The following is a 51,155-nucleotide window of genomic DNA, read 5'->3' as shown; positions in this document are numbered from 1 at the left end:
GCTCCGGCTGGTCCGGTTGGACCGATATCTCCTGTGGCTCCGGTCACTCCAGTGACTCCCGTCGCTCCAGTTACCCCGGTCGCTCCTGTGGCTCCCGCCGCTCCAGTTACCCCGGTCGCTCCTGTGACTCCCGCCGCTCCAGTTACCCCGGTTGCTCCTGTGGCTCCGGCTGGACCGATAGCTCCTGTGGCCCCGGTCGCTCCGGCTGGTCCGGCTGGTCCGGCTGGTCCGGCTGGTCCTGTAACCCCTGGAATCCCTCGCAACCCTCGTAATCCTCGTTGTCCTACAACAACTTTTGTATAACAGATGGGACAGCAGTTACAGCAGTTTGGTTTCGGTAGTTTTTGTTTACATTTAGGGCATCTTCTATGCTGATCATAACCCATCAACTGCTCATCTCCCTTAATGATTAATATATCATTATAATATGTTTAATTTATAAATAAGTGAGCACTAGTTTGATCCTCATTAAGTTTGTCAGCTGATCTTATATTATTTATCAATTTCTGTTTATAAATAACTCTTCACATTATTGTAATCCCTATTTGAATCGATGGGGACGCAGAAATATTTTGCCTTCCAGTCTACACTGCTGATTTTATCTGTTTCAACAATAAAAATTACATATTTGGCAAAAAATCTTCTCTTTGATGCGTCTGACCGTTTCGCGGGAAACGCCAGAATGCAGAGCGATTTCACGATATTTCACCCCGTCTACTACAAAGACAGTCCTGTGTTTCTCGTCAACTATTTCTTCATTAGCTCAATCAAGAAAATCAACAATAGATTCACATTTCCAGAGCCATTTTTCTCGGCGGTCCACTTGGCGTAATTCTGCCTGACGTTCGCCCTCTGATCCCCTCGGCATCCCCGCTTCATCTCAAATCGATTCTCAGATAAAAGAGCATCCCCAAACCTTTTGTTTAATATCAGTAAGCATAGATACAACCCCTCCCTGTACCGATTCCTCAAAAAAGTTACTCACTCTATTATTCCCCTCCCTATACTGCTATCACAAAACCCGAATATATAAATCCCATTGTATCCTGAAACTTTCATTTCTATCAGTTGTTATTTTTAATTTTAAAATACCGATTCCTCTTTTTGCTTTTGCCGCTCGTACACTAGCAAATAAGCGTTCATCCTGTCTTTAAACTTCTTTTACAAGTAAAAGGTCGGCGTCTCTTCCGGATTATGCAGCCGTACCGTTTTTTTCTCACACACCAAAAATCCGAGCAGCAGGATAAGTGAGCAATAAACTCGCGGGCCATGTGTTTTTAACATGCGGCACTTATTTCATTCGATAATTAAGCGAGTTGAGACAAAAAGTGGTTTTCCTCTACAGAGTGATTCCTCAGCAACCCTTCCTTGCAAGAGAATAAAAAAAGCACCCAATCCGGGTGCTTCATACATTAAAATCATCGTCCTTCCTTCTTCAATCACACCATACTCAGCTGCGGTTCAAATAATTCATAGTGAATGGATTCCGGCGGTGTATTGAATTCAGAAATCAGCTTTTTCATTTCTTTAATGAACGACGGTGACCCGCACAGGTAAAAATCAGCATCTTTATCTGTCATCACTTCTTCTAACAGCTGTTTGTCAATCCGGCCTTCCCGAAAACGAATGTTTTCTGAACGGTCTTGTTCGGACGGCTCACTGTAAATAAAGAGGGTGTCAACGGATGAGTGTTCCGCGGCTTCTTCAGCTTCATGCCGCAACGCATGATACTCTCCGCTCCTTGCCGCATGGATAAAGAGAACGTTTCGCTGCGGCTGGGTTTCGGCAACCGTCTTTAACATGCTGATCATCGGGGTAATTCCGACACCGGCACTGATGAGAACCAGATTCTTTTTGGAATCAGGGTCTAATACGAAATCGCCGGCCGGAGCGCTGATCTCAATTGAATCCTTTTCGTGTAATTGGTCATGCAGATATGAAGAAACAATTCCGTCTTTTTTCACGGAAATCCTGTAATAATCCTTACCGGATACATCCGACAAACTGTACTGGCGGATATGCGTATAACCCGTGTCCGGAATGTATACTTTTACACTGATATACTGTCCCGCTTTGAACTCGGGGAGAACTTGTCCGTCTTCCGGTTTTAAATAAAACGACGTTATCTCCTTGCTTTCTTTTACCTTTTTATCAATTTTAAACGCCTTATAGTCTTTCCAGCCGCCTTTTTGCGTTTCCGCTTGTTCATACATGTCCTTCTCAATTCCGATAAAAGCGTCTGCAATGACGCCGTATGCTTTTTCCCATGCCTGAATGACCTCAGGAGCAGCCCCGTCTTTTAGCACATCCTTTATCGCGATTAACAAGTACTTTCCAACGATTGGGTAATGCTCGGGTTTAACACCGATACTCCGGTGTTTATGGCTGATTTGTTTGACGACGGGAACGATGTTTTCCAGCCGGTCAATATTGGCTGCGGCTGCAATCACAGCATTCGACAAGGCCGTACGCTGTGTTTTTTTCTTTTGATTCGTCTGATTAAAGATATTCAGCAGCTCAGGGTGATGCTGAAACAGCAGGTCATAAAATCGGCCTGTGATTTCTTCACCATGCTCTTCTAAGACCGGCACTGTGCTTTTAATGATTTCAATCGTTTTTTCATCGAGCATTCTGAAATCCCCCTAAAGATGTATGCATCTCGATTGACCTGAGAAAAGAATCGTTTTTGAATTCTTTTTTATAGATTTCCCCGCTCAAAAAGGGTTAGCCGTTCCAATTTGAGGCGGATTCAGGAAAAATCAGAAAAACGAAATTGCAGCTGAAAAATTGTGGACTTGCCATGGTGTACTTGTCCGATGCAAAATCCTCCTTGTCAGCATTTAATAAAGTACGGGAGGTGAGATGAATGGGTAAAAAATCGAAAGTGTATTACTGTGACCCTAAGTATATTGTGACTGACAAGTATACTGACAAAGAAGTGGTTTACGTCCATCCCATCAAACACATTAACAGAGAGCATATCCGTTATGTTCCCCGCCACGTTTATAAGGAAGAAACAATTCACGAAGTCATTGATCCGGGCGATCCGGGGAAATGCGGGTGTAAAAAGCAGAAAAAAAGACGCAAAAAGTAATTGGTTCGATTTCTTGCCTTATCTCAGGTTAAACACGTAAGTTTAAGCAGACCTCCGTACCTTTTGGCTCCTCTTTTTCAGAGGGGTCTTTTTTCATAAGCAAATACGTTGTGAGGCGGGAATCTGCCTGATATTCTTGTCATATACAAATTCACAGGAGGCATGATGTATGAGCAAAAAAATCGCAGTTCTGATGACAGATCAATTTGAGGATATTGAATATACAAGCCCGGCGGAAGCATTTAAAAAAGCGGGCCACAGTGTGGTGACAATAGATTTGGAAGCTGGGAAAGAAGTGACGGGCAAGCACGGTGAGAAAGTAAAGATCGATCAAGCGATCTCAGACGCAGACGCCAAGGAATTCGATGCGTTATTGATTCCCGGAGGCTTTTCACCGGATCTTCTGCGCGGAGATGACCGCCCGGGTGAATTCACTAAAGCATTCGTGGAAAATCAGAAACCCGTTTTCGCGATCTGCCACGGCCCGCAGCTGCTGATTGATACCGACCTTCTTAAAGGAAAAGATATCACGGGATTCCGCAGCATCCGCAAAGACTTAATCAATGCCGGCGCACATTATAAAGATGAAGAAGTCGTCGTGAGCCATAACATCGTAACAAGCAGAACACCTGACGATTTGGAAGCCTTTAATCGCGAATCATTGAACCTGCTGAAATAAGCGAATAAAAATGAACAGACCCGTTCAGTCTGTTCATTTTTTTATGGATTTATAAAGAAATCCCAATAGTTAGACCTATTCTCTCCCCATCCATAATAAGTAAAATAAAGAGTGGGTTTTTCAACACTCGACGGGAGGTTCGCTATGTGGATGATCATTTTGCTGCTTATCATTTTAATCGGTTTTACCGGTAATATCGTCTCGCTTTTGAGAGCGCAAAAACACGCATCTCAAAGAATAATTGAGCTTTTAGAAAAGCAAAGCCGAAAATAATCTGTTAGCGCTGTGTTACCCATAATAGTAATAATAATTCCGGCAGATTTCCTGAAATATGATTTGATGCCCTTTCTCGTTCGGATGAAGACCTTCTGACATGCACATGCTGCGGAAAGCGGGATTATACGGGTCGATGAGATCAGTATCAAACAGATCGGCATACGGTACAGAGAGGAGTGTGCAGGCTTCTTTTTGGGCTTTCACATAGTCAGCCAGCTTCAGGCCCAGTTTATTTTTATCAGTATCACGGCGGACGATTTTTCCTTTTGACATTTTTGCTTGTCTCGTTGGGGTCACCACAATGATGCTCGCGCCTTTATTTCCGCTCCGCAGCTGCTGGATCACTTGGCAGAAGCCTCCGTAAAATGTGGTGATATCCTTTTCATCTGTGCCGATGGGAATGTGGTTGCACCAATCATCATCTGTTCCCTGGACAATGATGACATCATGTCCCTTTGTTTTAAGCGCTTGCTGATAAATGTTATCGCTTCCGTTGTTGCTCATATTAACGCCGCTGACAGACAGATTGGTTATTTCAGCGTTTGTCCGGTCTTTCAGAATGTCACCAAAGCCGTATTCCGCACGCAGCCCCCGGGCGACGCTGTCACCTAAGATCGCGATTTTCGAAGCCTTCCGCAGCCTGCTTATGCTGATAAAGTCAACGCTGATATGCCCGCTGTCCGTGATATGCAAAAGCTTGCTGCTGATGTTTGGCAAAGAGACTGTCTTTCCTTCAGAGTTATAAAAATCCTCATTCAGCTTCATTCGGCGTCATCCCTTCCTTTTTACCCTCCGGCATCTTTTTTGACATAAAAAACGGACACGAACAAACAGCGCCATGTTGTCAGTTCAGTGTCCGCAGATGATGATACTGGATCTTTTATGCAGTTCTCTTGCCATTATAGCAGATCCCCGTTACTTGTAATAGAGTCTGCAGTCAGCATTTAAAACAGCGTTTGCGGCTACGTTTTTGATGAGACCGTCTGCTGCGGGAACGGTGTGTCCGGTGATGCGTCCGTCTTCTGCTGCGGGAACGGTGTGTCCGGTGATGCGTCCGTCTTCTGCTGCGAGAACGGTGTGTCCGTTTTCTGCTGCGGGAACGGCGCGAACATTTTTTAGAAACCGGTTCTTGGTATAAATACTCCCCTAAACCTTCTCTTTCCGCAACGGCAACTCCATGTTCAATTTCTTTAACAGAAATAGCGTTCAATTCTGTTCACCTCCCTTTTTCTTTACAACATAACGTATGAAATGAACCCCTCACGTGTATAAGCTTATCTCTCATATGAGCGAGAAATAGTCATTTATACAACAAAAAGACCCGTGGGAACGGGCCTTTTGCAGGCATTTTGCCGGGAACAAACGCAAACTTAAGATCGATTTATTTCTTCCTCTCGCTCTCCGGCTCGGGGTGAATCATTACCTGTGCTTGTTTGAATTCATTCGTAATATCTCTTTCAATGCGGTCACACAGGTCATGCACGTCTTTAATCGTCACGTGAGAGGCTACGACCAGGTGAAAATCAATATACTCCTGCGGGCCGGAGCGTCTTGTACGAAAATCGTGAATTTCAATAAATTCCTGTTGAAATGTTTCGATAATCTTTAAAATTGTTTTTTCTTCCTCTTCCGACAAACGGGTATCAATCAGCGGCGGGAATGCTTCTTTCATTAACTTAAACGCTTCATATATGATATACACCGCCAGCACCATACCTATAATGGGATCAAGTATGTACCACTCCGTTAAGGTAACGACCAAAAGGCTTGCCGCTACGCCTAATGATGTGTACACGTCAGTCAGTAAATGCAGGGCATTTGATTTCATTGCCACGGAATTAACCTTTTCGGCTTCTCTTTTTACGAACTTCGAAACGATCAAATTAATGAGAGCCCCCGCAAGCATCACAACAATTCCCAATACAGGCAGATGAACCGGCGCCGGGTTCACCAGTTTTTGAACGCATTCATATATCATCCAAATCCCTGCCGCAAAAATCAGAATCGTCTCGATAGTCCCCGACAGATTCTCGACTTTTCCATGACCGTACGGATGCCCTGTATCAGCCGGCTTTTTTGAAATCCTGACGGAGATAAAGGCAATGAAGGCGGCGATCAAATCTAAAAAAGAATGAATGGCTTCAGAAAGTATCGCGACAGATCCAGTTATGATCCCCACCACTATTTTGAGCATGACGACCAGGGAATTGCTTATAACCGATAAAAAAGCGATTTTAGAGGTGTTTTCCACCGTGATCCTCCTCTTTTTAACTTCTTGAATTTATCGTATCAAACGGCATTCGTGTGGGTCTACGGCAACGTTTTTCACAAAAGCCATACATGTAACTCACCATAAACTAAGTTGGAAAGCGACAAAACAGGCGCACCTTTCTTTCAGCACTCAAGTCCCATTGACAAGATATAACCGCTTACATTATAGTAGTTTCATGAATAACCACTACGGAGGATGTTTATGGAGGATGTTCTGAAAGAATTACAGAAGTTTGGATTTTCTCAATATGAATGTAAAGCATATATCGGCTTGTTGAAACACTCGCCTGTTACCGGATATGAAATCAGCAAAAGGTCAGGCGTCCCCCGCTCAATGATCTATGAAGTATTGGGGAAATTAGTTGATAAAGGCGCTGTCCATATTGTGCCGTCTGATCCGGTTACATATGCTCCGCTTGCCGGAAAGGAATTAATCGACCGGCTCCGGCACGATTTCGAGAGCTCATTCGGCTACCTTGAGGAAAAGTTATTGGCACTGGAAAGCGAGCAGGAGATGAATGTCATCCGCCGCATCAGCACGAATGATCATGTCATCAATGAGATGAAGGATATGATTGAAAAAGCCGAGGAAGAGTTGTGGCTGTCTGTCTGGGAACAGCAGATTCCCTTTATTCAAGAAGCTGCTAACAAACGCGCCGCCGAACAATTGCCCGTCTTTTCGATTGTGTTCGGCCCTCCGGAAGTGAAGCTCGGAAATACGACAAATCATAATATGTCTCCTGAAGTGGCGGAGAAACGGATGGGCGGAAGATTAACGATAGCTGCCCGCGATAATAAAGAAGTCTTAATCGCCAATTTTTCTCCGCAGACGAATGCCTGGGCCATTAAATCAGAAGATCCCGCTCTCGTTCTCGTGGCCATGGAATATATGAGGCACGATCTGATGTTCGCGGAGCTTGTGAAAGAAGTCGGGGCTGAGAAAGTTGAAGGCCTGATGAAACAAAACCATTCGTTATTTCATGTCGTCACCGGAAATCGGTTCATATAAATGTGAACCGTATTTTCTTTGATTTTTTCATTAGTCGTTATCATTATAATCTCTATGAAAGGAGTATAAAAAATGATTAACACAGAAGTGCAAAAAACCGCCGTTTCCCGGGAAATGAACGATACGTTTTTACAGGGGGTGCGGGATTGTGTGCCTACGCTGCTGGGCTATATGAGCATCGGTTTTGCTTTCGGCATCGTTGGCGTTGCCTCTCATCTAAGCATTCTTGAAATTTGTTTGTTATCTTTGTGTGTCTATGCCGGCGCCGCCCAATTTATTATTTGCTCGCTCCTTGTTTCCGGGAGTCCGATTTCCGCCATTATTTTAACGACGTTTATCGTCAATCTGCGGCACCTTCTGCTGAGCCTGACCATCGCGCCGTATTTCACGAAATACTCTTTGGCGAAAAATATCGGCTTCGGGGCTTTGCTTACTGACGAATCTTTCGGAGTAGCGGTGAACAAAGCGGCTCAGAACGGCAGGTTATACGATAAGTGGATGAACGGCCTCAATATAACCGCTCACATGTGCTGGGTTATTTCCTGCGTGATGGGCGGGCTTCTCGGACAATGGATATCTGATCCTTACGCGCTCGGCCTGGACTTTGCTTTGCCCGCTATGTTTGCGGCGCTGCTTGTGCTGCAATTGCAATCGTCCGCTTCGGAAAAGCTGAAGCACAGCCTCTCCTTAATTCTCTATATGATCATTTTTATGGTCTTGTTATCGTATTTCGTCCCGTCACACATCGCGGTCATCGTCTCAACCGTGATTGTGGCAACGATCGGGGTGGTGACGGACAAATGAGCATCAGCACACAAATGATCTGGATTATACTCGGCTGCATGATTGTTACACTTGTGCCGCGCATTGTTCCGTTTATATTTGTCCGGAACATTCAGATGCCTGAGTTGGCTTTAAAATGGCTCTCCTTTATTCCGCTTTGCATTTTGACGGCTCTGGTAACGGAAAGCATGATTGTGAAAACAAACAGCGCTTTGACCTTTGATTGGAAAGCAATGATCGTTCTCATCCCGACATTGCTTTGTGCGATGCGGACAAAAAGCTTATCCATCACGGTCATCACAGGAGTCGTGCTGATGGCCGCCGTCAGGCTGATATGGTGACAATCAAAAGCCTCCATTCCGCAGAATGGAGGCTTTCCCTTTATGATGTCGGATTTTCTTCTTCCGTCTCTGATTCCTCGGCTTTGGCTTCGGCGTTTATGCTTTGCTGCTGTTCCCAATGATCCCGCTGCAATCTTTCTTTTGCGATGGTAAACATGAAATTCACGGCGCAGCACCCCTTCCCTGTTTTGCTTATACTATGTACTGTACTCATTTCCCCGTGCAGTATTCACAAAACATAAAAAAGCAGCCTGCCGCATTGAGCGGCCGGACTGCTTTTTATTTTCAGTACGTGATCAGGAAGTATTTTTTCTTTCCGCGGCGCAGTACGGTAAATTGATCTTCAATGCGGTCTTCCGCAGTCAGAAGATGCCCGATGTCCGTCTGGCGCTCGCCGTTAATGTAAACAGCTCCGTTTTGAATGTCTTCGCGGGCCTGCCGTTTTGAAGGCGACAATTTAGATTCCACAAGCACGTCTACTAAAGACAGTTCTTCAGAGCGGTCTTTTTCAAACGAAGGTACATCTTTAAATCCTACCTTGACGTCTTGAGCGGAAAGCTCTTTAATATTGCCGCTGAACAGCGCCTGGGAGATATGAACGGCCTGCTCAAGCGCTTCGCGGCCGTGTACAAGAACAGTCACCTCTTCAGCGAGACGTTTCTGCGCTTCTCTTTTCTCAGGAGCCGTCTCCGTTTTTTCAGCATAACCTTCAATTTCCTCTTTTGATAAGAAAGTAAAGTATTTTAAGTATTTGACGACGTCGCGGTCATCTGTATTGATCCAGAACTGGTAGAATTCGTACGGCGATGTTTTTTCTTTATCAAGCCAAATGGCGCCGCCTTCCGTTTTGCCGAATTTCGTGCCGTCAGCTTTTGTGACGAGCGGAATGGTAAGACCGAAAGCTTTCGCCCCTTCTTCTTCTGATTTTCTGATCAGTTCAAGACCGGCCGTGATGTTGCCCCACTGGTCACTGCCTCCGATTTGGAGTTTGCAGTTCTTTTCTCTGTACAGATTCAGAAAATCGTAGGATTGCAGGATCATGTAGCTGAATTCCGTGTAAGAAATTCCGGTTTCAATTCTTGAGCTTACAGTATCTTTCGCAAGCATGTAGTTAATTCCGAAGTTCTTTCCCACGTCACGGAGAAATTCAATAATGCTCAGCTTTCCGATCCAGTCAAAGTTGTTCGCTATGACAGCAGGGTTTTCTCCGGCCTCGAAATCTAAAAATCGGGAAAGCTGATTTTTAATTTTTTGCGACCATTCGACAACGATATCCTGAGTATTTAACGTACGCTCCGCTTTTTTGCCGCTCGGATCGCCGATCAGTCCCGTCGCGCCGCCTACAAGCGCAATCGGATGGTGGCCTGCAAGCTGGAAACGGCGCAGTGTCAATATCGGCAGAAGGTGTCCGATGTGCAGGCTGTCAGCCGTCGGGTCAAACCCTGAGTATAAACGGATTTTTTCTTCGTTCAGCTGTTTATTTAATCCTTCTTCATCCGTCATTTGCTGGATTAAGCCGCGGAATGATAAATCCTCTAATAAGTTAGTCATTTTGTCTGCTCCTTTGTTTATGAAAATAAAAAACGCCCCTTCGTTTAAAACGAAGGGACGATATAATCGCGGTACCACCCTACTAATAAAAGCATAAAAAAGCTTTTATCACTCTTTTTGATAACGGACCGTGTCCGTTCTTTCACTACTGAAAGCCTTGGAATGGCTTTGTTCGCAAAAGCGGTTCATGAGTGTATTCGGCATATCTTATGTGCTGATTTTCACCGGCCATCAGCTCTCTTGAACAATCAGATACCCTACTTGTCTCAATCAAAACCTTTTCGTATGAAGCTTACTCATTTTTAACATAAATAAGATACGATGTCAACGCCGTCTTTAATCTTCCATTGTGGACAGGTCGCCTGCCGGCAGATTCAGCTCCCACGCCTTCAGCACACGTCTCATGATTTTTCCGCTCCGTGTTTTCGGAAGTTTATCTTTGAATTCAATTTCCCGCGGTGCGGCATGCGCGGCAAGCCCCTGTTTTACAAAGAGGCGAATGTCCTCCTTCAGCTGATCGGATGGCTCATGCCCTTCTCTGAGCGCGATAAACGCTTTAATAATTTCTCCCCGGACAGGGTCCGGCTTTCCGATGACGCCGGCTTCGGCAATCGCCGGATGTTCAACAAGTTTGCTTTCGACTTCAAACGGGCCGACGCGCTCGCCGGATGTCATGATGACATCATCGACTCTGCCTTGGAACCAGAAATAACCATCTTCATCCATATAAGCAGAATCTCCGGAAACATACCAGCCGCCCGGCATGAAATAAGAATCATATTTCTCTTTGTTGTTCCAAATGGAATCCATCATCGACGGCCAGCCCTTTTTAATGGCGAGATTCCCCATTCGGTACGGCGGAAGCTCATTTCCCTGATTGTCAACGATCGCCGCTTCCACTCCCGGAATCGGTTTCCCCATTGAACCCGGCTTGATCTCCATGCAAGGATAATTGCAGATGAGCTGTCCGCCCGTTTCTGTCATCCACCACGTGTCGTGGATGCGCTTGCCGAATACTTTATGTCCCCACTTGATGACCTCGGGGTTCAAAGGTTCTCCGACACTCAGGACGTGACGAAGTGAAGTAAGGTCAAATTTGGATGCCATTTCATCTCCGGCGCCCATAAGCATTCTGAAAGCCGTCGGAGCGCTGTACCAGACGCTGACACCGAGCTTCTCGATCGTGCCGTACCAGTTTTCCGGACTGAATCTGCCGCCGACGATTACATTCGCCGCTCCGTTCAGCCACGGCGCAAATATCCCGTACACCGTCCCGGTCACCCAGCCCGGGTCCGCAGTGCACCAGTAAATATCGTCTTCTTTAAGATCAAGCACCCACTTGCCGGTCTGGTATTGCTGAATCATGGCTTCATGAACGTGGAGCACACCTTTAGGCGTTCCGGTAGATCCTGATGTGTAGTGAAGCAGGTAGCCGTCTCTTCTGTCCATCCATTCAATATCAAGTCTCGTGCTTTCTCCCTCAGCCGCTTTATCATAATGAATGATTTTATCTCCCGTTTCTTTGCTACCGCCGACAATGAAAATATGCTCGAGGTCGGGCAGGCTGTCCGCCGGAATCCGTTCGGCCAGTTCAGGTGTCGTCACGACAACCTTTGCCTGGCTGTTCAAGAGGCGGTCTTTGACGGCGCCTTCCATAAATGCTTCAAATAAAGGACCGGCGATCGCACCGATTTTAATTGCGCCGAGCATGATAAAGTAAAGCTCCGGCGAACGCGGCATGAAAATAAAAACGCGGTCCCCTTTTTCCACGTTTCCATACCGTCTCAGTACATTTCCCGCCCGGTTCGATTCCTCCATCATTTCTTTAAATGTGTATTTTTCATCCCGGTTTGCGTCCTTGTAATATAGCGCTACTTTGTTTTTTCGAAATGATTCGGCATGACGGTCAATCGCTTCGTACGCCGCATTCAGCTTCCCCGTCTGATGCCAGGAAAATGCCGCTTCGACCTCTTTCCAATCGAAGCTGCGGTACGTTTCCTCATAATTTCGCAGATGATAATTCCCCTTTTCCGCCGGCAACGCTTTCAAATTCATGCAACATCCCCCTTTGCTTATCTATAGACTAATTATAGTAGATGTTCACAGTTTTCTCAATTTTTAAAATATAAATTACAACACTATTGAAAACGCTTTATATTTTGTTATGCTTAAAAGAGATGTGTTTTTATTAAGAACCGACAGGCGGTGAATCAGTGAAACATCATAAAACGTACCATTCTTCATCAATTCAGACAGCAGCCGGCCCTCTTTTAGTAGAAGGGCCCGTTCCTCCAGAGGACCTAGCACAGTATGAGTTTCATGAAGGCCTGACAGCCTTTCGCCTTCCTCATGAACAGCACAAAGCGTTAATCGAGATCGCCGGGCTTCCTGAAGGTCGGATCATTATTGCCAGGGACGGACAGACGATTATCGGCTATGTGACGTATTTATATCCTGATCCGCTTGAACGGTGGTCTGACGGAAATATGGAAGACCTCCTTGAACTCGGGGCGATCGAGGTCGCTCCCGGCTACAGGGGCTGTTCTGTCGGAAAAACTTTGCTGACAGTCAGCATGATGGATGAACAGATGGAACGGTACATCATCATGACGACGGAATATTACTGGCATTGGGATTTAAAAGGAATGAAAAAAGATGTGTGGGAATACAGAAAGATCATGGAAAAGATGATGAATGCCGGGGGTCTTGTCTGGTTCGCAACGGATGAACCGGAAATCAGCTCTCATCCGGCCAATTGTCTGATGGCCCGCATCGGCAGGCACGTCAGTCAGGAGTCAATTGAACAGTTCGACAGGCTTCGTTTTTATCAGCGATTTATGTATTGACTGACATACAAAGGGGATAAAAAGATGATTGCAGAACAAATCATGAAACGGGACGTCATCACCGTCTCAAAACACGACTCCATTGAAACAGCCGTCCGTAAAATGAAGATATATCATATCCGCCATCTCCCTGTCATCGACGACGAGCTGCACGTCATCGGTATTGTCACAGACAGAGACATTAAACAGGCCGGCCCCGGCAGCTTTGAACAAAAGGAACGCGGCGCATTTCTGACAAACAAAGTGGAGACCATTATGAAGCGGAATGTCATCTGCGCTCATCCGCTTGACTTTGTAGAAGAAATATCCGCTTCCTTTTATGAGCACGGCATCGGCTGTCTGCCGATTACGGTAAACCATAAGCTGACGGGCATTTTAACGAAAACCGAGGTGCTCCGGACTTTCGTCAGCCTGACAGGCGCGGCCCAGCCGGGATCACAGGTGGAAATCCTGGTGACGGATATGACAAAAAGCCTTGCTGATCTCAGCTGCATGTGCCGTGATCTTCAGCTGCAAATCCTGAGTGTGCTCGTCTATCCCCATGATTCCGCCGGGTCGAACATTCTCGTCTTCCGGGTGAAGACGATGAATCCGCTCCCTTTTATCCGTGCCGTTCAAGAAGCCGGATACAATGTCTTATGGCCGAAACATTTGAGGGATCAGCCATGAGAGACAGCGTTTTTGTTTACTCGCCTTCTTATCAGACGTATCAATTTCATCAGGAACATCCGTTCAATCAGCGTCGTGTGCTTTTAACATACGATCTGCTTCAGGCGGCGGATGCGTTTGACGAAGGAGATATCGTCACACCGCGCACGGCCGCTAAAGAAGAGCTGGCTCTCGTTCATACGGAGGATTATATACAGGCGGTGGAACTAGCGGGTGCGGGCCGGCTCCCTGCCGCAGAAGGAGAAAGCTACGGTCTCGGAACGGAAGACACCCCCGTTTTTGCCGGCATGCATGAAGCCGCGTCACTTCTGGTGGGCGGCACCTTAACGGCGGCTGATTATGTCATGACGGGACAAGCTAGCCACGCCTGCAATTTAGGAGGCGGCCTTCACCACGGCTTCCGCGGCAGGGCCTCAGGCTTTTGTATCTATAATGACAGCGCCGTGGCCATCCAATACATCCAGAAGAACTACGGGGCAAAAGTGTTATACATTGATACAGACGCTCATCACGGCGACGGCGTTCAATTTACGTTTTACGACAGGTCTGATGTCTGCACTGTTTCTTTTCACGAGACCGGGCGTTATTTATTTCCCGGGACGGGACAGGTACTGGAAAAAGGAAGCGGGCAAGGCTACGGCTATTCTTTTAACATTCCGCTGGACGCTTTCACAGAGGACGATTCCTTTCTTCACGCTTACAATACGGCCGCCTCAGAAATCGCGGCTTTTTTCAAGCCGGATGTGATTCTTACCCAAAACGGTGCGGACGCCCATTATTACGACCCATTGACACACCTGTCCAATACAATCTCCATTTATCAGGAGATCCCGCGGCTTGCTCATTCATTAGCCCATCAATATTGCAGCGGCAGATGGATCGCGGTCGGCGGCGGCGGATACGATATTTGGAGAGTCGTCCCGAGAGCGTGGAGCCGCATTTGGCTTGAGATGAAAGGGATTGATCCCGGGGAGCGCATACCGCAGAAATGGATTGATAAATGGCAGAAGCACTCCCCCTGCACGTTGCCCGCTTTTTGGAGTGATCCTGAACAATTATATCCTCCGATTCCCCGCAAAGAAGAAATTTCAGAAAAAAATGCCCAAACCGTGGAAAAAGCACTTTTTGCCATCCGGTCTGAGCAGCGGTATAAAACTAAATAAAAAACGACCTTATGAGGAGGTCGTTTTTTTGATCACAATTTCTACACGGCGGTTTTCTTTCATATGTCCGGGACTTTTGTTGTCCTTCACAGGTTTCGTATCCGCATACCCGGCAGAGATAAACCGTTTGGCGGAAAAGTCTTCATTCGCGGTAAAATACCGGATCACACTCGCCGCTCTTGCAGACGACAGCTCCCAATTTGACGGAAATTGATAGGTGGAAATCCGGCGGCTGTCCGTATGGCCTTCTACCTGTATGTCATTCGGAATTGTTTTTAAAAGCACCGCGATCTGATGCAGAACCGGCTCGGCGTTTTTCAGCACATCCGCTTTTCCCGTCTGAAACAGAACGGCCTCCTGCAGCACCAGAACCACTCCGCGCTCATCGCGCTTCGCCGTCAATTTCGAACTCAAATGATGCGCTTTTATGTATGTCTTCACGTTTTGTAACAGCAAATCCTGTTCTTTATTTTCGTTTGCTTTGTCTGATGACGCCAGTTCACCCCCGCTGCCTTTTGTATGAATCGATGAAACGGCAGATTGAAATTTTTCCGCGTCTATTTGCGACATCGAAAAAAGCAATATAAAGAACACGAGAATGAGCGTGATCAAGTCAGCGAACGTCACCATCCATCTCGGTGAACCGCCGGAATGTTCCGGTTTGTTTCTTCTTTCAAAACGCTCTTTTCTAAGCTTCATGGACAGCGCCCTTTTTCTTGTTCGCAGGCTGTCCTTTACGCCAGTCTTCTCTTGAGCTGAAGACGACGAGCTGACTTTCGAGGTTGCGGGGATTTTTGCCCGATTGGATGCCGACAACCCCTTCGATCATGACCTGTTTGATGAAAATTTCACTTTCCGTTTTTTCTTCAAGCTTTGCCGCGATTGGGATAAATACCAAGTTGGCAAGCAGCGCTCCGTACAGCGTCGTCAATAGCGCAACAGCCATGTTCGGTCCGAGGGTATGCGGGTCATTTAAGTTTTTGAGCATGAGAACGAGTCCGACGAGCGTCCCGATCATTCCCCAGGCGGGTGCGAAATCACCGGCTTTTTCAAAAACGCGTCTTCCTTTTCTGTGTCTTTCTTCCATCGCGGCGATCTCAGAATCCATCACCAGCCGGATCGTTTCCTCGTCCCAGCCGTCAATCGCAAGCAAAAGCCCTTTTTTTAAAAACGGATCCTTGATCTCACGCGCCTGGTCATCCAGAGACAGAAGCCCCTGCCTGCGCGCCTGCTCCGAAAGGCTGACAAATACTCTGACAAGCTCTTTCACATTGTCATCCTGACGGGAGAATACCTGTTTCAGAACAGAAGGGGTTTTCTTTAAATCCCTCGGCGGAAAGCTGATAAAGATCGCCGCAGCAAGGCCGCCTGTGACGATTAAAAAAGAAGTCAGATCTAAAAATGAACTGATTCCCGCCAGTCCCGTCCCTGACAGAATACCGATTGCGACAATAATACAGCCTAACATAAAGCCAACGGGCGTCAGATAATCAAAACGTTTCATATCTTCTCCTTACTCAAGTAAAAAAGCAAGATTCCACCCCTCAGAGTGAAGCTTGCTTTTCCGTTTTTTTATGACTTGGTTGATTGTCTTAATTCGATGCGGTGAGGCAATTCGACGATATGCTCTTCAACCGGCTCTTTGTTCATCAGTTTTGTCAAAAGTCTCATCGCCACGGCGCCGATATCGTACGTAGGCTGCACGACTGTTGAAAGCTGAGGGCGGACCATCAGGCTCAATCTCGTATTGTCAAAACCGATAATATCAAGATCATCAGGAATCGAAAGACCTTGATCTTGGGCCGCATGGATAATGCCGAGGGCCATTTCATCCGTCGCAGAAAGAATCGCCGTCGGTTTCCGGTCAAGGCCCATCAAGCTTTGAAGCGCCTCCATACCGGAATCATAGGTGTAATCGCCTTCCGCTACGAATTGCTCGTTAAACGGAATCGCCGCTTCTTCAAGCGCCCGTTTGTACCCTTGCAGTTTTTTCGAACGGTTGATCGGCTCTTGCATCGGTCCGGAGACGAGTGCAATATCGCGATGCCCTTTATCAATGAAAAGCTTAACGGCATCATAAATCGCCTGTTCATAATCAATGGCGACAGAAGGCGTCTCGCCCTGTTCTTCCACTGATGCCGCCAAGACGATCGGCACAGGAGAGCGCTTAAATTCTTCGACATGCTCGTCCGTAATGTTGCCGCCCATAAATACGATACCGTCCACTTGTTTGCCAAGCATCGTATTTAACAGATGCAGTTCTTTCTCAAGATTTTGGTCCGAGTTGCTTAAAATAATATTATATTTGTACATCGTCGCGATATCTTCAATTCCACGCGCAAGTTCAGAGTAGAAAATGCTTGAGATATCAGGGATGATGACGCCGACCGTAGTCGTTTTTTTGCTTGCAAGCCCTCTTGCCACCGCATTCGGGCGATAGCCGAGCCGATCAATGGCTTCCAATACTTTTTTTCTGGTCGTCGGTTTTACATTCGGGTTGCCGTTCACGACGCGGGAAACAGTCGCCATACTGACATTTGCTTCTCTGGCCACATCGTATATCGTAATGTTGCTCACTGAAACCACTCCTTTTACTGGATACACTTATCCTTATCTATAGCATAAACACTTTATGTAAAGAAATGTCGTACGATTTCGCATTCTGTCGTTTATGATTGTAAGCGTAAGTCAGTAGTGTACATTATTTTTCATTATTCATCAAATTTAAATATCTCTCATGAAATTATACACGTTTTTCCCAGTGATGAAAACGTTCACTTTCATTTTATAATTAAATAAAATGAAGATACGAAAAAAAAGCCGCGCGTGGCGGCCTTTAAAGAGCGGAACGTTGTATTATGCTTTTACTTTCAGCATTGGCTTTAATTCGTTCAGCCATTTCTCGAATTCAGGTATATCCATCTGCTGCGCAGAGTCTGAAAGAGCAACGGAAGGATCAGGGTGAACTTCGGCCATCACGCCGTCAGCGCCGATCGCAAGCGCCGCTTTTGCTGTCGGAAGCAGGAGATCGCGGCGGCCTGTTGAGTGTGTGACGTCAACAAACACCGGCAAGTGAGTTTCCTGTTTCAAAATCGGCACGGCAGAAATGTCGAGTGTGTTTCTCGTTGCCGTTTCGTACGTTCTGATTCCGCGCTCACAAAGTATGATCTGGTCGTTTCCTTGTGACATGATGTATTCAGCTGCATTGATGAACTCTGAAATTGTTGCAGCAAGACCGCGTTTTAACAATACCGGCTTTTTAACGGAACCGGCGGCTTTCAGCAATTCAAAGTTTTGCATGTTCCGCGCGCCGATCTGAATGACGTCAATGTAATCAATCGCTTGCTCAATGTGGGCGGGCGTTACGATTTCACTGATCACTGCGAGGTCATATTCATCAGCGACGCGTTTGAGAATTTGCAGGCCTTCTACGCCGAGACCTTGGAAATCATACGGACTTGTGCGGGGTTTAAACGCGCCCCCGCGCAGGATTTTAATGCCTTGTTTTTTCGCTGCGGCCGCGACTTCGGCAACCTGCTCATAGCTTTCGACGGCACAAGGTCCGACGATGAATCTCTGATCGCCGTCACCGATTTTTTCACCTTTAATATCAACGATCGTATCTTCTGCTTTTTTCTTCCGGGAGACGAGCAACGCTTTGCTGTGATCCTCTTCTTGAAGTTCAAGTCCGGCTTTGAAAATTTCTTTGAAAATATGCTGGATCGTTGAGTTTTCAAATGGGCCGTCATTGCTTTCAATTATGCGGTTAAGCATTGTACGCTCTCTGACAGGGTCAAATCGGTTGACACCCTGTGCTTCCTTTGCTTTACCGATTTCTTTTACAACGGCTCCGCGTTCATTGATTAATTTAAGGATTTCTAAGTTTAGTGCGTCTGCCTGCTGTCTTAGGCTCTCTAATTCCTTGTTGCTCATCTTTTTCATCCCTTCTATGCTATGTTTTATTTTAATGGTTAACATGCATCTTACTACAGTTATGCGAAAATAGGAATATGAAATAATAAATTTTTTCACATTCGGCTTTATCACCAAAACGCTTTTAAGCTTTTATGCGTTGAAGCAGTATATATTGATATCCTACATGATCCGGCTGAAATGATCAATAGTTTTTTTCAAAAAAAAAAACCGCCGGTATCAACCGGCGGCCAGCAATTATGAAAGGTGCTGCTCTATTGCGTTTTTTGTGATTTGTGAATGAGACGCGTGCCATTTCACTTCGCCGTTTGCAATGACGAATACTTGCGGGCTTTCATGTTTCACGCCGTATGTCTCGGCGATATAGTTTGAAAGCGGCCGGCTGTCCTGCACCTGCAGGTAATAAGAAGGCACTTCCGAATGCGCCGATGCAAAGGCGTCAAACTCCTGAAACGCGGCTTGGCTGATCGGGCAGGTTGTGCTGTGTTTCAAAAACACGAGCGTGTTTTCTTTCTCAGCGGCATTTTTGAACTCTTCTTCAGACGATATCAGCTGTTTTGTCATGTCGGTTATCTCTCCTTATTGAAGATCAGCGATTTGCCTGACCGGCTTTTTCCCCGGCGTCTTCCGCTTCGGCCTTGATGCTTTGGGCCGTGTCCTGCATTTCGCTTCTCGTCTCTTCGGCTTTCTCGGTTAGTGTGCTCTTAGAACGGTCTTTTAAATCCTTCACTTTATTCATAATCTGGCCTGACTGATCAGCTACCAGCTGGGTGATATTAGATGTTTTGTCCTTGGCGATGCTGACATATTGAGAGCCTTTTTCTTTCGCGTCGGCCGTCATTCTGTCCGTCTTATCCTTTAACGCAGAAGCCTGACTGCCGAGATCGTCGCGCAGCTCCTTACCTGATTTAGGCGCCAGAAACAACGCCGTTGTCGCGCCGATAATTCCCCCGATCAGCGTTCCGATTAAAAAATCCTTACTATTGATTCCATCTTTGCTCATTATGATTCCTCCTTAGTGGATTTTTCTTATGATTAAAGCGATGTTTTTTTCTTTTGCTTCCACTTGTCCCATATTTCCATAGCGGCCTGGCTCCAGGTGACAACCTGACTGATCTTATCCTGATTCTCTCTTACAGAGGCCGTAACGGAACCTGCTGCCTGCTTTATGGATGTATTAAACTGCTGGACGGAAGTTCCCACTTCCTGGACAGCATGGACAACCGTATTTAATTTCTCTGATTTTTCCTGAATGTCTTCCGCGAGACGGTTTGTCTTATGTAACAGCTCGGTTGTCTCTGCGGTAATACCTTTCATCTGCCCTTCAAGGCCGTCTAAAGTCGAGGCAACGTTTGTTAAAGTCATCTGCACGGACTTTAATGTTTTGGACAGATAGATGACGAGGATGAGAAATGCAACGGCAATGAGTGCGACACTTAAGTAAAGAATGATGATCATCTAATACCTCCTTAATGCAGGATATAGTGGTATATACCCAATTCTTAAAATGATAAACATATATGAAAGATCTGTATGTATACTATTTCTCCGTTTCTCGGTAAATCCCTTTGCAGCACGCGCAAAAAAGCAGTGAGAGCCCCACTGCTTTTTCGTTACGCTATGACGTTTTCATAGGCTCTCATATATTTTTGAATGTCTCCGGCGCCCATGAAGATCAGCACTGCGCCTTCATGCGCTTTTAACACGGATGTGTCATTTTCTTCAATGAGTTCTGCGTTATCGATTTTTTCCTGAAGATCCGTGATCGTGAGCTTGCCGACGTTCTCGCGGGCTGAGCCGAAAATGTCACACAGATACACGCGATCGGCCGCGCTTAAACTTTCTGCGAATTCATCAAGGAATGATTGCGTCCGTGTAAACGTATGCGGCTGAAATACCGCGATAATTTCACGTTCGGGATATTTTTGGCGCGCCGCCTCAATCGTGACTTTGATTTCAGTCGGATGGTGGGCGTAGTCGTCGATCAGTACCTGGCTGCCGATCACTTTTTCATTGAATCTGCGTTTGACGCCGCCGAATGATTCAAGTCCGCGCTTAATCATGTTCACGTCTATCTCTTCATAGTGGCAGAGCGCAATAACCGCTAAGGAATTGAGGACATTGTGATGCCCGTATGCCGGGATGTAGAACGTATCGTAAAACGTATTGCGGACAAAGACGTCAAATGTCGTGCCTTCCGTATTTTTCACGATGTTTCTCGCTTGAAAATCATTTTCTTCTCCCGTGCCGTAATAAACGACAGGCACATTGGCGTGAATTTTCGGCAGGTACTCGTCATCACCGCAGGCAATGATGCCTTTGTTGACTTGAAGCGCCATGTTTTGGAAAGCATCAAACACATCGTCAATGTTGGCGAAATAATCAGGGTGGTCAAAATCAATATTCGTCATAATCGCATAATCAGGCTGATAGCTTAAGAAATGACGGCGGTACTCGCAGGCTTCAAATACAAAGTATTCGCTGCTTTCATTTCCTCTGCCCGTTCCGTCCCCGATAAGAAACGAAGTCGGCTTCGCCTGCTGCATCACGTGTGCCAAGAGGCCCGTTGTGGACGTCTTGCCGTGTGCGCCCGTTACCGCGACACTTGTGTATTTTTTCATATATTCAGCTAAAAATTTATGATATCTGATGACAGGAATCCCTTCAGCGAGCGCCTTTGCGATTTCCGGATGAGAATCAGGGAATGCGTTTCCGGCGATTACCGTTAAGCCGGGTTTGATGTTATCGGCGCTGAACGGATAGATCGGGATATTTCTTTTTTCAAGGGCAGCCTGAGTGAAAATCTGCTTCTCGATATCCGATCCCTGCACCTGATACCCTGTATCATGCAGGATTTGAGCAAGCGGGCTCATACCTGTCCCTTTTATTCCAACAAAATGATAAACAGTCATAATCGTACCTCCAACAAACGTCTATCTGTTCCCCAGTATATGACGCTCATTTCATTTTGCGACCGCCGCGGGCGAAAAGCCCGCACAGCGGCGCTTCCATTTATTTTTACGTTATCGTCAGTATCTGTAACTTTCTTTTTGATTAAACCTGCCGCATGATATTTCAGCGCGTGACAGTGATGCAGTTTTGATGGTCCATCCACTATCATACCATGTTTGTGAGAAAAATGAACGATATTCTTATTCTTGAGCAATGTCAGCGGCCGTAATCAGCACTTCACGGGGTTTGCTGCCCTTCGCTTCTGAGATCATGCCTTCGGCTTCCATCATGTCAATCAGCCTCGCGGCGCGATTATAACCGATTCTGAACCTTCTTTGAAGGCTTGAGGTGCTGGCGCTGTTTTGCTCCACGACGAATTGGCACGCCTCAGGAAACAGTTCGTCTTCTTCCTTGAGGGCGGTTCCCTGCCTGATCAGTTCTTCCTGTTCAAACAAATAAGAAGGCGGCAGCTGCTTTCTGACATGAGAGACGACGCGGTCAATTTCTCTGTCGGATACAAAGTTTCCCTGCAGGCGCACCGGTTTTCCGGTACCGTTTTCCCAGTACAGCATGTCGCCTTTTCCGAGCAGCTTTTCCGCTCCCGCCATGTCGATGATCGTTCTGGAATCTACCTGGCTTGAGACGGAGAATGCAATCCTCGTCGGTATGTTTGCCTTGATCATTCCGGTAATGACATCGACAGACGGACGCTGTGTCGCGACAAGCAGATGAATGCCGCAGGCTCTCGCTTTCTGCGCGATTCTGGCAATGCTTTCTTCCACATCGTTCGGCGCGACCATCATTAAATCGGCAAGCTCATCAATGACCACTACGAGGTACGGAAGCTTTTCGCCTGTCTTATGATCGGCGGTTAATTCATTAAAGCGGCCGATATCTCTCACACCCGAATGGGCAAACAGTTCATATCGCCGTTCCATCTCTTCCACAACCCATTTTAACGCGGCGGTCGCGGCTTTGGCGTCCGTGATGACGGGGCTGACCAAATGCGGAATTTGGTTATATGGCGCAAGCTCGACCATTTTCGGATCAATCAGAAGCATTTTGACATCACTCGGATCCGCCTTATAAAGCAGACTGACCAAAATGGTATTGATGCAGACGCTTTTTCCCGATCCTGTCGCACCCGCTATCAACCCGTGCGGCATCTTTTTCAAATCAATGACGACCGGGTTTCCGGAAATATCGACACCGAGCGCGGCTGTAAGCGGAGACGGATTCGTCCTGAAAGCGGCGCTTCTGATCATCTGCCTTAAATCGACGACTTTGCTTACGCGGTTCGGAACTTCAATGCCGATCGTGTTTTTACCGGGGATCGGCGCCTCAATCCGAATATCCTTGGCAGACAGGCTCAGTTTAATATCATCTGCTAAGTTTGTAATTTTGTTTACTTTCACTCCGGGCTCAGGATGCACTTCAAAACGTGTGACGGACGGGCCTTGTGTGACATGAACGACTTGGGCGCGCACATTAAAGTTTTTCAGTGTAACGTTTAAAAGCTCGCGCTGTTCTTCAATCCACGATTGGTCGTCATGTCTTTGCGCCGGCGGTACGTCCAGAAGCGACAGATTCGGAAAGACATAGCTCGCTCCGCCCTCTGGCGTCTTCGCCTGCTTGTGTTTATCGCTTTTAAGCATCATGACGTTAAACGGAACATTGCGCTCTTTCGGCCGCTCCGCTTTTTTCACAGGCTGAGGCTGTCCGTGATGCTCCGTTTTTTCTTCGGCAGGCCGGGACGGGGCATCGGCCGTCTCGATGCTTGCAGGTTCAGGCTCGGGGTCTGAATGCCGCGTGACTTCATTGTACTCAGGCTGAGAGTCTGCTTCCTGTTTCGCGTCGGTTTCAGCTGATTCGGGCTTGTCTTCAGCCTGCGGCTGAACTTCCTCTTCGTATCCGGGTTCTGTGTATGTATACACCGGTTCTTCCGCGGTTTCAAAAGGCGGTGCTTTTTCCGGCTCAGGCTCCTGATATTCCTCCTGCGGCGCAGCTTGTTCCTCTGTGTTGTCAGCCGTTCGGGATGCTTCATACTCAGGCTCTTTAATAGGCTGCGGGCGGGTTTGTTCATGCTCTTGTTCTTCTGTAAAGCCGGCAGACTCCGCGCTTTCCGTGTGCTCCCGCTCTTCAGTCTGCTGCGGTTCTGCTGCTGCAAACACTTGCTCTTTTGCATTCTCAGCCTCGGTGTGAAGCTTCTCTTTTTTAACGGCCGGGATTTCTTCCGTTTCTTGTTTCGCAAACGGTTCTGGCCGGTCATTCGTCTGTTTTGTTATGCCGGATGTTGTGAAGACGGGCTCTTTTTCTGTTTCCTGGCCGGCTTTTGGCGGAACAAATTGCTCCTCTGAAAGCAATGTTACGTTCTCTTCACGCCGCTTTTCGGATATAGGCGCTTTTTTTATGCTGTGCTGAGATTGAAAGCCGTAAACCGGTGAAGGAATGGATGACGGTTTAAAGGGCTTTTTCACCGTATCAGGCTCTTTATGTGTATGCTGTTTCCGCTCGGTTTGCTCCTTCCCGGCGGCATAATCCCGGGACGGCTGGCGGCGTTCGTGCCTTTCCCGCTGTCTTTGGTTTTGCTCCGTTCGCTTATAGCCGTCCGGAACGACAGGGAAGCGGAAATTCCCTTTCGGATATTCGTAATATATTTTAGGATCTTCCATGCGCGTGAATTTGCCTTCTGGCTGATCCGGTATCTGCTGTTTCGGGATTTGGGCATGCGTGTTTGGTTCACGTTCATGCTCTTCTTCTTTTTCACCTAAAAATAAGTCAAAAAATTTATTCAGCCAACTCATGTTTAATCACTCTCTAACTCCCTTTTTAGTAGTCTGGGACGATATTTAGTATACCATTGCCGGGCGGCTCAGAAAAGATTAAGCTCCCAACTGAAGAAAGCCGTTAAGCAGGCCTGCTTAACGGCTTTCTCTCACATCATTCGATTCTGTGCGCTTATTTATGGGAGTTAGAATTGAAATGCTTCGCCGGCCTCGCGGCTGTCTTCAAGAACAAGAATCCCTTTTTCCGCCGGCGCATCCGGCAAAGCGAGTTCTTTCGCGGAGCAGATCATGCCGCTTGACGGAACGCCTCTTAATTCAGCGTCTTTAATCACAAGTCCGCTCGGCATCACCGCGCCGACTTTAGCGACGACGACTTTTTGCCCTTTGTCCACGTTCGGCGCGCCGCAAACGATTTGGAGGGTTTCCTCTCCCACATTCACTTGGCAGATATTCAGTTTATCCGCATTCGGATGTTTTTCTTTCGATTCAACGTGACCGACAACAAATTTCGGAGAAAGGTCAACCGTCAGCGTTTCTGAAACGCCGTTTCTGTTCAGTATTTCATTCACATCCTGAACGAATGTCTCAGACAAAGCGACGGGGCCGTTGTCCTCAATCTGTAGATAAGAAGACACATTAAAAATGTTAAAGCCCGTAGTTTCTTTTGTTTCTTTGTTAAAGATTCTGATGACATCGCCTTCTCTTTCATAGGCAATTTCTTCGCGTGCCGCATCTTTAAGAGAGATCAGAAGCGTATCTCCCACACCTTCTTTATTGTAAAAAGCGTTCATAAGAAAAATCCTTTCTAATCCTTTTTCGGCCGGCTTTTCGCCATGATAAACACAGGTTCCAGTCTGCCTTCATTATACAGAAATGAAAGGGCCGTAATCGGCACCGTGCCGCTTGCAAAGAAGCTCATGGACATTTGCCCTAAAATATCATAACCCGATTCATTTCGAATGTCAGCAAGTATTAATACATCCTGATGCGGGACGGAAATCGCCAATTCGCCTTCAGCGGCCTGCTTGTATTCATGAAGAATCGAATCATTGAGAATCCGGCTGGCGTCATAGCCGTCATTCGCCCTGAAAAAATAAAAATAATTGTCCGCAACCGTATCCTGTTTCACTACTGAAGGAAGAGAGCGGAGATTGAATGACGCCGTCTCCCTGATCCGTTCTTTTGTCCAGTTTTCTTTCTCGAGCATACGGCTGTCAATTAAGCGGTACGTCTTGCCGAGGTCAAGCGCGTAGTAGATTCTCGTTTCGGCCGTATGGTCATCATACACGAGGGGAATGCCGTCGCTCGTTTGATCGGGAAATGATGTGGAGCGGATGACCGGATAGATACCGGCTTCCTTTCCGGACATCTCCTGTCCGCTGCCTTCCATCGCCTCCATTGCTTCTGACACATAGTAGACGATTTCGTCGATCGCTTCTTCTTTTTTCGTCTCCCACTTCGCAATGATCGGCGGGAGCTCCAATGTGATGCCTTTTTTGGTCGTTTGATCCTCAACACGGAGGGTGTCTTTTTCTCTGTCAAAAAAGAAGGATCGGTTCTCGTGCTGCAGGCGCTGTTTTAATAAATCCGCCAGCTTCCTTGACGTCATTTTCAAAGCCCGTGGCCTCCTTTATGCTTTAGCAAGGGAATCGGTTAAAAATTGCTCAATTTCTTCTTTTGTTTTACGGTCTTTGCTGACGAAGCGGTTCACTTCTTTTCCTCCGTTAAACACAACAAAGCTCGGAATGCCGTAAATTTCCCATTCCGCGCATGTATCAATAAATTGATCGCGGTCTACGTAGTAATAAGTGAATTCAGGAAAGTCCGCTTCCAGCTCAGGGAGAAACGGCTCCACAAAGCGGCAGTCCGGGCACCAATCCGCTGAAAACATAAATACCGCCCAATCGTCTTGTACCGCTTTTTGCAATTCTTCCGTGCTTTCAATCTTTTTCATTGTCATTCCTCCATCTGGATTATGAGTTTTTTATATGCTGATGTTTGTCCAATTGGATCATACCAGACTGTTTACAGCAAGACCAACTATATGCAATATCATTATCATATTTCATTTGCATTATCAAGCAAGTTTCGTTTACCATTTTGCTTGTAGCCGTACGAAAATCTGAATATGTACATAAGGAGGGGCAAAAGATGCAGTTTGTCGTGTATTTAGCGGGTGAAATCCACAGTAATTGGCGGGACGAGATCAAACAAAAAGCAACATCGCTGGACCTGCCGATTACGTTTGTCGGCCCGATGGAAAACCATGAACGCTCAGACAATATCGGAGAAGAGATTATGGGCGCGCAGCCCGATTCTGTTTTAAAAGACGCAAGAGCTTCTGATATCAACAATTTCCGTACAGAGGTGCTGATGGAAAAAGCCGATTTTGTGATCGCCCTGTTTGGCGAGAAATATAAGCAGTGGAATACCGCGATGGATGCTTCTTATGCCATCGCAAAAGGAAAGCCGCTCATTCTCATCCGTCCGAAAGAACTTCATCATCCGCTGAAAGAGCTTTCCGGAAAAGCGAATATCACGGTCGAAACCGTCAATCAAGCGATGAAAGCACTCTCTTATTTATTTGAAACAGAATAAGCAGGCCGCCTTTATGCGGTCCTGCTTATTTTTTTACACATTTTCTCTGATCGTTTCGACCGTCTGTTTGTCACTCGCCATGACCAGCTTAATGAGCATTTCTTTCGCCGCGGCATAATCATCGACATGGATGATGGCGGCATTTGTATGAATGTATCTTGAACAAATGCCGATGACGGCAGACGGAACCCCGCTGTTTGATATGTGGACCCGTCCGGCATCCGTTCCCCCGCCTGAAGCGAAATATTGATAAGGGATATTGTGCGTTTCCGCCATATCAAGGACGAACTCTCTCATCCCGCGGTGCATGACCGTCGTTCTGTCGAGAATGCGGAGCAGCACCCCCTCGCCGAGACGGCCGAACAGCTCCTTATCGCCGCTCATATCATTTGCCGGGCTGGCATCAAGCGCGAAAAAGAGATCAGGCTGAATCATGTTGGCCGCTGTCTGCGCCCCTCTCAAGCCGACTTCCTCCTGAACGGTGGCCCCGGCGTACAGATTGTTCGGCAGGTCTTTTCCGTGCAGCTCTTTTAATAGTTCAATGCTTAACCCGCAGCCGTAGCGGTTATCCCACGCTTTGGACAATATTTTCTTCTCGTTGGCCATCGGGGTGAACGGGCAGACAGGCACGACCTGCTGTCCCGGTCTGATCCCCATTTTGACCGCGTCCTCTCTGTCATCGGCACCGATATCAATCATCATATTTTTGATCTCCATCGGCTTTGCGCGCTGGGCATCCGTTAAAATGTGGGGCGGGATGCTTGAGATGACGCCGATAATCGGTCCGTTATCCGTCTGCACCTCGACGCGCTGGGCAAGCAGCACCTGACTCCACCAGCCGCCGAGCGTCTGAAATCTCAGCATGCCGTTATCCGTAATCTGCGTTACCATAAACCCGACTTCGTCCATATGGCCGGCTACCATAACGGTCGGCGCATCTTCAGCGCCGCGCCTTACTCCGAAAACACTTCCGAGTCTGTCCTGCACGATGTCATCCGCATATTTCGCAAGCTCCCGTTTCATAAAGGAGCGGACCTGATGTTCATTTCCCGGTGCGCCGGGAAGCTGCGTCAGCGTCCGGAAAAGCGTTTTCGTTTCCTCATTCATATTTTCCCCTCATTTCTATGTAATGCTTTTATTTTATTAGAAAAACAACCGTTTTCCAAGCGCTCAGATTGAATGGGCTGTAAAACCGCCGCTTTACTTAACACCGTCTGGCATCTTCTGTATAATAAAAACTACGACATAATTGGAGGTGCTTCATATTGAAATTACGTCATTTTCTCTTAGGTGCAGGAGTCGGATTATGCGCTGCCATCGCAGTGAAAAAGTATGCGATGAAACCTTATATCTCTTCAGAAAAAGCGCTCCGTATCGTGAAAGCGGCTTTTAAACAGCGCGGGCCGATAGACGGATCATGGATTTACACAGAGCCCGAGCCCTACCAGGTAAACGGAGAAACCATCCAGGTATACAAGACCGGCGTGACACGTTCGGCATTCGGCGAACTGGAGCAATATGAAGTTATGGTCAATGCAAAAACAGGCCAGATTGTCGATGTCATTGATTCTGTCGCCTCATAATTCGGACAAGCAAAAAATAAAGCCCAAAACCATCAGCGTTTTGGGCTTTATTCGGTTACATCGGCCGAATTCGTTTATATACGGGGTGCCACATCGCGTCCTGCACCGCTTGGATCAGATCCTCGGGTTCCGTTTCCGCTACACCGTCCTGAATCGCAGCTTTTGCTACAGCTACCGCCACAGTTGCCGATACCGTCCTGAGATCCTCCACTTTTGGAAGCATCGGCGCCCCCGGCTTGCCGACGTCCACCATACCGGCGATGGCATTCGCGCAGGCAACGAACATATTGTCCGTAATGAGCCTTGCTTTTGTCACAATCGTGCCGAGTCCGAGTCCCGGGAATACGAGCGCGTTGTTCGCCTGTCCGATATGGTAGGTAACGCCGTTATACGCAACAGGCGGAAACGGACTACCCGTAGTGACAAGCGCGCGGCCTTCCGTCCATTTAATCAAATCTTCAGGTTTTGCTTCTGATAATGTCGTCGGGTTTGACATCGGCAAAATAGCGGGCCGTTTGACATGCGAGGCCATTTCTTTGACGATTTCTTCCGTAAATGCGCCTGATACGGTGGATGTGCCGATCAGAATCGTCGGCTTGGCCTGACGCACCGTCTCCGCCAGATCAATTGATCCGCCTTCACCGCTGCGGCCGTACTCTTTCACTTCATCAGCAGGGCGCGCGTACGGAACCTGAAAATCACGCAAGTCCTTCATATTATCCGTTAACAATCCGTTTCTGTCGATACACCAAAAATGGCTGTAGGATTCTTCTTCGCTTAATCCGTCATGCACCATGGCTTCGCGCAGCTGCTCAGCAATTCCGATACCGGCCGTTCCCGCGCCGAAGACGACGACTTTATGCTCTTTTAAAGGCACTTTTGATGCTTTTGCACACGCTAAAACAGCTGCAAGCGATACCGCGCCCGTTCCTTGAATGTCATCGTTAAACGTACAGACTTTATCTTTATACCGTTTTAATATGCCGCGGGCGTTAGCCGTACCGAAATCCTCCCAATGAAGCAGCGCATTCGGGAATGTTTCCCGGGCAAGCGAGACATACTCATCAATAAAGCGGTCATATTTCTCGCCGCGCACTCTTGAATGCTGGTTTCCGACATACAGCGGGTCATTTAAGAGGCTTTCCTGATTTGTCCCCGCGTCCAATACGACCGCAAGCACTCGTGACGGATCAATTCCTGCCGCCGCCGTATACACCGCAAGTTTTCCGACAGAAATGGCGATGCCGCCGACGCCCCAGTCACCGATTCCCAGAATGCCCTCGGCATCTGTCGCAACGATTAAGTCAATGTTTTCATTTTTTCCGAACTGCTGAAATGCGGCGCGCATTCCTTCAGGGTCATCTATTGACAAATACAGACCGCGGGGTTTTCTGTACTCATGGCTGTAACGCTGGATCGCAGTGCCGACGGTCGGCGTATATACGATCGGCAGCATTTCGCCTAAATGATCATTTAACAGCCTGTAAAATAACGTTTCATTCCGATCATGGAGAGCGGTCAAGTACACATTTTTGCTCAGCTCATCAGGCTGCGAACTGAATTGTTCGTAGGCACGCCTCGCCTGCTCTTCGATTGTCAATACTTTCGGCGGCAGAAACCCCTCGAGCCCGAGTTCCTTTCTTTCCTCCTGTGTAAAGGCCACCCCTTTATTTAAAAAAGGCGTAGAAAGCACTTCTAATCCGCGCAGAGTTGTTTTGATTTCTCCATCTTTGGTCACTTGAAATTGATTCACCTGTCTCTTCCTTTCAAAGCAATTTGTCTTAGGTTTGCTTTTATTCCCGAAATTCATACAGGTAAATCATCGATCCGCTTATTTTCTCTCCCGTTTGACAGATGCAGCCACTTCGCCGTCTTCTCCCCATTTTACCGCTCTGTAAATCGCGTCGTGATAGAAAATCAGCCAGGCGTCTTTTTCTGCCGTGAACGTCTGCCATTTCTGCTTTTCTGGAATAGAGGTCATCGGATAATCATCATAGGCCAGCACCCATAACGGATTTTTGTGCGCATTCGTCGGCATCAGGTCGGCAAAATGCACAGCCGCCTCCCCACCGTCTTCTAAGACGATGACGCTGTGGCCGTCGCTGTGGCCGCCGGTGTGGTGCATCGTAATGCCTTCTGTCAGCTGATACTCGTTTTCAAAGGTTTCGACCTGATCTTGTACCGCCTCCCAATTTTCTCTCCAATATGTATTTTTCGATCTGATATTAGGGTTTCTCATTTCGCGCCACTCTGTTGCAGAAGTGATAATGCGGGCATTCGGGAAAACAGAGACAAGCTCCTCTCCGCTGTACTCCGTCAGGCCGCATGCATGGTCAAAATGAAGATGGGTCATCGCGGCAATATGAATGTCCTCACAAGAAAGCCCGAGGTCACGAAGAGATTGTTTCAGATTGGATTCCTGTGTTACGCCGTAATTCCTTTTTTGTTTATCAGAGAATTTCCCTCGGCCGATACCCGCGTCAACCAATATATTCAGGCCGTTTTTTCTGATCAGAATCGGGTCTGTTCTTAATTCAATCTGGTTTTTGTCATTTACGGGGTATTTTCTCGACCATAAAGGTTTCGGAACAACGCCGAACATCGCTCCGCCGTCCATATGCGTTACACCGCCGTCCAGCCATGTTAATGAAATATTCCCAATATTCAATGTCTCCATCTTGATCCCTCCTGATGTAATGGTAGCAAATGGCGGCATAAAAAAACAGACTCCCGCATCAGAGTCTGCCTTTTGTTCTCCATTCAACTTCGGCCCGGTAAATCGGCTGGCCGAGCGCGGAGAATTTTTCTTCGTATTCTGTCATAATATTGCCCTTCGGATCGCTGTTGTGCAGATCAAGGCTGACTTCCGTCAGAAGCAGGCCGTATTCGGAAAAGCTTTTCAGAGAGTATTCGAATAAACCGCGGTTATCGGTTTTAAAATGAATCTCACCTGTTTCGCCCATCACTTCTTCGTATTTTTTCAAGAACGTTTTAAATGTTAAACGGCGCTTTTCGTGACGGTTTTTCGGCCACGGGTCAGAAAAGTTTAGATATACGCGCTTGATTTCTCCCCGTTCAAATACGTCATTCAGTGTTTCCGCGTCTATATTTAACAAACGGACATTGTGAGCCCCGCTGTCCTTAACTTTTTGGACGGCAGTGACGATGACGCTTTTAAACAGCTCAATCCCGATATAGTTGATATCCGGATTTTGCTTGGCCATTCCTGAAATGAACTGCCCTTTTCCCGTACCGACTTCAATGTGGATCGGGTTGTCATTGCCAAAGACCGTGTTCCATCGCCCTTTATACTGGGCCGGATCACTGATGGCGATGTCAGCGTTTTCTGCCAGAAAATCATTCGCCCAAGGTTTATGGCGCATTCTCATATGATTGACACCTCTATCTATAATTTCGAGTAACAACATACCATGAAACATAAAGAGCCGCAAGCGCCTTTTAAAGGCGCCGGCTGCATAAAAAAAGAGGCTCCCCGGTCCGGAACACTCATGTGATGCATAAAACCGCACCGCTTTGCACAATGTATGACACAGAAAGGATGTGTATATGAATCATGGGCTTAACAAGCGAACATCAGGTCCGGTTATTAAAGGACATATTGGCCGACCATCAATTGGATTGCTGCGGCACGGTTGCCGAGTATGAACAGCTGGAGCGCGTCATCAAATCACTGATGGCCAACACCGGGCTTGATTCAAATATAAAAAACGTGCTCGAGGATGTCTACCGCTACAGCCAGTCCGGCATCACGGCCGATTCCATCGACACGCATATTCAGGAGCACCAAAACCATTTGTCCCAATGGGTGGAGCAGATGGATTCGTACTCCTGACTACTTGACAATCCGCTTCATCAGGGCATGAAGCTCTTCCATGGCATCATGATACGCTTTGTCGTTTCCTTTTGATTTGTGCCAGGCGATGAAGGTGATGGTCTCCGATAACATGTACCACGCCATCCTCAGCCGAAGCCCTTCCGTGAGCTTCATGCCGTACATCCCAAGCCAGCTGTCCCACGCTGGCTCTTCGACGTAATGATACAATAAAGGGCCGAGATCCATGGCCGGATCAGCTATCATGGCGCCGTCCCAATCTATTAAATACAGCTGGTTGTCTTCAGACAGAAGCCAGTTATTATGATTCACATCACAATGGCAAACGACTTTTTCACCGAATTGCACCTGATCCACATGAGCTTCCAAATAAGCAAGGCCTTCCTGAATAAGCGGCGAAAATTGCCGCACGGCAAAGACGGCCTGCTTCAGCTGCGACAAAAGGGCGCCCGGATCAAGCGGTTCTTTTCCCAATCTTTTCAGCATGTCGAGCAAAGCTTTTGATGTGTGGATTTTGCGGAGCAGCTCAGCCACCGGGCGTCCGCTCATATCCTTTGCCTTCAGCTCCCTGCCCGCCATCCAATGCTGAGCCGTAATGACGTCTCCGTTTTCCATCCGTTTTGTCCAAACCAGCTTCGGAACAATGCCTTCGGCGGATAACACGGCTAAAAAGGGCGAGCTATTACGTTTTAAAAAAAGCTGTTGGCCGTTATGTTTCGCATAATATGCATCTCCTGTAGCTCCTCCGGCGGGGAAGATCTCCCAATCGCTACCTAGTAATTGTCCCAACCAGTTCATATCAATGTTCAACCCATCATTTCTTAAAATATTTTAGAATAGGCCTCCAGCCTTTCTCTATTGGCGGAGCGGCCTGTCATAAACAATTTCATGAGAATAAAAAAGACAGCTATTGAGAGTCTCATATGCTAATCAATAGCCGTCCTATAAATTTTAGCGCTACAGCACAAACTTCGTCAAGCAAAACTAGCAAGAACACCTGTGAATTCTGAAGATTTATGCCGCGAACCGCTCTTTGCCGTGAAACATTTGACGGGTTTCATTTGTTTATTATGTTTTTATTTTCAACGGCGTACCGCCCGGCATAAGCCGAAACGGCGTCGTTCCGATCAGCTCGCCGTCAGCGTGAAACGGAATTTTCCCATCTGTTTCAAAAACGAATTCCTTCCCCTTTATCATCGTCACTCCATCCATTTTGATATGCCGGCCGAAGCTCATCGCCCATAAAAAACGATACAGCGAGAAAAAGGACAGGTTTTCTGCGATGACAATATCAAAATGGTTTTGACGGGGATTTGCTGAAGGCGCCGCTTTCATGCCGCCTCCGTAATAAGGGTGATTAGCCGCAATGACAAACCAGACATTGCGGAATTCTCGCCTCTGGCCGTCTGCCGTGCAAACAAATCTGAACGGCTGAAACCCCGAGGCCGTATGTAAATGCGCGAGCGGGTAAATCACAAAGCCGAGACCCAAAAACCGAAGAACGCGCGATAACGGAAAATTCGCGGCTGCCTTCAAAACTGAGGCATCGAAGCCGACAGACAGGTGGTTAATAAAATAAAGTGATTGCGCTTTGTCATGAAAAAAGTTGATGTTTCCCGCAAAAAATTTCCGTGTCAGCGGGCGGTGCAGACTTTTGATTTCTTGGAGAAGCGCCGACTTCTTAATACCGAGCCCTTTGGAAAAGTCATTGTACGAACCGGCGGGCACAAAGGTCAGCTCAATCTGATCCGTTCCTTTCAGTCCGTTAATGACTTCATGCATCGTCCCGTCACCGCCGATGACGAACAGCCGCTTAAGCTTATGATCCTGCATCATTGAAATCTGCCTCGCCAGCACCTCCGCATGTCCGGGATGCCCGGTCAAAAAAGAGCGGTGGCTGACCCCGCGCCTGGTCAGCTCTTTTTGAACTGATTTCCAGACACGCCGGCCCCGCCCGCCTCCCGAGACCGGATTAATAATAAAAAACCATTGACTCATCGTTTGTTTTCACCTGCTTCATAGATGAAGAGACAGCCGGCAAACGTCCGTTTTAATCAAGCCATTCCTGTCTCCGGCTTGAATCGCTTAAGCCGTAAGACAAAAGAGCCTTCGCCGCCTTCAGCTGGTGGTGCTTGATCGGCGCCGTATTTTTCTGCTGCTTTTCCAGCCACTCCGCGGCAGTCCGTTTGTCAGCTATTTCCATCCCGTACGGCGGCTCCGGGTAATCAATATAAGACGTTCTGCTGAGCAAAAGCTTCCGCACGGGAATGTCGGCCTGCTTTTCTTTTACGATTTGCGAAACGACCGAGCCCGTCCGGTGCAGGCTGAGAGACGGATTCAATACTTGACGCGTGCTGCCGGAGCCCCTTTCTTCCCAAAAACGGTGTTTTGATCCGATATATACGCTGTCCTCTTCCGCTTCCATAAAAGCAGCGCAGAAAATCTCCAGCGGCGAGATGATGATCATGCTCAGTTCAACGGACGCCTGCTGAATTTGCAGAACCGGATGATACATCACAAAATAGGAATCGGGCAGCTTTTGAGCCAGCATTTTTAACATCCCGTCCCTTTTGACCGCCTGTGAAAGCTCAGACTTTTGAGAAAGCGTGGAGCTCGCCCATTTTAATTGAAAGTCATACAGCTGATCTTTGAAAAAAGGCGCGAGCTCAGACTTTCGAGACGGGAGATTCCCGAACAGCGCCTCTTCTCCCTCCGGCTCATCAAACCATTGGTGCCTCTTTTCATTTATATCGGCCGTATTTTCTTCTTTTCTCTTTTTTAAGGAAAATTTTTTCCTGGCCGGCGCTTGATCGGTTTCCCCGCCGGCAGCCGTTTTCGTTTCTTTTTCTTCCGTCTTCCGGTCAAACGCTTCAAGAAGCGCCTCAAAGCGTTCTTTCTTCAGCCGGATAAACTGGTTCATATAATGATATGGATCAAGTTCATATCTGGATATGCAGTCGTGAATTTTGATGATCTGTGCCATGTGATTTCTCCACTCCGAATATTTGTTTATGTCAATTGAAACTGTGCGATTTCTTCGTATTTAGGCGACCGGTCAAGATGGGTCTGAAACAGGGAAAACCGGCTGACGGCACTTTGCACCCTGCCGCTTTCAAACGGCACATCGTCAGGAAACGGCCGGTCTCCCGCCCACTTCCGCGCCATCGTCATATGAGGATGATACGGGCGTTTTTCCACTTGAAAACCGGCTTTCAAAACAGCCTGTTTTGTTTTTTCCCGCAAATCAAAGAGCAGTTCATTCCGTTCGGGCTCAAGGTGAAGCACTCTCGGCTGTCTGCGGTCGCCGAAAATATCCAGATGCTGAAACTGTACGGTAAACGGCTGCGCTGCCGACGCAGCATCTGCGAGCAGAGACGATAATTTCGCAAGCCGTTCTTCATCCGCGGCTCCGAGAAAAATGAGTGTAATATGATAGTCATGCGGGTGCACCCATTTTTTGAATGATAACGCCGGCTCTTTTTTGGCTGCTTCCCAAATCGGTTCAGCAATGTCAGCCGGAATCGGAATGCCGATAAAATAATGCGGCAATGAAGCTTTCATACGAGGATCTCCCCCTCTTTGGTTATGGTGTTATTATAAAACGGATAAGCGGAGAGGAGAACCCTGTCCGCTCATTATGATAGGATATTATGTACCGAACGTTTTATACAGAAAGGAATGAGCCGGCCTTGAAAATCGTAAACAGCACGGCGGAGCTGATCGGCGGCACACCGATCGTAAAGCTCAATCGCCTTCAGCCAGAACATGCAGCACAGGTCTATTTAAAATTAGAATCGTTTAACCCGAGCGGCAGTGTCAAAGACAGAGCGGCTTACAATATGATCATTGAGGCGGAAAACAGCGGGCATTTAAAACCCGGCTCTGTCATCATCGAACCGACAAGCGGCAACACAGGCATCGGCCTGGCGATGAACGCGGCGGCGCGCGGCTACAAGGCAATCCTCGTCATGCCTGACACGATGACGAAAGAACGCATCAACCTCCTGAAAGCGTACGGCGCGGAGGTTGTGTTAACACCGGGGGCGGAAAGAATGCCCGGCAGCATCAAAAAAGCGAAAGAACTCGCCGAACAGATTCCGGGAAGTTTTATCCCGATGCAATTCGATAACGGCGCAAATCCAGATGCCCACCGAAAAACGACCGCCATTGAAATCTATCAGGCCGTTCAGCAGCTCAACAGACCGCTCGGTGCTTTTGTGGCAACGGCGGGAACGGGCGGAACCATTACCGGAACCGGAGAAACGCTGAAGGAGCTTTTCCCGGATATGATTGTTCATGTCGCCGAGCCTGCGGGATCTCCCGTCCTGTCTGGCGGAAAACCCGGCGCTCATAAGCTTGTCGGGACAAGCCCCGGGTTTATTCCCGGCATACTGAATCAGGACGTTTACGATGAAATCATGAAAATATCTGATGAAGATGCGTATACGACAACACGCCGTCTGGCCCGGGAAGAAGGTATACTCGTCGGCCCGTCTTCAGGCGCCGCCTGCTTCGCCGCCATTGAAACCGCAAAACGCCTCCCTTCCGAACAGATCGTCATCTGTATGACGGCCGATACGGGAGAACGTTATTTATCAACGGATTTATGGTCATTTGAATGATAAAAAGGGATGCCGCTTTCGGCGTCCCTTTTTATTATCACTTGGCAAGCTCATAAATGGCTTCGGCGTATAAAGCGGTTGACCGGAGAAGGTCATCGATTTCAATGTACTCATCCTTTTGATGCGCGCTGTCAGGCCGGCCGGGGAACAGCGGCCCGAACGCGACGCCCGCCGAAAGGGATCTCGCATACGTTCCTCCGCCGATTGAAATCAGATCCGCTTTCTTTCCCGTCTGTCCTTCGTAAACCTTTTGAAGCGTCTTTACGAGCGGATGATCGGCAGAAACGTGGTGCGGTTTGCTGTCTTTAAATTCTTCAAGCCGGAATTCTTCAGCAGACGTAAAAGCATCACGGATGACTTTGCTGTCTGAAGTGACGGGATAACGGATGTTGATGCCGAGTTCTCCTTCCTCACCCTTTCTGTATGTAAAGGTGCCGACATTCAATGTAAGCTCTCCGCTGATGTCATCCCTGCAATCAATTTTCAGTTTTTTGCCTCGTGTATCATTTAAAAAATAGTCACTGACGGTTTTGACAAAGTGCTTTCCGGCTTCATCCAGCTCTGTTCCGTTAAGGCATTCAGCAAGCTTTAAGCCGGCATTGACACCATTATCCGGTTCCATCGCGTGGCATGATTTTCCGTATACCCGAAGCGTCAGTTTTCCATTTTCCGAAACTGCTTCACCCTGTGTTTTTGACTGCTCAAGCCATTTGCTGAAATATGCGTGCACGGCATCAAGACCGTCCCCTTCAATAACCGCTTCAGCCGCATCCGGCACCATGTTCAAGCGCAGTCCTGAACGGAATGACAGAAGCCCGTTTTTTGCGTCTTTGTCAGAAGCGCTTTTTGCAATGCGCAGTGACGCATCTATAATTCCTTTTTCCGCGTTAATGATCGGAAAATCTGCGTCAGGAGCAAAGCCGATGTCAGGCATTTTTTCGTGTTTGAAGTAGTGATCCACACATCTCCAATCACTTTCTTCATCCGTTCCGATGATGATTCTCACGCGTTTGGATAAAGGGAGCTGCATGTCTTTGACGATTTTCAGCGCATAAAACGCCGCCATTGTCGGCCCTTTATCATCTATGGCGCCTCTGGCATATATCCGGCCGTCCCTGATATCGGCTGAAAACGGATCGCTCGTCCAGCCGTCTCCGGGCGGAACGACATCGACGTGGCACAGAACGCCGACGATTTCGTCACCCGTTCCCCATTCAATATGGCCCGCATAGCCGTCAAGATTCTTTACGGTGAAGCCTTCTTTTTCACCGAATTCCAGCAGTGACGTCAGGCTGGCATTGACGCCTTCTCCAAACGGCCGGCCGGGACCCGCTGTTGATTCGTCCATTACGCTGTTGATCTGCAAAAACTTCTGCGTGTCACGGATCAGATCTTCTTTGTTTCTGATGACTTCAACTTCCCAGTTCATCACAAATCCCCTTTCTTGATAAAGACTTGCAAAATGTCGATAAAACGAATAATATAGATGATGTTTTGAAAAAATGTTCGTCATTGGAGGTACTTATGTTTCATCTCGACAAGCATCAAACGACAATAAAAAGAGAAATTACCGCGGGATTGACCACCTTTTTCACAATGGTGTATATCATTGTCGTCAATCCGGTGATCCTTTCCAATGCGGGAATTCCGTTTGACCAGGTGTTCACCGCGACGATTATCGCTTCCATTGTCGGAACTTTATGGATGGCTCTCGCTGCGAATTTTCCGATCGCCATTGCCCCCGGCATGGGCTTAAACGCGTATCTCGCCTTTCACGTTGTCGGCACAGGCAGCGGCATTACGTATCAGACGGCTTTCAGCGCCGTTTTTATCGCGGGAGTCATCTTTATTATTTTATCGTTAACGCCTTTAAGAAAACAACTTATAGAAGCGATTCCGGACAATTTAAAATACGGAATTACGACCGGCATCGGCTTATTTATCGCTTTTATCGGCTTACGCCAATCCGGAATCATCACGGCTGATAAATCTAATCTGGTCGCACTCGGCGATCTTCATTCGCCCGCCGTCATTTTAACGCTTATCGGGCTTATCATCAGTATTGTACTGATGGTGCTGAATGTTAACGGGGCTCTGTTCATCGGCATGGCGCTGACCGCTATCATTGCCTTTTTGACCGGTCAGATTCATTTCACGAAAGGATTCATGTCCTTCCCGCGCCTGCCGGAGGGGCTTTTAATCACAAATCCGTTCGGAGCCCTCGGGGATGTCGTGCATCACGGTCTGTACGCTGTTGTGTTTTCTTTTCTTCTCGTTACGATTTTTGACACGACCGGCACCATGATCGGTGTCGCCGAACAAGCGGGACTGATCAAAAACAATCAGCTGCCGAATGCCAGAAGAGCGCTTTTGGCTGATTCGACCGCTACAACGGTGGGAAGCATCTTCGGCACCAGCCCGACGACCGCGTTCGTTGAATCTTCAGCAGGTGTGGCGGCCGGCGGAAGAACGGGTCTGACGGCGCTGACGATTGCCGTTATGTTTGCCGTTTCCATGTTTTTCAGCCCGCTTGTCAGCGTCTTATCGGAAGTGTCCGCGATTACGTCACCGGCTCTGATTATTGTCGGCAGCCTGATGATGGGTGCGGTATCGAATATCCGCTGGAATGAGCTTGATGAAGCGTTCCCGGCCTTTCTCGTCATTTTGGCGATGCCTCTAACGTCCAGTATTTCAACCGGAATCGCACTCGGCTTCATTTCATATCCGCTTGTTAAAGTAGCTAAGAAAAAATGGCGCGAAATCCATCCTTTAGTCATCATCTTCGCCGTGCTGTTTTTTATTCAGCTTTTTATTTTGAACGGACATTAAGAAAAATCCCTTTCCTTTTTCGGAAAGGGATTTTCACATATAAAGAACGGAAAGAATCGCGGCAATGAGACACCAGGCGGAACAGATGATTTGAATGACGGTTAATGCGCTGTTTCGCGCCCTGAAATAGTCATCACTGTCTCTCTTGATACCGCTTAAAACCGGTTTATCCGTGATCCGGTCAAATAAAAGTGACGCGGCATAGCGGCTGACGATCGCAAACAAAATGAGGACTGCCGGCTTCACTAAGAGCGGAAGAACGAGAATAAGAGCCGTAAAAGTCGCGGTTAAAAGGTAAAGCTGCCGGAGATACCCGCCGTTTCGAATCAGCACTTTAAAGAACAATTCTTTCCACGCCGTATACGCCGACCGTTTTGTAAAGATGTGCTTTGAGCCGGGATATAAAAACGGCTTGCTCCGCCCTTTATGTTTACCATTCGGGAGCTGCACATCATGGCTGAGCATCAAAACAGAGGCGGCGAATGAAAGCTTGCGCCTGTTCTCCTCAAACACTTCTTCCTCAAAGGCTGATAATGTCTCCGATCCTTTCCAAGTCAAAAGAGCGGAACAGATGAACAATATACATCCCGCCGGCCAAAGCCAATACCATTCGGCGGCAAAGACGATCATAAAAAACGCACCCGCCATCAGAACCATCACTTTCAGCCAGCCCGCCGCCTGATTCCCGAATGTCCGCCTGCTGTTTTTTCTGTGCCGGTGCACCGCTAATATTGCGGTATGGAAGCCGAACAGACAGCAAAACATACCCGAATATGCCGGTAAGGTACAGTCACCGTATTGGCGCCATAAGGGAAATAACAATACGGCAAGCGCACCCCATTTGATAAGGGAAAGGAACATCGAATACAAAAGCGCGTACCGTTTCAGCTTTTGCATCAGATGTTTTGCATGCACCAAAAATACGTGATCCGCTTCCAGCAAAAAGGTATGAATAAAACCCGTGCACAATAGCAGGGCACTGAATACATACAGCCAGCCCCATCCTAATACTCCTGCCGCTCCATTAAGAAGCCCCCTGCCGTTCAGCCATTCAGCATATTGATAAACGGCAAATGCGGCAGCGGGAAGAACGATATACAGCGCGACCGTCCAATCAATGACCGTCTGAAACACCTTCCATTGATACCGCCAATAATGAAACAGCCTTTGAAAAAACAAAGCCCGCCCGGTCATCGCTGACTGCTCCGAACCGCTGAATAAAAGCAATCCAGCAGTGAACGGCTCCCCGTTTTTTCCTGAAGCTCCTCTAACGTGCCTTGAAGAAGCAGAGCGCCCTGATCCAGCAAATAAAACCGGTCGCAGATTTTTTCCGCCGTATCCAGAACATGAGTGCACATCAAAATCCCCGCGCCCCTTTCTTTCTCAGCAATCAGCATGTCGGTAAACAGCTTCGTTGAGATCGGATCAAGTCCGATAAAAGGCTCATCAATGATGTAAATATCCGGCTTCGCCAAAAATGCCTGTATGAGCATCAATTTTTGCTGCATCCCTTTTGAAAAACCGGAAGGCAAATCATGTTTTACAGACGTCAGCGAAAACTCTTCAAGCAGCCGCCCTGCACGCTCACGGCATTCTTCCCCTTCCATGCCCCGCAATGACCCGGTCAGCTCGAGATGCTCCCAAAGCGTCAGTTCATCGTAAAAACTCGGACGCTCCGGTATGTAAGCATAAGATGAATCATTCCACTCAATACCGCCTTCTATATCCCGGGAAAGCCCGAGAACCGCCTTTATCACTGTACTTTTCCCCGCGCCGTTCGCTCCGATTAAACCGGCAATTTCACCAGCATTGACTGACAGAGATACATCAGAAATCACCTTCGGCCTGTCAGCATAACCGGCGCAGACAATGTTTGCATTCAATAATTCTCCCAAACTTCTCACTCCCCCGTTTTCATACGGACATGTATAAAAAAAGTTTCAGTTTCCATAATAATAAAAGCGGACCGGGCATAGTAATGCACCAAGGCGGCACCCATTTGGAAAAAATTATCTGCGCTTATTCCTAGATTCATGTTGTCCATATCGTGTATAATGGAGGCAGTTAAAAGAGAAAAAACAGAATGTCATCCTTTGTTGCTTATTCGTACGAAGTTTTAGAGTCGAAAGTTGTGGTATATCAAGTCCATCCGATCTTATGATAGGGAGTGGTTTTTTGAAACCTTCAACAAATCGTATGCTGACTCGGATTAAATCAGTTTACATGTTCATCCAGGAAAAAGGCCTTGTGACAACACAGGAACTGGTTGATGAATTCGGCATTACACCTAGAACCATTCAGCGAGACTTAAATGTGTTAGCATACAATGATCTTGTTCATAGTCCTAGCCGAGGCAAGTGGGAGACAACACGAAAAAAAGTGAAAATTACATCTTAAGCGAACAATTACATAAGGCCCTTTTCGGCCTGACATGCTGCAAGGCAAAGCAGCGTCTTTGCCTTGTTTTTTGTTCCTCTATATAAAAAGCCCAAAACAAATCTGTTTTGGGCTTTTCTGATATCGATTACACTTCAGCGCCTCTCAGCGTTTCGAGCTCCTCTTCAGTCAGCTCGCGGAATTCTCCCGGTTTAAGATCCGGGTCAAGAGAAACAGCCCCCATCGAAAGCCGCTTCAAATAAGCCACTTCATTTCCGACAGCCTTTGCCATCAGCTTCACCTGATGATATTTGCCTTCTGTAATGGTCAAGTGAATCACCGTTTCATCCGGGCTTTCTGTAATGATTTCAACGGCTGCCGGCTTCGTCTTATAGCCTCCTTCAATGACGACGCCTCTTTCCAGATGAACGATGTCTTCCGGTGACAGAGGCGAGGTTAACCGGACCTCATATGTTTTGGGCACATGCTTTTTCGGAGAAAGCAGGCGATGAGCGAGCTGCCCGTCATTGGTCAGAAGCAAAAAGCCTTCCGTATCCTTATCAAGACGTCCCGCCGGAAACGGTTCAAATCGCTGTTCTTCAGGCGTCAGCAGATCAACCACCGTTTGCTGGCGGCTGTCTTCGGTAGCGGACAGGACTCCTTGCGGCTTATTCATCATGACATAAATAAATTCACGATAGTCTGCCGGCTCTCCGTATACCGTGATGTCCTGTTTTTCCGGATCGACATGGGTTTTCACATCTTTCGCCGGCTCTCCGTCAATCATGACAGCCCCGGCCTTGACGATTTTTTTCACATCTTTTCTTGAGCCGAATCCGCTGTTGGCAAGCAGCTTATCAAGTCTCATCCTGATCCTCTCCTTTAAAAAGAAAAGCCCGCGATAAGCGGACTATTCATTATTTCTCAATGGGCGGAATGCCTGCCTCTCCTCAAAACGCGGGGCAGACGGTTTCCAAACATTTTCTGTAAAAATCCGATTCGGTACGCGGCAAACATGTACACCGCACCGCCGACAGCGGCGCAGACAAAGACGACAATCGCCGCATGCACCTGGCCGCTTTGGTATGTTACAAAGAAACTGAGCAGCCATTGAGTCAGCTTGACCGCGACTCCCATCACGACGGACAGGACTGCGATTAAAATGACCCGTTTTATAAGTACCGTATACGAATAGCCCGCATGGCGCTTAATCATAATAAAACCGTACAGAAGAGAAGCGATATAACCGAGCGCCGTTGCCAAGATGGCCCCGTCTCCCTGAAACAGCTTGATCAGCGGCACGTTCAGCACCACTTTTATAATGACGCCGATGAAAAGGCTCACGACAGCAAATTTCTGCTTATTAATCCCTTGCAGGATCGCGGCGTTTACGGTAAACAGAGAAAACAGAATCGCGACAGGCGCGTACCAGAACAATATATCCTGTCCGATATCCGGGCGAAGACTTTCAGAGCCGTAGAAGAACGTATAGGCCGGACCCGATAACACGGACATCCCGACAACGGCGGGAATAACCAAAAACAGAATGATTTGCATCGTCTGGTTAATCTGCTGGTTCAAAAGCTTATAATTCCTGCTCGTAAACGATTCAGTAATCGTCGGAATCAGCGTCAGACCGAAAGCGGTCGCCAGAGAAACCGGGATCATGACAAGCTTCGGCACATAAAGAGTGACAATCGCAAGCATGTCCTGGCTGATATCCTTATGGCCTGCCGCAATCATCGCTTTATTAAACGTATTCGTATCGATATAAGAATACAAAGGAATCGCCAGTCCGACAAATACGTAAGGAGCGGCATAACTGAAAAGCTCAATGAACATTTTTTTATAACTTAAGTTCGCAGACGGGACGAGATTCGGCTTCATCGCCAGAAGATCGCCCTTCCGCTTATTCCAGTAAATATAAAGAACGACAAGCCCTCCGAATGATCCGATCAGCGCCGCGAAAGTCGCGTATCCGACTGCGATGACAAGGCCGCCGTTGATCACTCTTAAAATCAAATACGTGGCGCCCAATAAAAAGATGATCCGGGCAAGCTGCTCCACAACCTGTGAAACGGCTGTCGGCCCCATCATCTGATGACCTTGGAAAAAACCGCGCACAAGACTCATAATCGGCACGACCAAAAGTGCCAGACTGACCATCCGGATAACATAAACGACGTGGTCAATCGTAAGTCCGTTGTTACTCGTGCCGCCGAGAGATGTTTCCGCAAAAAACGGCGCCGAAATATAAAGAATTGAAAAAGCGATCATCCCGGTTACGAGCATAACCGACATTCCCGCTCTCAGCATCCGCCTGCTCGTCTCATAGTCTCCTTTGGAGTTATATTTCGAGACAAATTTTGAAACCGCGGCGGGAAATCCCATCGTGGCAATGTTTAAAAACAGTGTATATTGATTATATCCGTATTGAAACAAAGCTCCGCCCGTCGCTCCGACCATCGCTCCGAACGGGATCAGATAAATCATCCCTAAAATCCGCGATATATAGGTGCCGAGCGTCAGCACGAACGTGCCCCTTAACAATTTGCTTGACATGTTTCCTCATCACCATTTTCTACGAAGATTCAACTTTTCTATTTTAACACAACTGGGCAATTAGACGGTAATAATTACAGCGGGAAACTTTTTGGGAAAACTCTTTAAAAAACAAAATACGTTTAAGGATTCCCTTTCTTTCGCTATAATAGCAGAAAGCGGACATTTCCGCCTATTATACGTGAAAAAGAAAGTTGTTGATGAAAGATGAAACATTATGACGTGATTGTGATCGGCGGCGGCCCGTCCGGTTTAATGGCTGCGATTGCGGCAGGCGAAGAAGGCGCGGACGTATTATTAATCGATAAAGGAAACAAGCTGGGACGGAAGCTGGCGATTTCCGGCGGCGGGCGCTGCAACGTGACCAACCGCCTCCCCGTTGAAGAAATCATCAAACACATCCCCGGCAACGGCCGCTTTTTATACAGCGCGTTTTCCGAATTTAATAATGAAGATATCATCGCCTTTTTTGAAAAACTCGGCATTCAGCTGAAAGAAGAAGACCACGGGCGCATGTTCCCGGTGACGGACAAAGCGCAAAGCGTTGTCGATGCGCTTTTGAACCGATTAAAACAACTGAATGTCACCATCCGCACAAATGAAAAAATCAAAGAAGTGCGGTACGAGAACGGCAGGACAGCAGGCATTACGACAAACAATGACGAACACATTAACGCAGACGCCGTCATTATCGCGGTCGGCGGAAAATCAGTCCCGCATACCGGCAGCACCGGAGACGGCTATGCATGGGCGGAAGCGGCCGGTCATACCGTGACCGAACTCTTTCCGACGGAAGTGCCGGTTACGTCGTCAGAACCGTTTATTAAACAAAAAACACTTCAGGGGCTGTCTCTTAGAAACGCGGCCGTCAGCGTTCTGAATAAAAAAGGCAAACCAATCGTCACACACGTGATGGACATGCTGTTTACCCATTTCGGCTTGTCAGGCCCCGCCATTCTCCGCTGCAGCCAGTTTGTCGTCAAAGAACTGAAAAAGCAGCCAGAGGTCAAACTCCGCATCGATCTGTTTCCCGGCATCAACGAGGAAGAGTTATTTCAAAAGATGCACAAGGAACTGAAAGACGCACCGAAAAAAGCGCTCAAAAACGCGCTGAAGCCGTGGATGCAGGAACGGTACCTGCTTTTTCTTCTGGAACGGAACGGTCTTGATCCGCAGACAAGCTTTACGGAACTGCCGAAGGATCAATTCAGGGCTTTTGTCAAAGACTGCAAACAATTTACGGTTGCCGCTGACGGAACGCTTTCTTTGGACAAAGCGTTTGTCACAGGCGGAGGTGTTTCCGTAAAAGAGATTGAGCCGAAACAAATGGCGTCTAAAAAAATGGAAGGCTTATATTTTTGCGGAGAAATACTCGACATTCACGGCTATACCGGGGGCTACAATATCACTTCAGCCTTTGTTACGGGGCGTCTCGCCGGTTTGAATGCAGGACGTTTCTCACGCTCGCTCTAAATGGTTTAAAGCGCACTTACCTGAGCGTCCCCGTTGATAATTGACCAAAAACATGATAGAGTTTTCTGCGTTTTGTTTCACCTGATTGAGGGAATAGGAAGAAAGGATTGATCTGCAATCGTACGACCATACTAAAACAAAATGGCGTATTGAAAAAAATAGTCAGAGGGTGAGAACGTTTGAAGAAGAACATCTCCAGTGTTTTTTGGATTGTGATTGTCATCACAGCCGCTGCGGTTTTATGGGGGGCCATTTCTCCTGACAGCCTGCAGCAAGTCACTGATACGGCACAAAAATTTATTACGGATTCTTTCGGCTGGTATTATCTGCTGGTCGTTTCTATATTTGTCGGTTTCTGTCTCTTTCTCATTGTAAGTCCGATCGGCACAATAAAACTCGGAAAACCCGGGGAAAAACCGGAATTCGGCTTATTATCATGGTTTGCCATGCTTTTCAGCGCGGGCATGGGAATCGGTTTGGTATTTTACGGGGCTGCGGAACCGATCAGCCATTACGCCATCAGCTCTCCCTCAGGTGAAACAGAAACGCCCCAAGCATTTCGTGATGCGCTCCGGTACACATTTTTCCACTGGGGGCTGCACGCTTGGGCCATCTATGCGGTCGTCGCTTTATGTATCGCATATTTTCAATTCAGAAAAGACGCGCCCGGTTTGATCAGCAGCACACTGACACCGCTTTTGGGCGATAAAGTAAACGGGCCGATCGGCAAAGCGATTGACTGTATCGCCGTGTTTGCGACCGTTGTCGGTGTGGCGACAAGCTTAGGGCTCGGAGCGACTCAGATCAACGGCGGTCTGCATTATTTATTCGGCATTCCGAAAACATTTTCCATTCAGCTGATCCTGATCGCTGTCGTGACCGTGTTATTTTTGATTTCTGCGTGGAGCGGAATCGGCAAAGGGATTAAATACTTAAGCAATACCAACATGGCGCTCGCGGCTATTTTAATGATCTTTATGCTCATTGCAGGCCCGACGGTGCTGATTATGAACTCATTTACCGATTCTATCGGCCAATACATACAAAATATCGTGCAGATGAGCTTTCGCTTGTCTCCGAATGATCCCCAAAAGCGCGAATGGATTAACAGCTGGACCATTTTCTATTGGGCCTGGTGGATATCCTGGTCGCCGTTTGTCGGCATTTTTATCGCCCGTGTATCAAGGGGCCGGACGATCCGGGAATTTTTAATCGGGGTATTGGTGACACCTTGTATATTGGCTTTCTTATGGTTTGCGATCTTCGGTGTATCCGCGATGGATCTTCAGCAGAAAGGCGTATTCAATGTCGCGGGAATGTCAACGGATACGATGCTGTTCGGCGCACTCAGCCACTATCCGCTGACAATGGTGACATCCGTATTAACGCTTGTTCTGATCGCTGTATTCTTTATTACATCAGCGGATTCAGCGACATTTGTGCTTGGAATGCAAACGTCTTACGGCTCTTTAGACCCGTCAAACCGGGTGAAAATCATCTGGGGCGTCATCCAGTCCGCCGTGGCAGCGGTTTTGTTATATTCCGGCGGTCTGGCCGCACTGCAAAACACGGCCATTCTCGCCGCGGTTCCGTTTTCAGTCGTGATCCTTCTGATGATCGTGTCTCTGTACAAGTCATTAGCGAGCGAGAGAAAAGGAATCAAACAAGCGGAGAAATACCAAAAACCGAGAAGTCCCCGCGTCAAAAAAGCATAATGAACAACGAAGCCCGGCATTTCGGGACTGACCCCCGTTTTTGAGACAGGGATCAAAACACCTTTAAGCAGCCAGCTGTCGGTATGTGACCGGCGGCTGGTTGTTTAGTTTTGTTTGAATACGAATGTTGTTACAATAGTGTATATAGGTTTCGACAGTTTGCTCTACGATGGTCGTCGTAGTGCTTTCCAACTTGTCGAGGTAGAACGTTTCAGACTTTAGTGAGGAATGAAACGATTCGATGGAGGCATTATCAGCGGGTGTCCCTTTACGGGACATGCTCATGGTAATGCCTTTTGTTTTAACAGCTTTCTGATACTCATAAGATGTATAAACAGAACCTTGGTCACTATGTAACACGCAGTTCTCAGGCAGCATTGGTAGCTGATCAAGTGTGTCTAAGACAAAGGCTGTGTCCTGCTTATCCCCAATAGTAAAAGCAATCACTTCTCCATTGTATAAATCCAATATACTGGAAAGATACAATTGTTTCTGCCCATAAGGCAAATATGTGATATCCGTTACTAGCTTTTCCAGAGGGCGATCAGACTGAAAGTTCCGATCCAATATATTCTCGGCCACGGCATATGGCTGCCCATTCTTCTTGCGCTTTTTCACCTTAACCCGGCATTGCCACTGATTCTTCTGCATAATGCGCTGAACCGTTTTATGATTCATACGCATTCCCTTTTTTAATATGGCTGTGATTTTCCGATAGCCATATCGATACTTGTGTTCTCGGCACAACGTGCCGATTTGTTTTTCTAAATGGTATTTAGGGTTATCTTTCATCAGATTCTTCTTCCAACGATAATAAGATGCTCGTGAGATACCTAAATGAATACAGATATCCTTTATGGTCATTGTGCTGCGCAATGCTTCTACAAGCTCGACTGGCGTTTCGCTATCAGCTTCCTTTCCAATTCGTTGTACTTTTTTAACACTTCATTCTGTTGTCTCAGGTAACGAATCTCTGCCTGCAGTTTCTCTAATTCGGAAGAATACTCGGGACCTTTTCCATAAGAATATTGCTTTCCGACAGGTTGTTCGAATCGATGTGTGTCCCCAGCTTTATACCACCTGACCCATGTCTGCACCTGCGTCTTATTCTTTATATTCAATTTCTGCATGATCTCCTTCACAGGCACGCCCGCCAATCTCATTTCTACAGCCTTCTGTTTGACTTCAACCGGATAACTCACTCTTGCCCTCATAGAAAAACACCTCCAAGTCTAATTTCGGATAACAACGATCCGTTTTCAAACTTGAAGGTGTTTTTTGTTTGTCTCATATTATGGGGTCAGTCCCTTTCGTCCGGGCTTTTTTATTTTCGGTATAAAATGAGAGCGGAAAAACAATAAAGCTGCTCACCTTCAGGATCACAGGCCGCCGCTACCGTATATTTAATATCAACGAGCTGTTCATCAGAAATCCCCTTTAAAAATGTATTGACTTCAGTCTGCAGATCCTTTTCATGCTCCTCATCAAAAACAGCTATCTTCAGCACATCACCCTCTCCTTTCTCTATCAATTTATTCCGGTTCAATTGAAATATGATAGAGAAAAACAGATTTTCTTTTTTACTGATTTTTACTAAAAGTAACCGAAAATAGTTATTGAAAACGCTTACTCTCGTATGATAATATCATTTTAACAATAACCAGGTCATTTCTGTTTAGTAAATATTTAGTAAAAAGGAGATGCGAAATGGTCCGTCTCAAAGATATTGCCTTACAGGCATCTGTATCCAGCACGACAGTATCGAGAATTTTGAATAAGGATGACTCTTTGGCTGTGACTGATGAAACAAGAGAAAAAGTTCTGAGGATCGCCGATGAGCTGGGCTATCAGCCGTCGGCAAAAAAACGGAAGAACCGCAGCCGCAGCGATTCAGCGCCCCTGATCGGCGTTGTCAGCTGCCTGTCACCGGAAGAAGAACGGCAGGATCCTTATTTTTCGGCGATCCGAAAAGGCATTGAAGAAGAATGCTTTCGGCAAAAAATTTTTATCACATCTTCTATCCATCTCGGTTCTTTTCAAGAGCATATGTTTCACGAACTGGACGGCGTCATCGTCATCGGCAGCCTGCAAGACGAGGCGCTTACGAATATCAGCGCCGCTTTCAGGCACGCGGTATTTGTTAACGGCACCCCCGATCCCGCCCGCTACGATTCCGTCAGCGTGGATTTTTATGCCGCAGCGCAAAAGGCGATAGAACATCTTCTGTCGCTCGGTTACCAGCGGCTCGGTTATATCGGCGGCCAGGAGCGGGAGCATACCGTCATAGACGGTGTAAACAGCAATAAAACGATTGAGGATAAGCGTCTGACCGCTTTCTTACAAATGGCCGGCGCCGAGCCGGAGCATGTACTGATCGGCGAATACAGCATGCACGAAGGGTTCCGGCTGATGAATGAAGCCATCAAAGGCGGAAGTCTCCCCGATGCCTTTTTTATCGCAAGTGATTCGATGGCTGTCGGCGCTTTAAAAGCCTTGCAGGAAGCCGGCCTTCAAGTCCCGCGCGATACGGCGGTTGTCAGCTTCAACGGAATTGATGAGGCAGAATACGCCAGCACGCCGTTATCAACGGTAAAAGTATACACGGAAGAGATGGGCCGGACGGGTGTCAAATTGCTTCTCGACCGTTTAAACGGCAGAACCGTCCCGCTGGCCGTGACGCTCCCCACTTCATTGATTGTCAGACAAAGCTGCGGCTCACAAGAAAGGAGGTGACGTGTCCCGCAGCGTTTATATCATATTTAAAGGAGGAAAAGATGAAACGCTTACTGGCTTTGTTTCTTTCTTTTACTTGCATGATACTTCCCGGCTGCTCAGCAGAACAGAGCGGCGCCGGAGAAAAGCAGAAAACATTGACAGTCTATTCCACCATATCCTCAGACAGCGAACGCGCCGTATTCAGAAAGTTGGCTGATTCATTCCAAAAAGAACATCCGGACATTCAAGTAAACGTTCATTTCCCAGGCAATGACTACGAAAATATGATGAGGGTCAGGATGGCGGCCGGTGATATGCCCGATCTTTTCGACACACACGGCTGGGCCAAAATCCGCTACGGAGAATATACCGCCGACCTCAGCGGCATGTCTTGGACGAAGCGGCTCGATCCGAATTTAAACAGCATGCTCAAAGACGCCAAAGGCAGAATATACGCCTTCCCTCTGAATCAGGCA

At 47.4% G+C, this 51,155-nt stretch carries 55 protein-coding genes, 1 pseudogene and 1 other annotated feature (1 of these 57 running past the window's edge); of the genes and pseudogenes, 20 read left to right on the top strand and 36 right to left on the bottom strand.

Features of this window, described 5'->3' with window-relative positions; all coding sequences use genetic code 11:
- The coding region (locus BR62_RS18900; RefSeq protein ID WP_231559592.1) for a hypothetical protein at nucleotides 1-263 on the bottom strand (263 nt) is incomplete at its 3' end.
- A 1,176-nt stretch (nucleotides 264-1,439) separates the two neighbouring features.
- Entirely contained in the window at nucleotides 1,440-2,630 is a 1,191-nt protein-coding gene (hmpA, locus tag BR62_RS0117670) for an NO-inducible flavohemoprotein (protein ID WP_032871684.1), read from the bottom strand.
- 159 nt (nucleotides 2,631-2,789) lie between these two features.
- Here hmpA and BR62_RS20090 point away from each other — a divergent pair, with 159 nt between their 5' ends.
- The 4 genes from BR62_RS20090 (at nucleotide 2,790) to BR62_RS19980 (ending at nucleotide 4,046) form a co-directional block, all read left to right on the top strand.
- Entirely contained in the window at nucleotides 2,790-2,861 is a 72-nt protein-coding gene (locus BR62_RS20090) for an SWIM zinc finger family protein (protein ID WP_141137932.1), read from the top strand.
- A gap of 5 nt (nucleotides 2,862-2,866) precedes the next feature.
- Nucleotides 2,867-3,094 (top strand): hypothetical protein, encoded by a 228-nt coding sequence (locus tag BR62_RS0117665; RefSeq protein WP_007408759.1) that lies wholly within the window; start codon nucleotides 2,867-2,869, stop codon nucleotides 3,092-3,094.
- A 169-nt stretch (nucleotides 3,095-3,263) separates the two neighbouring features.
- Nucleotides 3,264-3,773 carry a type 1 glutamine amidotransferase domain-containing protein gene (locus tag BR62_RS0117660; RefSeq protein ID WP_032871683.1) on the top strand — a complete coding sequence of 170 codons (510 nt, stop codon included), beginning with the start codon at nucleotides 3,264-3,266 and terminating at the stop codon, nucleotides 3,771-3,773.
- 144 nt (nucleotides 3,774-3,917) lie between these two features.
- On the top strand, nucleotides 3,918-4,046 hold the full coding sequence (locus BR62_RS19980; protein ID WP_007408761.1) for a hypothetical protein: 129 nt from the start codon (nucleotides 3,918-3,920) through the stop codon (nucleotides 4,044-4,046).
- 15 nt (nucleotides 4,047-4,061) lie between these two features.
- Here BR62_RS19980 and BR62_RS0117655 read toward each other — a convergent pair whose 3' ends face one another.
- The 4 genes and pseudogenes from BR62_RS0117655 to BR62_RS0117650 form a co-directional block, all read right to left on the bottom strand.
- Nucleotides 4,062-4,814: an SGNH/GDSL hydrolase family protein gene (locus tag BR62_RS0117655; protein ID WP_007408762.1), complete on the bottom strand. Its 753-nt coding sequence runs from the start codon at nucleotides 4,812-4,814 to the stop codon at nucleotides 4,062-4,064.
- A gap of 197 nt (nucleotides 4,815-5,011) precedes the next feature.
- Entirely contained in the window at nucleotides 5,012-5,161 is a 150-nt protein-coding gene (locus BR62_RS19780) for a hypothetical protein (RefSeq protein ID WP_007408763.1), read from the bottom strand.
- A gap of 47 nt (nucleotides 5,162-5,208) precedes the next feature.
- Nucleotides 5,209-5,259, bottom strand: a pseudogene (locus BR62_RS20085) (hypothetical protein); the annotation flags it as partial.
- Between the two features lie 171 nt (nucleotides 5,260-5,430).
- Nucleotides 5,431-6,300, bottom strand: a complete 870-nt coding sequence (locus BR62_RS0117650; protein ID WP_007408764.1) for a cation diffusion facilitator family transporter — start codon at nucleotides 6,298-6,300, stop codon at nucleotides 5,431-5,433.
- A 222-nt stretch (nucleotides 6,301-6,522) separates the two neighbouring features.
- Here BR62_RS0117650 and BR62_RS0117645 point away from each other — a divergent pair, with 222 nt between their 5' ends.
- The 3 genes from BR62_RS0117645 (at nucleotide 6,523) to BR62_RS0117635 (ending at nucleotide 8,453) form a co-directional block, all read left to right on the top strand.
- The gene (locus BR62_RS0117645; RefSeq protein WP_007408765.1) at nucleotides 6,523-7,329 is read left to right on the top strand and encodes a TrmB family transcriptional regulator; all 807 of its coding nucleotides are present in this window, start codon (nucleotides 6,523-6,525) and stop codon (nucleotides 7,327-7,329) included.
- A gap of 72 nt (nucleotides 7,330-7,401) precedes the next feature.
- A complete protein-coding gene (locus BR62_RS0117640) occupies nucleotides 7,402-8,133 on the top strand; it encodes an AzlC family ABC transporter permease (RefSeq protein ID WP_032871682.1) in 732 nt (243 codons plus the stop codon).
- A complete protein-coding gene (locus BR62_RS0117635; protein ID WP_007408767.1) occupies nucleotides 8,130-8,453 on the top strand; it encodes an AzlD domain-containing protein in 324 nt (107 codons plus the stop codon). Before BR62_RS0117640 ends, BR62_RS0117635 begins: the two co-directional genes overlap by 4 nt.
- 40 nt (nucleotides 8,454-8,493) lie before the next feature.
- Here the strand turns inward: BR62_RS0117635 and sr7p are convergent, their stop codons facing one another.
- The 3 genes from sr7p to acsA form a co-directional block, all read right to left on the bottom strand.
- The gene (sr7p, locus tag BR62_RS19975) at nucleotides 8,494-8,619 is read right to left on the bottom strand and encodes a small protein SR7P (RefSeq protein WP_007408768.1); all 126 of its coding nucleotides are present in this window, start codon (nucleotides 8,617-8,619) and stop codon (nucleotides 8,494-8,496) included.
- Between the two features lie 119 nt (nucleotides 8,620-8,738).
- Nucleotides 8,739-10,004 carry a tyrosine--tRNA ligase gene (tyrS, locus tag BR62_RS0117630; protein ID WP_015240395.1) on the bottom strand — a complete coding sequence of 422 codons (1,266 nt, stop codon included), beginning with the start codon at nucleotides 10,002-10,004 and terminating at the stop codon, nucleotides 8,739-8,741.
- 50 nt (nucleotides 10,005-10,054) lie between these two features.
- Nucleotides 10,055-10,287, bottom strand: a binding site (T-box leader).
- Nucleotides 10,288-10,340: 53 nt separating this feature from the next.
- Nucleotides 10,341-12,059, bottom strand: coding sequence for an acetate--CoA ligase (gene acsA, locus BR62_RS0117625; protein ID WP_032871681.1), 1,719 nt, complete (start codon nucleotides 12,057-12,059; stop codon nucleotides 10,341-10,343).
- A gap of 158 nt (nucleotides 12,060-12,217) precedes the next feature.
- Between acsA and BR62_RS0117620 the strand changes: the two genes are divergently transcribed.
- Genes BR62_RS0117620 through BR62_RS0117610 form a run of 3 tightly spaced genes read left to right on the top strand, consistent with a single transcriptional unit; the run spans nucleotide 12,218 to nucleotide 14,682 of the window.
- A complete protein-coding gene (locus BR62_RS0117620; RefSeq protein WP_015240397.1) occupies nucleotides 12,218-12,850 on the top strand; it encodes a GNAT family N-acetyltransferase in 633 nt (210 codons plus the stop codon).
- A 24-nt stretch (nucleotides 12,851-12,874) separates the two neighbouring features.
- Entirely contained in the window at nucleotides 12,875-13,519 is a 645-nt protein-coding gene (locus BR62_RS0117615; RefSeq protein WP_032871680.1) for an acetoin utilization AcuB family protein, read from the top strand.
- Entirely contained in the window at nucleotides 13,516-14,682 is a 1,167-nt protein-coding gene (locus tag BR62_RS0117610; RefSeq protein ID WP_015240398.1) for an acetoin utilization protein AcuC, read from the top strand. The genes BR62_RS0117615 and BR62_RS0117610 overlap by 4 nt, the downstream gene beginning before the upstream one ends.
- Nucleotides 14,683-14,691: 9 nt before the next feature.
- On the opposite strand, the gene motS is transcribed toward BR62_RS0117610, so the two are convergent.
- From motS to BR62_RS0117550, 12 genes are all read right to left on the bottom strand, one after another.
- Complete coding sequence (motS, locus tag BR62_RS0117605) at nucleotides 14,692-15,381, bottom strand: flagellar motor protein MotS (protein WP_032871679.1); 690 nt, start codon at nucleotides 15,379-15,381, stop codon at nucleotides 14,692-14,694.
- On the bottom strand, nucleotides 15,371-16,186 hold the full coding sequence (gene motP / locus BR62_RS0117600; RefSeq protein WP_007408775.1) for a flagellar motor protein MotP: 816 nt from the start codon (nucleotides 16,184-16,186) through the stop codon (nucleotides 15,371-15,373). The genes motS and motP overlap by 11 nt, the downstream gene beginning before the upstream one ends.
- Nucleotides 16,187-16,254: 68 nt before the next feature.
- Complete coding sequence (gene ccpA / locus BR62_RS0117595) at nucleotides 16,255-17,259, bottom strand: catabolite control protein A (protein WP_032871678.1); 1,005 nt, start codon at nucleotides 17,257-17,259, stop codon at nucleotides 16,255-16,257.
- 279 nt (nucleotides 17,260-17,538) lie between these two features.
- Nucleotides 17,539-18,615: a bifunctional 3-deoxy-7-phosphoheptulonate synthase/chorismate mutase gene (locus BR62_RS0117590; protein WP_003152383.1), complete on the bottom strand. Its 1,077-nt coding sequence runs from the start codon at nucleotides 18,613-18,615 to the stop codon at nucleotides 17,539-17,541.
- Nucleotides 18,616-18,852: 237 nt separating this feature from the next.
- Entirely contained in the window at nucleotides 18,853-19,179 is a 327-nt protein-coding gene (gene ytxJ, locus BR62_RS0117585) for a bacillithiol system redox-active protein YtxJ (RefSeq protein WP_007408776.1), read from the bottom strand.
- Between the two features lie 25 nt (nucleotides 19,180-19,204).
- Nucleotides 19,205-19,618 (bottom strand): YtxH domain-containing protein, encoded by a 414-nt coding sequence (locus tag BR62_RS0117580; protein ID WP_003152380.1) that lies wholly within the window; start codon nucleotides 19,616-19,618, stop codon nucleotides 19,205-19,207.
- Between the two features lie 32 nt (nucleotides 19,619-19,650).
- Nucleotides 19,651-20,073 carry a DUF948 domain-containing protein gene (locus BR62_RS0117575; RefSeq protein ID WP_007408777.1) on the bottom strand — a complete coding sequence of 141 codons (423 nt, stop codon included), beginning with the start codon at nucleotides 20,071-20,073 and terminating at the stop codon, nucleotides 19,651-19,653.
- A gap of 155 nt (nucleotides 20,074-20,228) precedes the next feature.
- Nucleotides 20,229-21,527 (bottom strand): UDP-N-acetylmuramate--L-alanine ligase, encoded by a 1,299-nt coding sequence (murC, locus tag BR62_RS0117570; RefSeq protein ID WP_032871677.1) that lies wholly within the window; start codon nucleotides 21,525-21,527, stop codon nucleotides 20,229-20,231.
- Between the two features lie 240 nt (nucleotides 21,528-21,767).
- Complete coding sequence (locus tag BR62_RS0117565) at nucleotides 21,768-24,371, bottom strand: DNA translocase FtsK (RefSeq protein ID WP_032871676.1); 2,604 nt, start codon at nucleotides 24,369-24,371, stop codon at nucleotides 21,768-21,770.
- A gap of 167 nt (nucleotides 24,372-24,538) precedes the next feature.
- Nucleotides 24,539-25,144 carry a YtpR family tRNA-binding protein gene (gene ytpR / locus BR62_RS0117560; RefSeq protein WP_022552814.1) on the bottom strand — a complete coding sequence of 202 codons (606 nt, stop codon included), beginning with the start codon at nucleotides 25,142-25,144 and terminating at the stop codon, nucleotides 24,539-24,541.
- A gap of 14 nt (nucleotides 25,145-25,158) precedes the next feature.
- Nucleotides 25,159-25,968 (bottom strand): DUF1444 domain-containing protein, encoded by an 810-nt coding sequence (locus tag BR62_RS0117555; RefSeq protein ID WP_012118213.1) that lies wholly within the window; start codon nucleotides 25,966-25,968, stop codon nucleotides 25,159-25,161.
- Between the two features lie 15 nt (nucleotides 25,969-25,983).
- Nucleotides 25,984-26,307 carry a thioredoxin family protein gene (locus tag BR62_RS0117550; protein WP_003152373.1) on the bottom strand — a complete coding sequence of 108 codons (324 nt, stop codon included), beginning with the start codon at nucleotides 26,305-26,307 and terminating at the stop codon, nucleotides 25,984-25,986.
- 197 nt (nucleotides 26,308-26,504) lie between these two features.
- Between BR62_RS0117550 and BR62_RS0117545 the strand changes: the two genes are divergently transcribed.
- The gene (locus BR62_RS0117545) at nucleotides 26,505-26,951 is read left to right on the top strand and encodes a YtoQ family protein (RefSeq protein ID WP_032871675.1); all 447 of its coding nucleotides are present in this window, start codon (nucleotides 26,505-26,507) and stop codon (nucleotides 26,949-26,951) included.
- A gap of 33 nt (nucleotides 26,952-26,984) precedes the next feature.
- Here BR62_RS0117545 and BR62_RS0117540 read toward each other — a convergent pair whose 3' ends face one another.
- Complete coding sequence (locus BR62_RS0117540; protein ID WP_003152370.1) at nucleotides 26,985-28,058, bottom strand: M42 family metallopeptidase; 1,074 nt, start codon at nucleotides 28,056-28,058, stop codon at nucleotides 26,985-26,987.
- 158 nt (nucleotides 28,059-28,216) lie between these two features.
- On the opposite strand from BR62_RS0117540, the gene BR62_RS0117535 reads away from it, so the two are divergent.
- Complete coding sequence (locus BR62_RS0117535; RefSeq protein WP_003152366.1) at nucleotides 28,217-28,534, top strand: PepSY domain-containing protein; 318 nt, start codon at nucleotides 28,217-28,219, stop codon at nucleotides 28,532-28,534.
- A gap of 55 nt (nucleotides 28,535-28,589) precedes the next feature.
- Here BR62_RS0117535 and BR62_RS0117530 read toward each other — a convergent pair whose 3' ends face one another.
- From BR62_RS0117530 to trmB, 3 genes are all read right to left on the bottom strand, one after another.
- A complete protein-coding gene (locus tag BR62_RS0117530; protein ID WP_032871674.1) occupies nucleotides 28,590-30,287 on the bottom strand; it encodes an NAD-dependent malic enzyme in 1,698 nt (565 codons plus the stop codon).
- Between the two features lie 78 nt (nucleotides 30,288-30,365).
- On the bottom strand, nucleotides 30,366-31,211 hold the full coding sequence (locus BR62_RS0117525; RefSeq protein ID WP_032871673.1) for a YtnP family quorum-quenching lactonase: 846 nt from the start codon (nucleotides 31,209-31,211) through the stop codon (nucleotides 30,366-30,368).
- 58 nt (nucleotides 31,212-31,269) lie between these two features.
- Nucleotides 31,270-31,923: a tRNA (guanosine(46)-N7)-methyltransferase TrmB gene (trmB, locus tag BR62_RS0117520; protein WP_020956224.1), complete on the bottom strand. Its 654-nt coding sequence runs from the start codon at nucleotides 31,921-31,923 to the stop codon at nucleotides 31,270-31,272.
- A 185-nt stretch (nucleotides 31,924-32,108) separates the two neighbouring features.
- Here trmB and BR62_RS0117515 point away from each other — a divergent pair, with 185 nt between their 5' ends.
- Entirely contained in the window at nucleotides 32,109-32,387 is a 279-nt protein-coding gene (locus tag BR62_RS0117515; protein WP_003152357.1) for a YtzH-like family protein, read from the top strand.
- Here BR62_RS0117515 and BR62_RS0117510 read toward each other — a convergent pair whose 3' ends face one another.
- The 4 genes from BR62_RS0117510 to thpR form a co-directional block, all read right to left on the bottom strand.
- Nucleotides 32,388-33,185, bottom strand: a complete 798-nt coding sequence (locus tag BR62_RS0117510; RefSeq protein ID WP_003152355.1) for a phosphotransferase family protein — start codon at nucleotides 33,183-33,185, stop codon at nucleotides 32,388-32,390.
- A gap of 270 nt (nucleotides 33,186-33,455) precedes the next feature.
- Nucleotides 33,456-34,385 (bottom strand): YegS/Rv2252/BmrU family lipid kinase, encoded by a 930-nt coding sequence (locus BR62_RS0117505; protein ID WP_032871672.1) that lies wholly within the window; start codon nucleotides 34,383-34,385, stop codon nucleotides 33,456-33,458.
- A 52-nt stretch (nucleotides 34,386-34,437) separates the two neighbouring features.
- Nucleotides 34,438-35,370 carry a hypothetical protein gene (locus BR62_RS0117500; RefSeq protein WP_032871670.1) on the bottom strand — a complete coding sequence of 311 codons (933 nt, stop codon included), beginning with the start codon at nucleotides 35,368-35,370 and terminating at the stop codon, nucleotides 34,438-34,440.
- Between the two features lie 26 nt (nucleotides 35,371-35,396).
- A complete protein-coding gene (thpR, locus tag BR62_RS0117495; RefSeq protein WP_012118221.1) occupies nucleotides 35,397-35,948 on the bottom strand; it encodes an RNA 2',3'-cyclic phosphodiesterase in 552 nt (183 codons plus the stop codon).
- Between the two features lie 89 nt (nucleotides 35,949-36,037).
- Between thpR and cysK the strand changes: the two genes are divergently transcribed.
- Complete coding sequence (gene cysK, locus BR62_RS0117490) at nucleotides 36,038-37,009, top strand: cysteine synthase A (RefSeq protein WP_020954278.1); 972 nt, start codon at nucleotides 36,038-36,040, stop codon at nucleotides 37,007-37,009.
- 37 nt (nucleotides 37,010-37,046) lie between these two features.
- On the opposite strand, the gene pepV is transcribed toward cysK, so the two are convergent.
- Nucleotides 37,047-38,438: a dipeptidase PepV gene (gene pepV / locus BR62_RS0117485; RefSeq protein WP_032871669.1), complete on the bottom strand. Its 1,392-nt coding sequence runs from the start codon at nucleotides 38,436-38,438 to the stop codon at nucleotides 37,047-37,049.
- A 95-nt stretch (nucleotides 38,439-38,533) separates the two neighbouring features.
- Between pepV and BR62_RS0117480 the strand changes: the two genes are divergently transcribed.
- Complete coding sequence (locus BR62_RS0117480; protein ID WP_032868326.1) at nucleotides 38,534-39,838, top strand: NCS2 family permease; 1,305 nt, start codon at nucleotides 38,534-38,536, stop codon at nucleotides 39,836-39,838.
- Between the two features lie 33 nt (nucleotides 39,839-39,871).
- Here BR62_RS0117480 and BR62_RS0117475 read toward each other — a convergent pair whose 3' ends face one another.
- Both BR62_RS0117475 and BR62_RS0117470 read right to left on the bottom strand, forming a co-directional pair.
- Nucleotides 39,872-41,032, bottom strand: coding sequence for an ABC transporter permease (locus BR62_RS0117475; RefSeq protein ID WP_032871668.1), 1,161 nt, complete (start codon nucleotides 41,030-41,032; stop codon nucleotides 39,872-39,874).
- The gene (locus BR62_RS0117470; RefSeq protein WP_007408794.1) at nucleotides 41,029-41,733 is read right to left on the bottom strand and encodes an ABC transporter ATP-binding protein; all 705 of its coding nucleotides are present in this window, start codon (nucleotides 41,731-41,733) and stop codon (nucleotides 41,029-41,031) included. The genes BR62_RS0117475 and BR62_RS0117470 overlap by 4 nt, the downstream gene beginning before the upstream one ends.
- Before the next feature lie 280 nt (nucleotides 41,734-42,013).
- Here BR62_RS0117470 and BR62_RS0117465 point away from each other — a divergent pair, with 280 nt between their 5' ends.
- Complete coding sequence (locus BR62_RS0117465; RefSeq protein ID WP_003152337.1) at nucleotides 42,014-42,235, top strand: DeoR family transcriptional regulator; 222 nt, start codon at nucleotides 42,014-42,016, stop codon at nucleotides 42,233-42,235.
- Between the two features lie 127 nt (nucleotides 42,236-42,362).
- Here BR62_RS0117465 and BR62_RS0117460 read toward each other — a convergent pair whose 3' ends face one another.
- The gene (locus tag BR62_RS0117460) at nucleotides 42,363-43,082 is read right to left on the bottom strand and encodes a pseudouridine synthase (protein WP_007408795.1); all 720 of its coding nucleotides are present in this window, start codon (nucleotides 43,080-43,082) and stop codon (nucleotides 42,363-42,365) included.
- A 56-nt stretch (nucleotides 43,083-43,138) separates the two neighbouring features.
- Nucleotides 43,139-44,776, bottom strand: a complete 1,638-nt coding sequence (locus BR62_RS0117455; RefSeq protein WP_003152313.1) for a putative polysaccharide biosynthesis protein — start codon at nucleotides 44,774-44,776, stop codon at nucleotides 43,139-43,141.
- Nucleotides 44,777-44,983: 207 nt separating this feature from the next.
- Here BR62_RS0117455 and BR62_RS0117450 point away from each other — a divergent pair, with 207 nt between their 5' ends.
- Together BR62_RS0117450 and opuD are read left to right on the top strand one after the other, a co-directional pair.
- The gene (locus BR62_RS0117450) at nucleotides 44,984-46,249 is read left to right on the top strand and encodes a BaiN/RdsA family NAD(P)/FAD-dependent oxidoreductase (RefSeq protein ID WP_007408798.1); all 1,266 of its coding nucleotides are present in this window, start codon (nucleotides 44,984-44,986) and stop codon (nucleotides 46,247-46,249) included.
- A gap of 179 nt (nucleotides 46,250-46,428) precedes the next feature.
- Nucleotides 46,429-47,964 carry a glycine betaine transporter OpuD gene (gene opuD / locus BR62_RS0117445; RefSeq protein ID WP_012118228.1) on the top strand — a complete coding sequence of 512 codons (1,536 nt, stop codon included), beginning with the start codon at nucleotides 46,429-46,431 and terminating at the stop codon, nucleotides 47,962-47,964.
- A 63-nt stretch (nucleotides 47,965-48,027) separates the two neighbouring features.
- Here the strand turns inward: opuD and BR62_RS0117440 are convergent.
- Both BR62_RS0117440 and BR62_RS0117430 read right to left on the bottom strand, forming a co-directional pair.
- A protein-coding gene (locus BR62_RS0117440; protein ID WP_156097796.1) for an IS3 family transposase occupies nucleotides 48,028-49,178 on the bottom strand; the annotation gives its coding sequence in 2 pieces (ribosomal slippage) (nucleotides 48,028-48,905 and nucleotides 48,905-49,178; 1,152 coding nt in all).
- Nucleotides 49,179-49,288: 110 nt separating this feature from the next.
- Complete coding sequence (locus tag BR62_RS0117430) at nucleotides 49,289-49,471, bottom strand: sporulation protein Cse60 (protein WP_003152309.1); 183 nt, start codon at nucleotides 49,469-49,471, stop codon at nucleotides 49,289-49,291.
- Nucleotides 49,472-49,671: 200 nt separating this feature from the next.
- Here BR62_RS0117430 and BR62_RS0117425 point away from each other — a divergent pair, with 200 nt between their 5' ends.
- Complete coding sequence (locus BR62_RS0117425; RefSeq protein WP_032871665.1) at nucleotides 49,672-50,697, top strand: LacI family DNA-binding transcriptional regulator; 1,026 nt, start codon at nucleotides 49,672-49,674, stop codon at nucleotides 50,695-50,697.
- Between the two features lie 41 nt (nucleotides 50,698-50,738).
- Nucleotides 50,739-51,155, top strand: the 5' portion of a protein-coding gene (locus BR62_RS0117420) for an ABC transporter substrate-binding protein (protein ID WP_015240413.1). Its footprint extends 861 nt past the window's final position; only the first 417 of its 1,278 coding nucleotides appear in the window; its start codon is at nucleotides 50,739-50,741; the stop codon falls past the right edge of the window.

The sequence above is a fragment of the Bacillus sp. UNC69MF genome, from assembly GCF_000746035.1.
GTDB classification, from domain to species: domain Bacteria; phylum Bacillota; class Bacilli; order Bacillales; family Bacillaceae; genus Bacillus; species Bacillus velezensis.
Note: the sequence above shows the minus strand (reverse complement) of the source record. Positions and strands in the feature narration are given on the sequence as shown.

What these genes read in the sequence shown, in the direction of transcription:
- hmpA (WP_032871684.1), bottom strand. Translation starts at nt 2,630, where the DNA reads ATGCTCGATGAAAAAACGATTGAAATCATTAAAAGCACAGTGCCGGTC.
- BR62_RS0117665 (WP_007408759.1), top strand. Translation starts at nt 2,867, where the DNA reads ATGGGTAAAAAATCGAAAGTGTATTACTGTGACCCTAAGTATATTGTG.
- BR62_RS0117660 (WP_032871683.1), top strand. Translation starts at nt 3,264, where the DNA reads ATGAGCAAAAAAATCGCAGTTCTGATGACAGATCAATTTGAGGATATT.
- BR62_RS19980 (WP_007408761.1), top strand. Translation starts at nt 3,918, where the DNA reads ATGTGGATGATCATTTTGCTGCTTATCATTTTAATCGGTTTTACCGGT.
- BR62_RS0117655 (WP_007408762.1), bottom strand. Translation starts at nt 4,814, where the DNA reads ATGAAGCTGAATGAGGATTTTTATAACTCTGAAGGAAAGACAGTCTCT.
- BR62_RS19780 (WP_007408763.1), bottom strand. Translation starts at nt 5,161, where the DNA reads ATGTTCGCGCCGTTCCCGCAGCAGAAAACGGACACACCGTTCTCGCAG.
- BR62_RS0117645 (WP_007408765.1), top strand. Translation starts at nt 6,523, where the DNA reads ATGGAGGATGTTCTGAAAGAATTACAGAAGTTTGGATTTTCTCAATAT.
- BR62_RS0117640 (WP_032871682.1), top strand. Translation starts at nt 7,402, where the DNA reads ATGATTAACACAGAAGTGCAAAAAACCGCCGTTTCCCGGGAAATGAAC.
- BR62_RS0117635 (WP_007408767.1), top strand. Translation starts at nt 8,130, where the DNA reads ATGAGCATCAGCACACAAATGATCTGGATTATACTCGGCTGCATGATT.
- tyrS (WP_015240395.1), bottom strand. Translation starts at nt 10,004, where the DNA reads ATGACTAACTTATTAGAGGATTTATCATTCCGCGGCTTAATCCAGCAA.
- acsA (WP_032871681.1), bottom strand. Translation starts at nt 12,059, where the DNA reads ATGAATTTGAAAGCGTTGCCGGCGGAAAAGGGGAATTATCATCTGCGA.
- BR62_RS0117615 (WP_032871680.1), top strand. Translation starts at nt 12,875, where the DNA reads ATGATTGCAGAACAAATCATGAAACGGGACGTCATCACCGTCTCAAAA.
- BR62_RS0117610 (WP_015240398.1), top strand. Translation starts at nt 13,516, where the DNA reads ATGAGAGACAGCGTTTTTGTTTACTCGCCTTCTTATCAGACGTATCAA.
- motS (WP_032871679.1), bottom strand. Translation starts at nt 15,381, where the DNA reads ATGAAGCTTAGAAAAGAGCGTTTTGAAAGAAGAAACAAACCGGAACAT.
- motP (WP_007408775.1), bottom strand. Translation starts at nt 16,186, where the DNA reads ATGAAACGTTTTGATTATCTGACGCCCGTTGGCTTTATGTTAGGCTGT.
- BR62_RS0117590 (WP_003152383.1), bottom strand. Translation starts at nt 18,615, where the DNA reads ATGAGCAACAAGGAATTAGAGAGCCTAAGACAGCAGGCAGACGCACTA.
- ytxJ (WP_007408776.1), bottom strand. Translation starts at nt 19,179, where the DNA reads ATGACAAAACAGCTGATATCGTCTGAAGAAGAGTTCAAAAATGCCGCT.
- BR62_RS0117580 (WP_003152380.1), bottom strand. Translation starts at nt 19,618, where the DNA reads ATGAGCAAAGATGGAATCAATAGTAAGGATTTTTTAATCGGAACGCTG.
- BR62_RS0117575 (WP_007408777.1), bottom strand. Translation starts at nt 20,073, where the DNA reads ATGATCATCATTCTTTACTTAAGTGTCGCACTCATTGCCGTTGCATTT.
- murC (WP_032871677.1), bottom strand. Translation starts at nt 21,527, where the DNA reads ATGACTGTTTATCATTTTGTTGGAATAAAAGGGACAGGTATGAGCCCG.
- BR62_RS0117565 (WP_032871676.1), bottom strand. Translation starts at nt 24,371, where the DNA reads ATGAGTTGGCTGAATAAATTTTTTGACTTATTTTTAGGTGAAAAAGAA.
- ytpR (WP_022552814.1), bottom strand. Translation starts at nt 25,144, where the DNA reads ATGAACGCTTTTTACAATAAAGAAGGTGTGGGAGATACGCTTCTGATC.
- BR62_RS0117550 (WP_003152373.1), bottom strand. Translation starts at nt 26,307, where the DNA reads ATGAAAAAGATTGAAAGCACGGAAGAATTGCAAAAAGCGGTACAAGAC.
- BR62_RS0117545 (WP_032871675.1), top strand. Translation starts at nt 26,505, where the DNA reads ATGCAGTTTGTCGTGTATTTAGCGGGTGAAATCCACAGTAATTGGCGG.
- BR62_RS0117540 (WP_003152370.1), bottom strand. Translation starts at nt 28,058, where the DNA reads ATGAATGAGGAAACGAAAACGCTTTTCCGGACGCTGACGCAGCTTCCC.
- BR62_RS0117525 (WP_032871673.1), bottom strand. Translation starts at nt 31,211, where the DNA reads ATGGAGACATTGAATATTGGGAATATTTCATTAACATGGCTGGACGGC.
- trmB (WP_020956224.1), bottom strand. Translation starts at nt 31,923, where the DNA reads ATGAGAATGCGCCATAAACCTTGGGCGAATGATTTTCTGGCAGAAAAC.
- BR62_RS0117515 (WP_003152357.1), top strand. Translation starts at nt 32,109, where the DNA reads ATGGGCTTAACAAGCGAACATCAGGTCCGGTTATTAAAGGACATATTG.
- BR62_RS0117510 (WP_003152355.1), bottom strand. Translation starts at nt 33,185, where the DNA reads ATGAACTGGTTGGGACAATTACTAGGTAGCGATTGGGAGATCTTCCCC.
- BR62_RS0117505 (WP_032871672.1), bottom strand. Translation starts at nt 34,385, where the DNA reads ATGAGTCAATGGTTTTTTATTATTAATCCGGTCTCGGGAGGCGGGCGG.
- BR62_RS0117500 (WP_032871670.1), bottom strand. Translation starts at nt 35,370, where the DNA reads ATGGCACAGATCATCAAAATTCACGACTGCATATCCAGATATGAACTT.
- thpR (WP_012118221.1), bottom strand. Translation starts at nt 35,948, where the DNA reads ATGAAAGCTTCATTGCCGCATTATTTTATCGGCATTCCGATTCCGGCT.
- cysK (WP_020954278.1), top strand. Translation starts at nt 36,038, where the DNA reads ATGTACCGAACGTTTTATACAGAAAGGAATGAGCCGGCCTTGAAAATC.
- pepV (WP_032871669.1), bottom strand. Translation starts at nt 38,438, where the DNA reads ATGAACTGGGAAGTTGAAGTCATCAGAAACAAAGAAGATCTGATCCGT.
- BR62_RS0117480 (WP_032868326.1), top strand. Translation starts at nt 38,534, where the DNA reads ATGTTTCATCTCGACAAGCATCAAACGACAATAAAAAGAGAAATTACC.
- BR62_RS0117475 (WP_032871668.1), bottom strand. Translation starts at nt 41,032, where the DNA reads ATGACCGGGCGGGCTTTGTTTTTTCAAAGGCTGTTTCATTATTGGCGG.
- BR62_RS0117460 (WP_007408795.1), bottom strand. Translation starts at nt 43,082, where the DNA reads ATGAGACTTGATAAGCTGCTTGCCAACAGCGGATTCGGCTCAAGAAAA.
- BR62_RS0117455 (WP_003152313.1), bottom strand. Translation starts at nt 44,776, where the DNA reads ATGTCAAGCAAATTGTTAAGGGGCACGTTCGTGCTGACGCTCGGCACC.
- BR62_RS0117450 (WP_007408798.1), top strand. Translation starts at nt 44,984, where the DNA reads ATGAAACATTATGACGTGATTGTGATCGGCGGCGGCCCGTCCGGTTTA.
- BR62_RS0117425 (WP_032871665.1), top strand. Translation starts at nt 49,672, where the DNA reads ATGGTCCGTCTCAAAGATATTGCCTTACAGGCATCTGTATCCAGCACG.